The organism is Burkholderia guangdongensis, assembly GCF_013403875.1.
GTDB classification, from domain to species: Bacteria; Pseudomonadota; Gammaproteobacteria; order Burkholderiales; family Burkholderiaceae; genus Burkholderia; species Burkholderia guangdongensis.
On record NZ_JACBNX010000030.1, the window covers coordinates 1 to 50611 of the forward strand.

Consider the following 50611-nt stretch of genomic DNA (forward strand, 5'->3'; position numbering starts at 1 on the left):
CTTCCCATCCCGAACAGGACCGTGAAACGACTCTACGCCGATGATAGTGCGGATTGCCCGTGTGAAAGTAGGTAATCGTCAGGCTCCCCTTACTGAAAAACCCCCGCCCAACCGGCGGGGGTTTTTTGCTTTGGCGGCGCGGAACAAGCCACCTCGCTTCATTTGTTACGATCGAACTCGCAGTCACGACAGATCAGCGGGAGAGGGCATGCAATGAATATCGGCCATGCGTCGCGCGAGTCCGGGGTCAGCGCGAAAATGATCCGCTACTACGAGGAGGTCGGCCTTCTGGCGCCCACTCGACGCAGCGATGCCGGATACCGGGTCTACGGCACCGACGAAATTCACACCTTGCGCTTCATCCGCCAGGCACGGCGCCTCGGCTTCCTCGTCGAGGACATCCGCAAGCTGCTGGCACTCTGGCAGGATCGGTCGCGCGCCAGCGCGGAGGTGAAATCGATCGCGCTCGAGCATGTCGCCGAACTCGACAAGCGTATCGCCGAGCTGACCGTCATGCGCAACACGCTCGCCGCCCTGGCGACGCACTGTCATGGCGACGAACGTCCGGACTGCCCCATCCTGGCGCGTCTTGCCGACACCGACGATGACCCGGAATAGTGCGTCACCTCGACGCACCAGATGCATCCATTTTGGAAAGATAAATAAAATCAACGACTTCCATGGTGCGGGAAATCTCACATTCCAATTTGGAATGACGAGCATGCCTCTTTTTCACTGGCGCTGCGGTGCAGCATCGCTATAATCAGGGATAACCCTATACGGGAAACCCCTGTAAGTGATGAGCCAGGGATCTTCCCCCTCCTTGGAGAAAGTCATGATCGCCTATATCGTCGAAAAGCTGAGCAACTGGTTCGAATCCGCAGAGCGTGAGCGTCGCGAAGCCTATCTGGCCGCTTCGTCGGACGTCGTCCAGCTCGAGAAGCGCATCCGCTCGCTCGAAACCAACGGCTACTCGCTGTAAGCAAAGCCGTCGACGGGCGCCGCATGGTGCCCGCACAAGCATCAGCCCCGCTCGGTCGGGGCTTTGTCTTTTGTGAGTCAGATCTGGATGGTCCGGCGCGGTCGCGTTATGGTATCGGCTGATTCTCCATTCGAAAGGCAAGATCATGCGCTTGCGCGTCGATGAAGTTGGTGCCGTTTCCGCCATGCGCGCCGCCGTGGTGGGCATGCTGCTCGGGTGTGCGATGGCCGGTTACGCCGAAGCCCAGTCGCAGCCGCTGATTCTCGATACCCAGCAGGGCATTCGCGACGGGAAGGGCGGCCTGCTGCTGCAAACCGCGCCGCTGTCGCACGAGCCGATCGTCGAGCCGGCGCACCCGCGAACGCCCGCTGGGCAGGCATCGAACACGTCGATGCCGATCTATATCGTGCCGACCATCAAGATTCCCGGATCGAACGCAACGTCGTCAGGGCAGTCTCAGTCGCCTCCCCAGCCGCGTCAGCCGTAGGCCGCAGGCGCTCAGTTGCCGCGGTATTCGATGCCGAAACGCGCGCCCGAGTCCTGCGCGAGCGTTTCGGCGAGATACGGCAGCGTTTCCTTCATGCTCTCCGCGAGCGTATACGGCGGGTTCAGGATGAACATCCCGCTGCCATACAGACCCAGCCCACCTTCCGGCGGATTCGACACCGTCAGCGTCACGTGCAGCCAGTTGTTCGGCTGCAACCGCTTCAGTTGCTCAGGGAAACGCTGCGATTCGGCACGTTCGACCTGCGGATACCAGATCGCATAACATCCGGTCGCGAATCGCTTCAGGCATTCCGTCGCGCACGTAAGCGTGCGCGCATAGTCCTTCTTGTCCTCGTACGACGGATCGATCAGCACGAGTGCGCGGCGCGGCGCCGGCGGCAGCAGCGCCTTGATTCCGTCGAAGCCGTCACCCGAAAAGATCATCGCGCGGTGGCCCGCGTCGCGGAAATTGTGGCGCAGCACGTCGATCTCGGTGCTGTGCAGTTCGAACAGGCGCATCCGGTCCTGCTCGCGCATCAGCCGCCATGCGATGTACGGCGATCCCGGGTAGAAACGCAACTCGCCGTCGCCGTTCAGCGCGCGCACTTCGTCGACGTACTCGGCCAGTGCCGGCGGCAGACGCTTTTCTTCCCAAAGGCGGCCGATGCCGGTGTCGAATTCGGATGTCTTCGCCGCGTAGCCGTCGTGCAGCGAGTACACGCCGGCGCCGGCGTGCGTGTCGATGTACCAGTACGCCTTGTCCTTCTTGTTCAGGTAGCGCAGCAGTTGGACGACGACGGCGTGCTTGAGCACGTCCGCATGATTGCCGGCGTGAAAACCGTGGCGATAGCTGAGCATGGCGGGCGTTGGCGAGAGTGGATCGATGAATGCGCGCCGATCGCGCGTGCGGCGGTGCGGCCGCGTATTGTACGCGACACGCGCGGCGCATAAAAAAGCGCGCTCCGAAGAGCGCGCTTTCGTGACTCAGCGTGGCCGGACGGGCAGGGCCGGGGCGGCCATCACCGCCCACCGTGCACCGTGGTGACGGCTTACTTCAGCACGGTCGCGACCGCGTTCGCGACGACGTCGAGGTTGCGCGTGTTCAGCGCTGCGACGCAGATCCGGCCGGTGCTGACCGCGTAGATGCCGAACTCTTCGCGCAGGCGGTCGACTTGCGCCGACGTCAGGCCCGAGTACGAGAACATCCCGCGTTGCGCGTTGATGAAGCTGAAATCGCGATCGACGCCGCTCGCCTTCAGGCGCTCGACGAGGCCGTTGCGCATCGCGCGGATGCGGTCGCGCATTTCGCCGAGCTCCTGCACCCACGAAGCGTGCAGCTCCGGCGACGCGAGCACCGCCGACACGATCGCGCCGCCGTGCGTCGGCGGGTTCGAGTAGTTGGTGCGGATCACGCGCTTCAGTTGCGACAGCACGCGCGCCGCTTCGTCCTTGCTCGACGTGATGATCGACAGCGCGCCGACGCGCTCGCCGTACAGCGAGAACGACTTCGAGAACGACGACGACACGAACGCGTTCAGGTCGGCCGCCGCGAACAGGCGCACCGCCGCCGCGTCCGCTTCGATGCTCTCGCCGAAGCCCTGGTAGGCGATGTCGAGGAACGGCACGAGGTTGCGCGCCTTCACGACGTCGACGATCTGCTGCCATTGTGCGTCGGTCAGATCGACGCCGGTCGGGTTGTGGCAGCACGCGTGCAGCACGACGATCGTGCCCGCCGCGTAGCCGTTCAGTGCCGCCAGCATGCCGTCGAAGTTCACGCCGTTCGTCGCCGCGTCGTAGTACGGATACGCGAGCACGTCGAAACCGGCCGCTTCGAACAGCGCGCGGTGGTTTTCCCAGCTCGGATCGCTGATCGCGACCTTCGCGTTCGGATTCACGGTGCGCAGGAAGTCCGCACCGATCTTCAGCGCGCCCGTGCCGCCCAGCGCCTGCGCGGTGACCACGCGGCCCGCGGCGATCAGCGGGGAATCGTTGCCGAGCAGCAGCTTCTGCACGGCGGCGTCGTACGCGGCGATGCCGTCGATCGGCAGGTAGCCGCGCGGCAGGCCCGCTTCGACACGCACCTTCTCCGCTTCGCGCACCGCGCGCAGCAGCGGAATCTTGCCGTCTTCGTTCGTGTAGACGCCGACGCCGAGATTGACCTTGGTCGAGCGGGTGTCGGCGTTGAAGGCTTCGTTGAGGCCCAGGATCGGATCGCGGGGCGCAAGCTGGACAGCGGAGAAGAGCGACATGATGGTTCGGCAGTAGTAAAAATAGGGTCGGGCTTTCATCCGGCGGGGTGCGGCGGATCGCGCGTGACGCACGTGCCGGAGAGCGCAGCAGCTCGCTATTGTAGCGAATTCGCGAGGGATTTCGTCGGGAGCCGGCAGCAGTCCGCGAACGCGCGAAGCGCTAAAATGCCCTTTTGCTTTCACCGGCCTTCGTCTCCATGTCCGAACATCACGCCGAAGTCGGCGACGCGCTCGACGAATCGAAATTCGCGACCTTCGACGGGTCGCCGTTCCAGCTCTATCAGCCATATCCGCCCGCCGGCGACCAGCCGACCGCGATCGAGACGCTCGTCGAAGGGATCGGCGACGGCCTGTCGTTCCAGACGCTGCTCGGCGTCACCGGCTCGGGCAAGACCTTCACGATGGCGAACACGATCGCGCGGCTCGGCCGCCCGGCGATCGTGTTCGCGCCGAACAAGACGCTCGCCGCGCAGCTCTATTCGGAGTTCCGCGAGTTCTTTCCGCGCAACGCGGTCGAGTACTTCGTGTCGTACTACGATTACTACCAGCCGGAAGCGTACGTGCCGCAGCGCGACCTGTTCATCGAGAAGGACTCGTCGATCAACGAGCACATCGAGCAGATGCGGCTGTCGGCGACGAAGAGCCTGATGGAGCGGCGCGACGTCGTGATCGTCGCGACCGTGTCGGCGATCTACGGCATTGGCAATCCGTCCGAATATCACCAGATGATCCTGACGCTGCGCACGGGCGACAAGATCGGCCAGCGCGACGTGATCGCGCGGCTGATCGCGATGCAATACACGCGCAACGAGCAGGACTTCCAGCGCGGCACGTTCCGCGTGCGCGGCGACACGATCGACATCTTTCCGGCCGAGCACGCGGAGATGGCGGTGCGCGTCGAGCTGTTCGACGACGAAGTCGACGCGCTGCAGCTGTTCGATCCGCTGACGGGCCGCGTGCGGCAGAAGATCGCCCGCTTCACCGTGTATCCGTCGTCGCACTACGTGACGCCGCGCGACACCGTGATGCGCGCGGTCGAGACGATCAAGGACGAACTGCGCGAGCGGCTCGAGTTCTTCCATCGCGACAGCAAGCTCGTCGAGGCGCAGCGACTCGAGCAGCGCACGCGCTTCGATCTCGAGATGCTGCAGGAGCTCGGCTTCTGCAAGGGGATCGAGAACTATTCGCGGCACTTTTCGGGCGCCGCGCCCGGCGAGCCGCCGCCGACGCTCGTCGACTATCTGCCGACCGACGCGCTGATGTTCCTCGACGAATCGCACGTGCTGATCGGCCAGCTGAACGGGATGTACAACGGCGACCGCGCGCGCAAGGAGAACCTCGTCGATTACGGCTTCCGGCTGCCGTCCGCGCTCGACAACCGGCCGCTCAAGTTTCCCGAGTTCGAGCGCAAGATGCGCCAGGTCGTGTTCGTGTCCGCGACGCCGGCCGACTACGAGCAGCGCGTGTCGGGGCAGGTCGCCGAGCAGGTCGTGCGGCCGACGGGCCTCGTCGATCCGGAGATCGAGGTGCGGCCCGCGAACTCGCAGGTCGACGACGTGCTCGCCGAGATCAACGAGCGCGTGAAGGCCGGCGAGCGCGTGCTGATCACCGTGCTGACGAAGCGGATGGCCGAGCAGCTGACCGAGTTCCTCGCCGATCACGGCGTGAAGGTTCGCTATCTGCATAGCGACATCGACACGGTCGAGCGCGTCGAGATCATCCGCGATCTGCGGCTCGGCACGTTCGACGTGCTGGTCGGGATCAACCTGCTGCGCGAGGGGCTCGACATTCCGGAGGTGTCCCTCGTCGCGATCCTCGACGCGGACAAGGAAGGCTTCCTGCGCGCGGAGCGCTCGCTGATCCAGACGATCGGCCGCGCGGCGCGCAACGTGAACGGCAAGGCGCTGCTGTACGCGGACAGGATGACCGACTCGATGAAGCGCGCGATCGGCGAGACCGAGCGCCGCCGCGCGAAGCAGATCGCGCACAACGCGGCGCTCGGCATCACGCCGCGCGGCGTCGTGAAGCGGATCAAGGACATCATCGACGGCGTCTACAACGCGGACGACGCGCGCGCAGAGCTCAAGGAGGCGCAGCAGCGCGCGAAGTTCGAGGACATGTCCGAGAAGCAGATCGCGAAGGAGATCAAGCGCCTCGAGAAGCAGATGACCGATTTCGCGAAGAACCTCGAGTTCGAGAAGGCCGCGCAGGCGCGCGATCAGCTCGCGCTGCTGCGCGAGCGCGTGTTCGGCGCGAACGTCGGCGATCACGTGGAAGGCGCGCGGTAAGCGCGCCGGCTTTCAATTACCACTTTGTCCGCCTTTCAGTTCAGTGGTACACTCCCGCCATGTATTGAGAATTGTTCGCATTAGCGTTATTCGTCGTTTTCGCGTTGGCGGGCATGCAGCCCGGCAGCGCGTTTGTCAGAGAAAAAGAAGGAGTGTCCATGTTGCGTTCTTCGTTGATCCGCACGTCGGTTGCGGTGGCGGCGGCAATGGCCGCGATGGCGGCGTCGGCGGCCGAATATCCGATCGGCAAGCATCAGATCCAGGGCGGGATGGAAGTCGGCGCGGTTTATCTGCAGCCGATCACGATGGATCCGGAAGGGATGATGCGCAAGGCATCGGATTCGGATATCCATCTCGAGGCCGACATCCACGCGGTCAAGAACAACCCGACCGGCTTCGCGGAAGGCGACTGGATGCCGTACCTGCAGGTCGGCTACAAGCTGACGAAGCAGGGCGACCCGAAGTGGAAGGCCGAGGGCGATCTGATGGGCATGGTCGCGAGCGACGGCCCGCATTACGGCGACAACGTGAAGCTCGCCGGCCCCGGCAAATATCACCTGACGTTGACGGTCAAGCAGCCGATGCAGGCGGGCCACATGGCGTTCGGCCGCCACGTCGACAAGGAAACGGGCGTCGGCCAGTGGTTCAAGCCGATCACGCTCGAATACGACTTCCCGTTCGCCGGCATCGGCAAGAAGGGCGGTTACTGACCGATCGGACCCCGGACGGCGCGCGTGTTTCGGCGCGCCGTCATTGCAGAGAGCCAGCATGACATTTTCCAAAGCATTCGCCGCCGCGGCCGCCGCGCTGATGGTCGCCGGCGCCGCGCACGCGGCCGATCTGCCGACGTTCAGGCTCGAGATGGCGGACGGCAAGCTCAATCCGGCCCGTATCGAGGTGCCGGCCGGCCAGCGCTTCAAGATCGAGATCCGGAACGCCGGCAAGGGCGCGGCCGAGTTCGAGAGCGTGCAGTTGCGCAAGGAGAAGGTGCTCGCGCCGGGTGCGGAGTCGTTCGTCGTGGTCGCGCCGCTGTCGCCGGGCGAATACAAGTTTTTCGACGATTTCCACCAGCAGGCGCAGGGCGTGATCGTCGCGAAGTAACACGGTTTTTCGGCGCGCGGGCGTTGGCGCCGCGCGCCTGGGAGAAGGTTCGATGGGTCAGATCTTGTTCATCGTCTGGCGGGAGAGCGTCGAGGCGCTGCTCGTCGTCGGCATTCTCTATGCGTGGCTGAAGAACGGCGACGGCGACGCGCGGCGGGGCCTCCCGTATCTGTGGGCCGGCGTCGGGACGGGCCTGCTGATGGCCGTCGGGCTCGGCGCGGCGCTCGTCGGCTTCACCGAGGTGCTGTCCGGCGACGCGCAGGACTACTTCCAGACCGCGATGGTGCTGATCGCGTGCGTGCTGATCGTGCAGATGGTGCTGTGGATGCGCCGGCACGGCCGCACGCTGAAGCGCGACATGGAGCAGTCGCTGCAGCAGAGCACGCGCGATGCCAATTGGTGGGGTGTCGCGGTGCTCGTCGCGCTCGCGATCGCGCGCGAAGGCAGCGAGACGGTGATCTTCCTGTACGGCCTCGGCTTCGGCCAGTCGGGCCATGTCGGCGCGAGTCAGATGCTCGCGGTCGCGATCGGCCTCGGCCTCGCGTTCCTGACGTTCTACGTGCTGCAGCTCGGCGGCCGGTTCTTCTCGTGGCGCCACTTCTTCCGCGTGACCGAAGTGATGCTGCTGTTCCTCGGCGCGGGCCTGTTCCAGAGCGGCGTCGACAAACTGCTCGACAAGGAGATCCTGCCGCTCGGCATCGCGCAGGTGTGGGATACGTCGTGGCTGCTCGACGATTCCGGCACGTTCGGCTCGCTCGTCGCGTCGCTGACCGGCTATCGTGCGCATCCGGCGCTCGCGAACCTGGTCGCGTACGCGGCGTACTGGGCGATCGTCCGGCTGCTGATGAAGCGCGCGACGCGGCGTCCGGCCGTGACGGCGGGGCGCGCGGCATGAGTGCCGTCATCGGCGCCGGGCCGGGCCGGCCCGGTCGGCTCGCGCAGGCGGGCCGGTGGATGCAGCGCCATGGCGCGCTGATTCGCGGAGTCCAGTGGGTCGTCGTGGCCGTCTATGCGTTCCTGATCGTCGTGCCGGCGCTGATGCCGCTGCCGGACGATTCCGCGCATCTGTGGAGCAACCTGACGCTCGCCGCCGAATTCGTGTTCTGGGGTATCTGGTGGCCGTTCGTGCTGCTGTCGATGGTGCTGATGGGGCGCGTGTGGTGCGGTGTGCTGTGCCCGGAAGGCGCGCTCGCCGAGTACGCGAGCAAATTCGGCCGCGGCCGCGCGATTCCGCGCTGGATGCGCTGGGGCGGCTGGCCGTTCGTCGCGTTCGGGATCACGACGATCTACGGGCAGATGGTCAGCGTCTACCAGTATCCACGTGCGGTGCTGCTCGTGCTCGGCGGCTCGACCGCCGCCGCGATCGTGATCGGCCTGCTGTACGGCCGCGAGAAGCGCGTGTGGTGCAAGTATCTGTGCCCGGTCAACGGCGTGTTCGCGCTGCTCGCGCGCCTGGCGCCGATGCGCTACCAGGTCGACGAGGCGGCGTGGCGCCGCTCGTACAAGCAGGGCGAGCGCGGCCATCGCGTGATTCCGATCAACTGCGCGCCGCTCGTGCCGCTGCGCAGCATGAAGGGCGCGGCCGAATGCCACATGTGCGGCCGCTGCAGCGGGCATCGCGACGCGATCGAGCTGACGTGGCGCTCGCCGTCCGAGGAGGTCGTGCAGCTCGGCGCGCAGCAGGCGAGCCCGTGGGACACCGCGCTGATCCTCTACGGCCTGCTCGGGGTCGCGATCGGCGCGTTCCACTGGACCGTTAGCCCGTGGTTCGTGCAGATCAAGCAGGCGGTCGCCGGCTGGCTGATCGATCGCGACGTCACATGGCCGCTCAACACGAACGTGCCGTGGTTCCTGCTCACGCACTATCCGGACCGCAACGACGTGTTCTCGTGGCTCGACGGCGCGCTCGTCGTCGGCTACATCATCGGCACGGGGCTCGTGTACGGCACCGCGCTGTTCGCGCTGCTGGCCGGCGCGACCGCGATGCTCGGTCGCTTTGACCGCGTGCGGCTCCATCATCTCGCACAGGCGCTGATCCCGATCGCGGGCGCGGGCGTGTTCCTCGGGCTGTCGGCGACGACGCTGTCGCTGCTGCGCGCCGAGCACGTGCCGCTCGGCTGGGCGGCGGATGTGCGGATCGCGATCCTCGCCGGTGCGAACGCGTGGAGCGCGTGGCTCGCGTGGCAGGTCGCCGGGCGCTATGCGGCACTGCCGCGCCGGCTTGCCGCGTTCGCGTGGTTCGCTGCCGCGCTCGCGGTGATCGACAGCGCATGGTGGCTGATGTTCTGGGGTTTCTGACTCGGCGCTATCATGATGGCCGTTGATGCTTCGCGTGAGCGGGAGGATGCCGATGAAGATGAAACCTGTGCTGACGAGTGACGACGTGAAGACGATGGCCGCGGCCGCCGAAACGCACGCGGCCGCGAACCACTGGGCGGTGACGATCGCGATTCTCGACGACGGCGCACATCTGCTGCATCTGCACCGGATGGACGGCGCGGCGCCGAGCACGGTCGAGATGGCGCTCGCGAAGGGCCGCACCGCGGCGCTCGGGCGCCGCGAAAGCAAAGCGTACGAAGAGATCGTGCTGCAAGGGCGCGTATCGTTCCTGAGCTCGCCGCTCGCGGGCCTCGTCGAAGGGGGCGTGCCGATCGTCGTCGACGGCGAGACCGTCGGATCGATCGGCGTATCCGGCGTGAAGTCGGAGCAGGACTCCGCGATCGCGCGCGCGGGCATCGCCGCGCTGAAGGGCTGACGCCGCCCGGTGTCGGCGACACGATTTACGTGCAGCGAAATGAAAAAGCGGCACGTCGTCGGACGTGCCGCTTTAGTCTTTCTGCGAGAACCAAAAAAGTGGCTTGGCTTGCAGTAACGGCTGCTTGAGTGTGATTGCACGAAGGGGTCTAGATCTCGCGTGCAAGCCGTTACGCTGGCTAATGCCGAACACCCCTCATGGAGGTGGTCCCCACAATACCCGGTACTACTTCGTCAGAATCAGCTTGCCGAGCCGCGTCGCGCGAAGTTGATAAGTCTCGCCGTTGTGCGCGATGCTGACGTGGCTGCGGCCCTGCAGCAGCGCGTCGCTCGCGACGGTCCGAGTGCCTGCGTCCTGGCCCGGTTGCGCGGGCTTGGCCGGCGTCGTGACCGCCGCCGTCTTCTGGCGGGAGCCTGCCGGCGCGCCGGCGGAGCGGCGCAAGGTCAGCGTGGTCGAGCGCATGATGTCGGTCATTCGATGGATCAGGTGTCATTGATGCGATGGAATGATATTAAATGAGAATCATTATTGTTCGCAATGATTCTTTATCGATGGAAGGGTCGGGCTCGATAGGGAAAAGCGAACGGACGGCCACGGTGGCCGCCCGTGCGATCAGTGCAGCGGATTTGGATCCTGGCGGCCCTGCGCATATTCGCGGATCAGCCGCACGGTGTCGATGTCCGACGTCCGGTACGCTTCCTTGACGATCTCGTGCGTCTGCCGCGCTTCCTCGCTGTCGTCGGTAACCGCGAGCGTCGTCCGGTACTCGAAGCGCAGGAACAGCTCGCGCTCCCCGCGCTCCTCGATCGTCATCGTCAGCGAGCCGCCGATTTCGCCGTCGGCCGCATGGATGTCGTAGCGCACCTGCTGGTTCGGCGTGAACGTCACGCGGTCGCGTACGGTCGCGCTGCCGTAGTGCAGCTCACGCTCGAGCATCGTGTCGGTCCGCTCGCGCACGATGCAGCTGTCGAGCCCGATTACGAAGAGTTGCGGCTGCTCGGCGCGCAGCACCAAGCCTTGCCACAACTGTTCGCGGGTCAGCGTGGGCAGGGCGGGATCGTCGGCGTTGATCTGGATCAGGTGTTCGAAATTCAAGGGGTTCAGTCCTTCTGGCGGCGCGCGGCCGCGGGATTCAGGCCACTATTGTGACGCAAATCGCCACGCCTATCAGGCCGAAATCAGGCCGCGATCGTGCCGAGATCGCGTCGAGATCAGTCCGGAATGCGACCCATGCGACCTGCCTGATAGTCGGCGACAGCCGTCCGGATCTCGTCCTCGGTGTTCATCACGAACGGCCCGTAGCGGACGATCGGTTCGTTCAAGGGCACGCCGCCGATCAGCAGCAGATCGAGCGGTGCGTCGCCGGCGGCGAACGTGACGGTGTCGCCGTCGTCACCGTAGATCACCATGTGACGCGGCTCGACCGGCTGCCGCCCGGGGCCGTAGAAGCCGGCGCCGTCGATCGGATACGCGAACACGCGAAAGCCCGCCGGCACCGACTGCGTGACGACCGCGTGCGGCGCGAGCGTGAAATGCTGATAGAGGATCGGCGTGCGCGTCTCGATCGCGGCCTGCACGCCGAACGCTTCGCCCGCGATCACCTTCACGCGTGCGCGGCCGTCCGGCGACGTCGCGGTCGGAATCCGCTCGCCGGCGATCTCCTGGTAGCGCGGCGCGATCAGCTTGTCGCGCCGCGGCAGGTTGACCCACAGCTGGAAGCCGTGCGAGCGCCCGCCCGCCGCCGCGAACTCGGGGTCGGGCATCTCGCTGTGCACGACGCCGGCGCCGGCCGTCATCCATTGCACGTCGCCGGGGGTGAGCGTGCCCGCATGGCCGGCGGAATCGCAGTGCCTGAAGCGGCCGTCGAGCGCGTACGTGACGGTCTCGAAGCCGCGATGCGGATGCGCGGGCGCGCCCTTCGCCTCGCCGGGGCCGTATTCGACCGGGCCCATCTCGTCGAGCAGCAGGAATGGATCGAAGTCCATCAGCAGCCGGGTCGGAAACGGCCGGTGGACGATGAAGCCGCCGCCTTCGGTCGTGCGAAGCGCGGGGACGATGCGGCCAAGCGTGCGATCGGTTGTCATGCGGGAAGCCCTCGGAAAATGCGACTAGCGTCATTTTTGAAACGTACGGCTATTATATTGGGCAGTTCGCCGGCTGAATTGGCGCGGTCCGCAATGGATTGTTCTGTTATTGGAACGATGAGATGAGTATCGATGCGCACAACCTGAACGACCTGATGTACTTCTCGCAGGTCGTCGAGCACGGCGGCTTTTCGGCCGCCGAACGCGTGCTCGGGATATCGAAGTCGCGTCTGTCCCGGCGCCTGACCGAGCTCGAGGCGTCGGTCGGGGTGCGGCTGTTGCAGCGCTCGACGCGCAAGCTCGCGTTGACCGAGGCGGGGCAACTGTTCTATCAGCATTGCCAGGCGATGCTCGCCGAGGCGCAGGCCGCGATGAACGCGGTGCAGCAGCTGCGCTCGGCGCCGCGCGGGTCGGTGCGGGTCAGCGTGCCGGTCACGCTGTCGCAGACGATGCTGTCGCGGATCCTGCCCGAGTTCCTGCGACGCTATCCGGAAGTGAAGGTGCATATTCACGTGACGAATCGCGTGATCGACCTGTTCGAGGATTCGATCGACGTCGCGCTGCGCGTGCGCTCGGAGCCACCGCAGAACGCGAACATCGTCGTGCGGCCGCTGTGGCGCACCGAGCAGATGCTGGTCGGTGCGCCGAGCCTGCTGAACCAGAACGCGCCGCCGCTCGTACCCGACGATCTCGAGGGCTTCGAGACGCTCGACACGCCGAGCCTCGACGGCCGGCACGTGTTCAACCTGATCGCGCCCGACGGCACCCGCCATGTGCACGAACACGATCCGCGCCTCGTGACCGCCGACCTGATGACGATCCGCGAGGCGGTGCTCGACGGCCTCGGCATCGCGGCGCTGCCGGAGATGATGTACGGCAACGCGCTGCGCGCCGGGCAGCTTTCACCGGTGATGCCCGGCTGGACGCTGCCGGTGCCGCAGCTCTATGCGGTGTTCGTGTCGCGACAGGGGATGCCGCCCGCGGTGCGCGCGTTCGTCGACTATCTGGTCGAGAAGCTCGACCAGGGCGAATACGAGCAGCAGTCGTGCCCTGAGCGCGGGAAGGAGAACGCCGCGTGGAACGAGGCCGCCGAGTGACTATCACAAACCGGCTCGCGTCATATTTGTTTTGTCATTGAAGCGTCGTCTGCAATCATAAGTTTCAATCGGCAAACGCTTGAATGCGCGCGCGGGGAGGCCTATATTGAAATCCCATTTCGCGAAGGAAGTTCTGAGCGGAAACAGGTGGCCGCATATGTTGCGAGCCAGATAGGGCAGAGCGCGTAGTCCGTGCAGACCACGGCAAATCGCATTTGCGTTGCTCCGAGGCGCAGCCGATAGTGCCGAAGAGCCCGCCGCCCGAAGGCGCCCGCGTGCGCACGAAAAAAGGCCTTCATCTGGCGATGAAGGCCTTTTACTTTGTCGCGCGGTTGGCGTGTATCCGCGCGCTATTTCGCGTTCGGCGCGGTCACGAAGCCGAGCTTCGTGAGGCCGCCCGCCTGCGCATCCGACATCACCTCGGCCACGCGTTCGTATGCGACCTTGCGGTCCGCGCGCAGATGCAGCTCGGGCGCCGGCGTGCGCTGCGCGGCTTGCGCGATGCGCGCCTGCAACTCCGCACGCGTGACCGCGCGATCGTTCCACAGCAGCGTGCCGTCGCCCTCGATCGCGACATCGATCGTCTGTGGCTTGTCGTCGGCCGGCTGGCTGCTCGCGTGCGGCAGGTCGATCTTTACCGCATGATGCATGGCCGGAATCGTCACCAGAAAAATGATCAGGAGTACCAGCATGACGTCGACGAGCGGCGTCATGTTGATCTCGTTCATCAGGCCGTCGTCTTCGTCGTCGCTGAAGCCGGGATTCATCGCCATCGTGGGCCTCCTTCGCTCAGTTCGCGCGCGCGGCGAGACGCAGGCCGTCGCGCTGCGTCGACGACGCGAGCCGCGCGCCGGTCACGAAGTACGCATGCAGCCCGTGCGCGAAGCGGCGCAGCTTGCTGACGATGCCCTTGTTCGCGCGCGTGAGCGCGTTGTAGCCGAGCACCGCCGGAATCGCGACGAACAGGCCGAACGCGGTCATGATCAGCGATTCGCCGACCGGGCCCGCGACCTGATCGATCGACGTCTGGCCGGTTGCGCCGATCACGAGCAGCGCGTGATAGATGCCCCAGACCGTGCCGAACAGCCCGACGAACGGCGCGGTGCTGCCGATCGACGCGAGGATCGCGAGGCCGCTCTGCATCCGTGCGACGCCGTCGTCCATCGCGTCCTTCAGGCAGCGGGTGATCCAGTCCGACACGTCCATCCGGTCGTGCAGATGCGGTTGCGTCTGATGGTGATGGTCGGCCGCTTCCTTGCCGGCGAGCGCGAGCGCGAGGAACGGATTGTCGCCCGCGGCGGCGCTCGACGCGCGCTCGGACGCCGACGTGGCGGGGCCGAGCTTGCGGATGCCGTCGTCGAAGTCGTCCGAGTGCCAGAATGCCCGCTCGGCGTCGCGCGTGAGGCGCTTCAGGCGGATCACGTTCCAGCCCTTGATCACGATGACCATCCACGACAGAACCGACATCGTGAAGAGCGCGATCGCGATCGCGCGCGTGACGACATCACCTTGCGCCCAGACGTGCGCGATACCGTAGCTTTGCATGCTTGTTCTTCCTGTTGAATCTTCCGGATGAGGCGGAGTTAATCGTCGAACGTGAAGCGGTAGGGTTGCGTGTGCGCCGCGCGGATCGGCTGGCCGTTCTCGACGTACGGCTCGCACGTCGACGCGTGCATCGCGGCGAGCGCGGCGTCGTCGAGGCGCGTGTAGCCGCTCGACTTCTGCAGTTCGATGCTTTCGATCTTGCCCGTCACGCCGATCACGAAATGCACGTAGGCGACGCCCGTTTCATCACGGCGACGCGATATCAGCGGATAGACCGGCTTAGCGAGACTGCATTCCAGCGTGGCGACGTTCTTCGGCGCGCCGGCTTCCATCGTCGGGCGTGACGGACCGGCTGCGGCCGGTGGCGCGGCCGACGGCATCGCGGCGGCAGGCGGCGTGGCCGGTGCCGGTGCGGTGGACGGCGCGGGCGTCGGGGTCGGCATGGCCGGTGGCGGCGCCGGGCGGGTGACGCTGGGCGCTGGTGTCGGCATTGGCATTGGCGTCGGCGTCCGTTCGGCCTTCGGCTGGACTTTCGGCTGAGCGCGCGGCGGCGCCGGTTTCGACGGCGCCGGCTGCGGGATCGAGCGTGCGGCGGCGGACCGAACGGCGGGCGGAGCAGCCGGCTCGGGCGCGAGCAACTGTACGCTGATCGAGCGGACCGCGACGGGCTTGGGCGGCGACGTGTCGTGCGCGAGCAGGACCGCCGCGATCAGCAGCGTGTGCGCGGCGAGCACGGCCGCCGCCGTGACGATCACGCGACGACGGATGCGGGAAACGGCCGGCCAGGTGCCGGCTGGAGCGGAATTCGAGGCCTGCATGCTAGGTTGGGAGGGCGGCGCCGCGCGCGGCGCCCGACCGGGAACGTGACATCACTTGCGAAAGATTAGCAACGAGATGCACACGGTGGTAACGAATCCGATCAGTAATTCCATGACGGGCTCCTTGACGACGGAAACCGCTGGCTTGCGCTGATATCGGCTTGCTGACGGGATGAAACGGAAGACGCGATCGACGCCGCGCGAAACGAACGATGCGGCGCGCGATGTGGGCGCGATGTGAGGCGAAGCGGGGCCGATGTGCTCAGGCCGCCTTGCGCTCGTAGAACGACACCGGGATCGGGTGCGCGTGATGCTCGACGCCGCAGCGGCTCGCACAGACGCCGTGCTCGGCCATCAGATCGCGGACCGACTCCTCGCACTTGCCGCAGCAGCTGGCGACCCCGAGCTCGAACTGGAGCTCGTCGAAGCTGTTCACGCCTTCCGAGAGGGACGCGCGAATCTTGCGGTCGGAAACGGACTTGCACACGCAGACGATCATGATGAATTGCGATAGCTAACGTTAATGCGAATTATTATCATTAAATTCGATCGCAATGACAAGCGCGATTCCGGGTTTTTTGTAACAAAACCAGGTGCTTGGAAGGGTTATCCGCCGGCGGGCGGCGTCAGGCGTCCGCCGTGTGTGGCGAAGAAATGGTGACGGATTCGACCGGCGCGTCGAGGCCGAGCAGCGCCGACGCGAGCGCGCGCAACTGGCGGCCGTCGCTCGTCGAGCATAAGCGCGGCGGCGCGGCGGGGCCGGGCGCGCGCAGTCCGCTCGCGTCGAGCACGCGCGAGAGCTGGCGCGCGATCGCGTCGCTCGTGTCGACGATCGCGAGCCGATCGCCGACGAGCTCGCGGATCGCCGCCGCGAAGAACGGGTAGTGGGTGCAGCCGAGCACGAGCGTGTCGGCGCCCGCGTCGAGCATCGGTTCGAGATAGCGCGTGAGTAGCGCGCGCAGCGCGGCGGAGCCGGTGTCGCCGCTTTCGACCGCTTCGACGAGTCCGTGCCCGGGCTGGCAGACGAAGCGGCAGTCGTCGCCGTAGCGGTCGAGCAGCGACTGGAAGCGCGCGCTCGCGAGCGTCGCTTGTGTCGCGAGCACGCCGATCGCGCGGCTCGCCGACTGCTGGACCGCCGGCTTGATCCCCGGCTCGACGCCGACGAGCGGAATCGCGAGCCGCTCGCGGACGACCGCGATCGACTGCGCGGTCGCGGTGTTGCACGCGACGACGAGCGCCTTCGCGCCCCGTTGCGCGAGCCACTCGCCGATCGCGAGCGTGCGTTCGGTGATGAACGCCTGGTCGCGCGGGCCGTATGGCGCGTGGCGCGAATCGGCGACGTAGACAAACGATTCGTCGGGCAGATGCGCGCGCACGGCGCGCAGCACCGACAGCCCGCCGAGCCCCGAATCGAAGATGCCGATCGGCGCGGCCGGCTTAGGTGCGGCCGGCTCAGGTGCGACCGGCTTAGGCGCGGCCGGCTCAGGTGCGGCCGGCATAGGCGTGGCCGCCTCCGGCGCGCCCGGCGTGGGCGCGTCCGTGCCAGGCGCGGCGCCGGGCGCGAGCGGAAGCGGCATCGTCGTGCGGGGATTCGGGCGAACGGCGGATCGACGACGGCGGCGTTACTCGGCCGAGCCCATCATCGATTGCAGATAGTTCTGGATGCCGACCTTGCCGATCAGGTCGAGCTGCGTTTCGAGCCAGTCGATGTGCTCTTCGGTGTCGTCGAGGATCGTCTCGAAGATCTCGCGCGACACGTAGTCGCGCACCGACTCGCAGTACGCGATCGCTTCCTTGCAGGTCGCCTGCGAGCCCTGTTCGAGCTTCAGGTCGCACTTCAGGATTTCCTCGGTTTCCTCACCGACGAGCAGCTTGTGCAGATCCTGCAGGTTCGGCAGGCCGTCGAGCATGAACACGCGCTCGATCAGCAGATCGGCGTGCTTCATCTCGCCGATCGATTCGTCGTACTCGTGCTTGCCGAGCTTGGCGAGCCCCCAGTGCTTGTACATGCGGGCATGCAGGAAGTATTGGTTGATCGCGGTCAGCTCGTTCTTCAGCTGCGCGTTCAGATATTCGATGACTTTCTTGTCGCCTTGCATGGCTGTTCCTTCTTCAATGGGGCTGCAGATTCCGAACGATAAACGCACGGGCCGGAATTGCCAAGTTTCGCGCCGACGCGGCGCCCGGGGCGCCGCCGCGCGCGCCGGAAGCAAAAAGGCCGGATTCGCACCCGGCCTTCCAGGATCGCGCGAGCGCGCGCGAATTTACGTGAACGCGCGATCAGGCCGCGGCGACCGGGATCTTGCCGATCTTCGCCTGCCACTCCTTCGGGCCCGTCTGGTGCACCGACGTGCCCGACGAATCGACCGCGACCGTGACCGGCATGTCCTTCACGTCGAACTCGTAGATCGCTTCCATCCCGAGATCCTCGAACGCGAGCACCTTCGCGCCGCGGATCGCCTTCGACACCAGGTACGCGGCGCCGCCGACCGCCATCAGGTACGCCGCCTTGTGCTTGCGGATCGCGTCGATCGCGACCGGGCCGCGCTCCGCCTTGCCGATCATCGAGATCAGGCCCGTCTGCGCGAGCATCGTCTCGGTGAACTTGTCCATCCGCGTCGCGGTCGTCGGGCCGGCCGGGCCGACCACTTCGTCACGCACCGGATCGACCGGGCCGACGTAGTAGATCACGCGGTTCGTGAAGTCGACCGGCAGCTTTTCGCCCTTCGCGAGCATGTCGGCGATCCGCTTGTGCGCGGCGTCGCGGCCCGTCAGCATCTTGCCCGACAGCAGCAGCGTCTGGCCCGGCGCCCAGCTCGCGACTTCTTCCGGCGTCAGCGTGTTCAGGTCGACGCGCTTGCTCGTTTCCGTGTTCGGCTCCCACTGGACCTTCGGCCATGCGTCCAGCGACGGCGCCTCGAGCTTCGCGATACCCGAGCCGTCGAGCGTGAAGTGCGCGTGGCGCGTCGCCGCGCAGTTCGGGATGATCGCGATCGGCTTGCTCGCCGCGTGCGTCGGCGCGGCCATGATCTTCACGTCGAGCACGGTCGCGAGGCCGCCCAGGCCCTGCGCGCCGATGCCGAGCGCGTTGACCTTTTCGTACAGCTCGACGCGCAGCTCCTCGACCCAGTCCTGCGGGCCGCGCGCGATGATGTCCTGGATGTCGATCGGATCCATCAGCGATTCCTTCGCCATCACCATCGCCTTCTCGGCGGTGCCGCCGATGCCGATCCCGAGCATCCCCGGCGGGCACCAGCCGGCGCCCATCGTCGGCACGGTCTTGAGGATCCAGTCGACGATCGAATCCGACGGGTTCAGCATCGCGAACTTCGACTTGTTCTCCGAGCCGCCGCCCTTCGCGGCGACCTGCACGTCGACGGTGTCGCCCGGCCCGATCTCGTAGTGGATCACGGCCGGCGTGTTGTCCTTCGTGTTCTTGCGCGCGCCTTCCGGCGGATTCACGATCGATGCGCGCAGCACGTTGTCCGGATGCGTGTAGCCGCGGCGCACGCCTTCGTTGATCATGTCGGTCACGCTCATCGTCGCGCCGTCCCAGCGCACGTCCATCCCGACCTTCACGAACACCGTGACGATGCCGGTGTCCTGGCAGATCGGCCGCCGGCCTTCCGCGCACATGCGGCTGTTCGTCAGGATCTGCGCGATCGCGTCCTTCGCGGCCGGGCTCTGTTCGAGCGCGTACGCGCGGCCGAGCGCCTGGATGTAGTCGAGCGGATGGTAGTAGCTGATGTACTGCAGCGAATCCGCGATGCTCTGGATCAGGTCTTCCTGTTTGATGACGGTCATGGCTGAGACTCTGTGGGGACAGTGGGGAATGAACTCCGGCGGGTCACGCCGGCGTGCGGGACGCTTGGGCCGGCGCCTGCGTCTCGTGGAAATGCTCGGGGTGCGTGTGCGTCGAATCGACCCGGATAGTGCGGCGCCTGCAGCCAGCGGTTCATGACGATCGGCGACGGAAGCGGACGCATCGGGCGGCCGGGGCGGCCGGCGCGGGCGTGCGGATCGGGCGGCAAATCGGTCGATGAAACGGACATGATGGCGGGCGGGCGCGGGCGGATATCGGGATAGGGCGGGATCGAGCAGGAAAGCGCGTTATTGTAACGCGTCGGCCGCCGCGCCGCGCCGCGCCCGGGAGCGCGTGAGGGCCGGATTGGCGCGATGCGGCCTGCTTATCGCGATGCGGCCGGCTCGCTTTTCGCGTGCACGCTTGCGAGCACGATGCCCGTGACGACGCATGCGAGCGCGACGCCGTGCGCGAGCGTCGGGCGCTCGCCGAGGAACACGATCCCGTACGCCGCGGCGGCGATCGGCAGCACCGCGCTGAACACGCCGGCGAGGCTGCCCGGCACATGGCGGATCCCCTTCATCCACAGCACGAACGAGAAGATGCTCGCCGACAGCCCGTACCAGACGACGAGCGCCCAGACGCCCGCCGGCACGCTCGCGTAATCGAAGCGCCACAGCGCGCTCGCGCCGAGCGGCAGCATCAGCAGCAGGCCGAACAGATGCGTGTACGCGCAGATGTCGATCGGCGCGAGCGTCTGCGTGAGGCGGCGCGACAGGATCACGTAGATCGATTCGCAGCAGACCGCGCCGAGGATCATCAGGTTGCCGGCCAGCGAGCCCGGCGCGGCGGCGTGCGCCGCTGCGCCGCCGTTCGCGAGATTGATCGTGACGACGCCCGCGATGGCGAGCGCGATCGACAGCAGCGCACGGCCGTTCGGTTTTTCACCGAGGATCAGCCACGCGAACAGCGCGACGGTCGCCGGGATCGTGCTCGTGATCACGCCGGCCGCGACCGCGCTCGTGTGCTGCACGCCGTTCAGCATCAGCAGCGTGAACATGAACGTGCCGAAAAACGCCTGCAGGAACAGGTTCAGCCATTCGCCGCGCTTGACCGAGCGGAACTTGACCGGACTGAATAGCGGCCACAGCACCGCGATCGCGACGACGAAGCGCAGCGTCGCGAGGATCGCGACGGGCATGAAGGCGACGATCGATTTGCCGATGCCGACGTTGCTGCCGACGAGCAGCATCGACACGACGAGGTACAGAGCGTAACGATTAACGCGGGGAACGTAACGATTCAAGCTGGAATCCGTGAGGCGAGTTCAGTTACGATTGTAGGGTCGCGATCGTAACAGCGTAAAGGCAATGTAAAGCGGGCAATGTAAAGCGGGCAATGTAAAGCGGGCAACGTAAAGCGGACGGCATGAAGCGGCGAGCGCCGGCGTGCTACCGGCGCCGCTTCGTCGATCACGTAAGTGACGGGTAAGCTGCAACGCTTATCTTGATAGCTGTCGCGTCGCAGTTCACCGCCTCGTCCGGTGGTGCGACGCAGCATCGCGCGCCGCACCGCTGGGCGCGCGGGTGAAGGAGACACGGCGCGCGCGCGCCGCGAGGAGCCGGCAGCGCACGATCGCGCCGGCCATGCAGAGGATTCATGTTCACCAAGGGGTAGTCGATGTCAGCGATCGAATCGGTTCTTCACGAAAACCGCCAGTTTGCACCGCCCGCGGCGTTGCAGCAGGCCGCCAATGTTTCCGGAATGGATGCCTATCGTGCGCTCTTCGCCGAAGCGGAGCGCGATTTCGAAGGCTTCTGGGCGCGTCTTGCCCGCGAAAACCTCGAATGGCGCAAGCCATTCACCCAGGTCCTCGACGAATCGAACGCGCCGTTCGCGAAATGGTTCGACGACGGCGAGCTCAATGCGTCGTACAACTGCCTCGACCGTCACGTCGCCGCCGGCAACGGCGAGCGCGTCGCGGTCATCTTCGAGGCCGACGACGGCGCCGTCACCCGCGTCACCTACGCCGATCTGCTCGCCCGCGTGTCCCGCTTCGCGAACGCGCTGCAAAAGCGCGGCATCCGCCGTGGCGACCGCGTCGTCATCTACATGCCGATGTCGATCGAAGGCATCGTCGCGATGCAGGCCTGCGCGCGCATCGGCGCAACGCACTCCGTCGTGTTCGGCGGCTTCTCCGCGAAGTCGCTCAACGAACGTCTCGTCGACGTCGGCGCGTGCGCGCTCGTCACCGCCGACGAGCAGATGCGCGGCGGCAAGGCGCTGCCGCTGAAGAACATCGCCGACGAGGCGCTCGCGATGGGCGGCTGCGACGCGGTGAAGAGCGTGATCGTCTATCAGCGCACCGGCGGCAAGGTCAACTGGGATGCGGGCCGCGATCTGTGGATGCACGAGCTGACGGCCAACGAGCCCGTCACGCACGAGCCCGAGTGGGTCGGCGCCGAGCATCCGCTGTTCGTGCTGTACACGTCCGGCTCGACCGGCAAGCCGAAGGGCGTGCAGCACAGCACCGGCGGCTATCTGCTGTGGGCCGCGCAGACGATGAAGTGGACCTTCGACTGGAAGCCCACCGACGTGTTCTGGTGCACGGCCGACATCGGCTGGGTCACCGGCCATACGTACATCACGTACGGCCCGCTCGCGTGCGGCGCGACGCAGGTCGTGTTCGAGGGCGTGCCGACCTATCCCGATGCCGGCCGCTTCTGGAAGATGATCGCCGATCACAAGGTCACCGTGTTCTATACCGCGCCGACCGCGATCCGCTCGCTGATCAAGGCGGCCGAGGCCGACGAGAAGGTGCATCCGAAGAGCTACGACCTGTCGAGCCTGCGGATTCTCGGCACCGTCGGCGAGCCGATCAATCCGGAAGCGTGGATGTGGTATCACCGCAACGTTGGCGGCGAGCGTTGCCCGATCGTCGACACGTGGTGGCAGACCGAGACCGGCGGCCACATGCTCACGCCGCTGCCGGGCGCGACGCCGACCGTGCCGGGTTCGTGCACACTGCCGTTGCCGGGGATCATGGCGGCGGTCGTCGACGAGACCGGGCAGGACGTGCCGAACGGGCAGGGCGGGATTCTGGTCGTCAAGCGCCCGTGGCCGGCGATGATCCGCACGATCTGGGGCGACCCGGAGCGCTACAAGAAGAGCTATTTCCCCGAGGAGCTCGGCGGCACGCTGTATCTGGCCGGCGACGGCACGGTGCGCGACAAGGACACCGGCTACTTCACGATCATGGGCCGGATCGACGACGTGCTGAACGTGTCGGGCCACCGGATGGGCACGATGGAGATCGAATCGGCGCTGGTGTCGCACGAGCTGGTGGCGGAAGCGGCGGTGGTCGGGCGGCCGGACGACACGACGGGCGAGGCCGTGGTCGCGTTCGTCGTGCTGAAGCGTTCGCGCCCGGAAGGCGAGGAGGCCGCGAAGCTCGCGAAGGAGCTGCGCGACTGGGTCGGCAAGGAGATCGGGCCGATCGCGAAGCCGAAGGACATCCGCTTCGGCGACAACCTGCCGAAGACGCGCTCCGGGAAGATCATGCGCCGCCTGCTGCGCTCGCTCGCGAAGGGCGAGGCGATCACGCAGGATACGTCGACGCTCGAGAATCCCGCGATTCTCGACCAGTTGGCCGAAGTGCGCTGAGCGGCTGAACCGCTGAACGACGTCAGGTCCAGCCCCTGCGCGGCAATCCCGATTGCCCGCGCAGGGGCTTTTTGCTAAAGAGGGGCATGAACGCCTCGTCCCGAACGCCGCGCGCCGCACCGCCGCCCGTGCCGGCGCCCCTCGCCCGTGCGCACGCGCGCTACTGGCGCTTCAACGTCACGCTGATCGCGGTGCTGATGGCGATCGGCTTCGCGGTGTCGTTCGTCGTGCCGTGTTTCGCGCCCGCGCTCGCGGGCGTTCATTTCGCCGGCTTCAGCCTGCCGTTCTATGTCGGCGCGCAGGGCGCGATCCTCGTCTATCTCGTGCTGATCGCCGTCTATATCGCGCTGATGCAGCGCGCGGACCGCGCATTGCGCCGCGAGTACGACGACTACGCCGCGCACGCGGACGGCGGCGCCGACCGATGCTGACGCGACGCCTCGTGCGCGCGTACGCGCTCTACACGCTCGGCTTTCTCGCGTTCGTGCTGCTGCTGTGGCAGATCGAGCGCGCGACCGGGCCGGGCGTGTGGATCGGTTACGTGTTCCTGTTCGTGCCGATCGCGGTTTATGCGGTGATCGGGCTGCTGTCGCGCACGTCCGATCTCGTCGAATACTACGTCGCGGGCCGACGCGTGCCGTCCGCGTTCAACGGGATGGCCACGGCCGCGGACTGGCTGTCCGCCGCGTCGTTCATCGGGCTCGCGGGCTCGCTGTACGCGACCGGCTACGACGCGCTCGCGTACCTGATGGGCTGGACGGGCGGCTTCTGCCTCGTCGCGTTCCTGCTCGCGCCGTACGTGCGCAAGCTCGCGCGCTACACGATTCCGGACTTCCTCGGCACGCGCTTCTCGAGCACGACGGTGCGCGCGCTGGCCGCGGGCGCCGCGATTCTCTGCTCGTTCGTCTATCTGGTCGCGCAGATCCAGGGGATCGGGCTGATCGCGACGCGCTTCATCGGCGTCGATTTCGCGATCGGGATTTTCTGCGGGCTCGCGGGCATCCTCGTCTGCTCGTTTCTCGGCGGGATGCGCGCGGTCACGTGGACCCAGGTTGCGCAGTACATCATCCTGATCAGCGCGATCCTGATTCCGGTGTCGCTGATCGCGATCAAGGACGGGCTCGGGCCGGTGCCGCAGTTCGACTACGGAAAGCTGATGGCGCGCGTCGCCGCGCGCGAGGCGCGGGTGCGCGATGCGTCGGACGAGCAGCAGGTGCGCGACGCGTACCGCCGGCAGGCCGCGCGCATTCAGGGCAGGCTCGACCGGCTGCCGGCGTCGTATGCGCAGGAGCGGGGCCGGCTCGCGGACGAACTCGCGCAACTGCGGCGCCACAACGGGCCGCTGCGCGAGATCAACGAGCGCGAGCGCCTGCTCGCGGAATTTCCGCGCGATCCGGCGGCGGCGCGCGTCGTATGGTCGCAGGCGCGCGACGACCTGCTCGCGCGCGCGGCGCCGCCGGTGCCGATGCACGAGCCGTTTCCGGCGGAGAGCGACGACGCGCGGCGGCCGCACGCGCGGAATTTCCTCGCGCTGCTGCTGTGCCTGTCGCTCGGCACGGCGAGCCTGCCGCATATCCTGACGCGCTACAACACGACGACGTCGGTTGCGTCCGCGCGGCGCTCCGTCGGCTGGACGCTGCTGTTCATCGCGCTGTTCTATCTGAGCGTGCCGGTGCTCGCGGTGCTGATCAAGTACGAGATCCTCGCGCATCTGGTCGGGCGGCCGTTCGCGGAGATGCCGACGTGGATCACGCAGTGGCATCACTTCGAGCCGGATCTGATCAGCGTCGTCGACGAGATTCACGACGGGATCATCCACTGGTCGGAGATCCAGATGCAGCCGGACATGGTCGTGCTCGCGGCGCCGGAGATCGCGGGGCTGCCGTACGTGGTGTCGGGGCTTACCGCGGCGGGCGCGCTCGCGGCCGCGCTGTCGACGGCGGACGGGTTGCTGCTGACGATCGCGAACGCGCTGTCGCACGACGTCTATTACTGCATGGTTGCGCCGAACGCGTCGAGCCAGCGGCGCGTGACGATCTCGAAGGTGCTGCTGCTCGGGGTCGCGCTGTTCGCATCGTATGTCGCGTCGCTGAATACCGGGAAGATCCTGTTTCTGGTGGGCGCGGCGTTTTCGCTCGCGGCGTCGAGCTTCTTTCCGGTGCTCGTGCTCGGCGTGTTCTGGAAGCGCACGACGACACGCGGCGCGGTGGCGGGGATGGTGACGGGGCTTGGGGTGTGCGTGTACTACATCGTATCGACGTATCCGTTCTTCACGCAGCTGACCGGCTTCGCGGGGCCGACATGGTTCGGGATCGAGCCGATCAGCTCGGGCGTGTTCGGCGTGCCGGCGGGGTTCGCGGTTGCGATCGCGGTGAGCCTTTGCGACCGGAAGCCGGACGATTACACGCGCGCGCTCGTCGACTACATTCGCCATCCGTGATTTCCGGCGCGCGGGAGTGGCGGGGCGGCGGCAGAGTTTGCTATACTCTCGGACTTCCGGAGAGATGGATGAGTGGTTTAAGTCGCACGCCTGGAAAGCGTGTATAGGTGTAAGCCTATCGGGGGTTCGAATCCCCCTCTCTCCGCCAGTAACTTCCTGATTTTATTGAGGGTCGCTCGCAACGAGCGTCATTTGTTCTCCTCGATTCCCCCTGTTTTTCCCGGCTCGGCTGGAATGACGCTCCAATGACACTGTCGGTTCGTTGGTGCATTCTTGCCTGCTCCGTTGTGATTCGCGGCATCTGAAAACATCGCGACGGCGCGCATCGCGGCGTTCTGGTCCGCCTGGGGCATCCAGCGCCCATAGTTGCGCATGATCATTGTCGTGTCACGGTGTCCCATCATCTTCGCCACCCGCATCGGGTGCTCGCCGGCCGACCGCATCATCGACGCGAAGGGATGGCGGGTTGGGTAGGGCGCTGATCGCAGACCCGCGTGCGCTTGAGCGCGGTATCCCACGCGCGCCGGATGTGCGCGTCACCTTTCCAGCACTGGCAAGCGCAAGACGAGCACCAAGGCGGCATGAGCAATAAGGCAATCGTACTTGACGCGAATATCCTGATTCGTGTTGTTCTCGGCAAGCGCGTGCGCGAGTTGGTCATCGCGCATGCACACAAGGTCCAGTTTTTTGGGCCCGATGTCGCCTACGCGGATGCCAGAAAATATCTGCCAGCCCTGCTGGAAAGCGGCGGTCTCTAGAGTCAAGCGCAACGTTTTGCTAATTCAGAGGCAGTCCATTCGATGGCCTTCGCCTCTTTCGGCATTTTTCAGCAGTCGGCAACCTGCGGGGCGCCTTATCTCAAAGGGTTTCGGCAGAAGCGCAAAAAAATGAGAAAAAGTTGCGTATAAGCCGATTGGCTTAAAGGCGTGTCGTTCTGCATATCTTTTGCGTCCCTTTGAAAATCAATGGTTTATGCGATCGATATCAAGGGCGGCGTGACGCTCGAGCAACCGCTCGTAGCCTGAATCACCTTGTTGCAAGGGGTTTCGGACAGCCAGTCCGAAAAAAGAGCAAGCGATGTGCTTAGCGCTGTGACTTATAGGTGTTTTTATTTCGAGATTTGTTGGGCCGATGTTTTGTAGACAAATTTTCCTTGTGTTCAGCGGTTTTTGAATATTTTGATAAGGCTTTATGTGTCACGGGCTGCCAGTCTTGCGCCAGAAGCGGACATTTTGCGGCGTTGGTCGGAGCGTTTCGATTACCATGATTTAAAAGGCAGTTATTTTCTTATTCAGCACTGACCTGCGGCTCGACAAGATCGTGCGCCGCGCCGTCGTCGGGCGCGCCGACCGTGGCCGCGTCGCGCGGAGGGAGTCGTAAAGGCGCGGCCGCCCCTGTCATTCGTCATCGATTCCGGGAGTCCGAAATTGAGGATAGCTATTGAACTGGGATTTGTCAGGATCGTCGACATCGCGCTCGTCGTGTCGGGCGCGTTTCTGCCGATCCGGTTTGGCGCGGGCGGCGCGCAGGGCACCATCGCGGTCGACGGCATGCTGGTCGCGTTCGCCGCCACGTTCGCGATGTCGGTATTTCCCGCTTGCAAGCTCTACACGCTCGGCCGGATGCGCGTCGCGGCGCGCATCATCGGTCGGCCGGTGCTGGCCTGGGGCGTCGTGCAGGCGTGCTGCATCGCGCTGCTGTCTTTGCTGCATCGCGCGCATCTGCTGTCGACGTTGTGGTTCACGTACTGGACGCTGACGACGGGCGTCGCGCTCGTGCTGTTCCGCGCCTGTGCCTTCGCGGCGTTCGATGCGCTGGAGCGGGTCGGGCGGCGCATGCGCCTCGGTGTTGGCGACGCGCGTGCGCGCCGTCGTGCGAACCTCGGCAAGCGCGCGTTTGATGTGAGCGTGGCCGCGCTGCTGCTGGTTGCGCTGGCGCCGTTGTTCGCGTTCGTCGCGTTGGCGGTCAAGGCGGACGGCGGCCCGGCGCTGTACGGCCACGAGCGCGTGGGCCGCTATGGACGACGCTTTCGCTGCCTGAAATTCCGCACGATGGTGCCGGACGCCGACGCGGTGTTGAAAGCCGTGCTCGAACGGGATCCGGATGCGCGCGCAGAGTGGGCGCGCGAATTCAAACTCAAGCGCGACGTGCGCGTGACCGCGATCGGGCGCTTCCTGCGGCGCAGCAGCCTCGACGAACTGCCGCAACTGTTCAACGTGATGCGCGGCGACATGAGCCTGGTCGGCCCCCGGCCGATCGTTGCGTCGGAACTCCCGCGCTACGGCGCGGACGCGGTCTATTACCTCGCGTCGCGGCCCGGCATCACCGGGCTGTGGCAGGTGAGCGGCCGCAACGACGTCGGCTACGCGGCGCGCGTCGCGCTCGACGTGGCCTATGTCCGGACGCGCTCGATGCGGCGCGATCTGGTGATTCTGCTGAAAACCGTGAAGGTCGTGCTGCGTGGTTCGGGTGCTTACTAGGCGAGTGCGCGCGTTGGCGTTGGGGGGCGCATGGGCGGTGCTGGGTGCGTGTGCGTACGCCCCCGGGATGCGCATGCCCGCGCTGCCGGCCGCCGCGCAAACGCCGGACGGCCAAGACGTGGCAGAGGGCGCGGCCGAGGACGCGGCTGACGGCGCGGCCGAGGACGCCGGCGCGCCATCACCGCCGGTCGAGGAGATCGATGGCGCGCTGATCCGGCGCGAGCAGGCGCGCGGCGGTGCGCGCGCGCGCGACCATTCGGCTGACCTGCCGTCCGAGCCGGCAGGCTACGCGATTGGGGCCGGCGACGTGCTGCAGATCACGGTCTGGGACCATCCGGAGCTCGTCCAGGCGCTGGGCTTCTCGGGGTCCGCGCTGACGCGCCCGGCCGACGCGCCGCCGGGGTTCGTGGTCGACCAGGATGGCACGCTGCAGTTTCCGTTCGCCGGGCGGCTGCGCGCCGAGGGTTTGTCGCCGCAGCAGCTCCAGGCCGCGCTCGCGCGCCGGCTTGCGCACGTGTTCCGCGATCCGCAGGTCACGGTGCGAGTCGCGTCGTTCCGCGCGAAGCGCGTGCATGTCGAGGGCGAGATACGCGAGCCCGGGGCGCTGCCGGTCAACGATGTGCCGATGACGGTGCTCGATGCGATCGGACGCGTGGGCGGCTTCACCGCGTCGGCGGACCTGAGCCGCGTCGTGCTGGCCCGCGCGGGCCGCGAGTGGTGGCTCGACCTGTCGCCCGCGACGCGCGACGGGCAGGCGGCGCGGGTGCGGCTGGCGGACGGCGACCGGCTGCGCGTGATGTCGCGCGACGACAGCGGCGTGTTCGTGATGGGCGAGGTGAACAAGCCCGTCATCGCGGTGCCGAACCGCGACGGCCGGCTGACGCTGAGCGACGCGATCGCGCAGGCGGGCAGCCTCCATCCGGGGACCGCCGACGCCGCGAAGATCTACGTGATTCGCGGTGACCCCGCGGCGGGGCCGCGCGTCTACCGGCTCGACGCGACGTCGCCGGTGGCGATGATCCTCGCGAACCAGTTCACGCTCGCGCCGCGCGACGTCGTCTACGTCGACGGCGGTGGCCTCGTGCGACTGCATCGCGTGCTCAGCCTGTTGTTGCCCGCGATCAACAACGGCCTGACGGCCTGGATCGTCGGGGAATGAGCGCCGCGCATGGACGTGAATCAAGACTATTCGGCCGTGCCGGACCACGCACTCGAGCGACTGGTCGCGCTCGCGCGCATGTTGCGCGACGGCGCCCGGATGATCGCGCTGTGCACGGCCGGCGCGATGCTCGCCGGTCTGGCGTACCTCGCATGTGCGCGGCCGGTCTATCAGGCGGACCTGATGGTGCAGATCGAGAATAGCCCCGATACGACCGCGTTCCGCAGCCTGCTCGGCGACGTGTCGAGCTTGTTCGCCGTGCGTTCGACCGCCGCCGCGGAAACCCAGATCCTGGCGTCGCGGCTCGTGGTGTCGCGCGCGGTCGACGCGCTCGCGCTGTTCGTCGACGCGCGGCCGAAGCGCCTGCCGCTGATCGGCCACTGGTTCGCGCGTCGCGGCGATGGCGCGGCGCGTCCGGGGCTCTTCGGCTGGGGCGGCTACACGTGGGGCACGGCGCGCATCCGCGTGTCGCACTTCGACGTGCCGCGCGCGCTCGCCGGCTGCCGGTTCACGCTGACCTATCTAGGTGATGGCCGTTACCGGCTCGCCGGCGAGACACTCGGCGCGGGCTGGCACGGCCGCGTCGGCGAGCTGGCGCGCCGGCGCGCGGGCGACGGCGAACTGGCGTTGCGCGTCGACGCGATCGACGCGCAACCCGGCGCGGCTTTCGAGCTGATCCGCTTGTCTCGGCGCCAGGCGATCGACACGCTGCGCAACCAGCTTAGCGTGCAGGAGAGGATCAAGCAGTCGGACGTCGTCATCGCGAGCCTGCGCGGCGACGATCCCGAACAGGTGAGTCGCACCCTCAACGAGATCGGCGTGCAGTACATCCGGCAGAGCCTCGAACGCAAGGCGGAGGAGGCGGCGAAGTCGCTCGACTTCCTCGAGGCGCGCCTGCCCGCGCTGCGCCGGCAACTGACCGAATCCGAGGCGCGCCTGACCGCGTTGCGCGACGCGCGCGGTTCGATCGATCTCGCCGAGGAGGCGCGACTCGCGCTCGCGACGCTGGCCGATCTCGCGACGCGCACGCTCGAACTTCAGCTGAAGCGCGACGCGCTGCTGTCGGGTTTCACCTCCGCGCATCCGTCGGTGCAGGCGCTCGACCGGCAACTCGCGGCGCTCGGCGCGCGCCGCGACGCGGCCGAACAGACGCTGCGGCGCTTGCCGGCCCTGCAGCAGACGATCGTGCGGTTGATGCTCGACGTGAAAGTGAACACCGATCTCTACACGGCGCTGCTGAACAACATGCAGCAGTTGCAGCTCGTGCAGGCTGGCAATGTCGGCAACGTGCGGCTCGTGGACGTCGCGGTCACCCCCGAAATGCCGATCGGTCCGCACCGTCGGCTGGTGGCGGCGGCGTCGCTGCTGCTGGGCTTGCTTACCGGCGGCGGGATCGTGATCGCGCGCGGATTGCTGTGGCGCGGTGTCGACGATCCGCGCGAGGTTGCGCACGCGGCGCGCGCGCGCGTGGTGGCGCGCGTGGGCGCGGATGCTCGCTCGCTCGAGGATCTGCGTGGATTGCGGATGACGTTGCGCGACACGGGCAACCCGTTCGTGCTGCTCGTCGCGCCCGACGCGGGCGCGGGCTGTGCGTTCATCGCGGCCCGGCTCGCGGCGCTGTCGGCCGCGACCGGCGCGCGCGTGCTGCTGGTCGACGCGGACCCGCATCGCGCGAACCTGAGCGCGCGGCTCGGCTGCGCGCGCGCGCCGGGTTTGTCCGACTGGCTCGCGGGTCCGGCGCACGCGGCACCGGCGTTGCGCGTGGACTGCCTCGAGGGGGTGGCGGTGCTGCCCGCCGGTGCGCCGGACACGCACGCGACGGACCGGCTCGCGGGCCTCGCGAGCCTGGCGCGTTTGTCGGCGCTCGCGCGCAACTACGACCGGGTGCTGGTGGTCGCGCCGCCGGTGCTCGCGTGGTCCGACGCCGGCGCGTTCGCCCCGCTGGCCGGCACCGTGTTGCTCGTCGCGCGAGCGGGCGCGACGCGGCTCGCGGCGCTCGCCGACGCGGCGCGGCGGCTGGCGGACTATGGCGTCGCGCCGGACGGGGTGGTGCTCAATGGCGGCGGACGCGCCGCGCCCGGCGCGCGGGCAGGCGAGCGGGGCCGCGCGCGGTGGCGCGCACGCTTGGCCCGCTGGCGTGGACGCCAATGATCCGGCTCGCGCACTCGGCGGCGTCGCTCGGCGGCGCGATCGCCGCGCAGGCGTCGCTGCTCGCGTGCGTCGCGTGGCTCGGCCGCGCGCAGGGTGTCGCCGCGCTCGGCGTGTTTGGCTACCAGCTCGCGCTCGGCACGTTCGGCGGCACGCTGCTGGCGCTGCGCTACGAACTCGCGTGCGTCAGCGACGATCCGCGCGCGGCGTTCGACGCGTTGCGCCATGCGTTCGTGCTGGCCTGCGGCGTTGCCGCGCTCATCGCGCTGGGCGTGGCCGCGAGCGGTCGCGCGGACCTGTACCCGGTCGTGCTGTTCGGCTGCGCGACCTGGGCGCAGCTGGCGGTCGGCGGCTATCTGAACAGCCTGCGACGCTATGGCTGGATCGCCGCGTCGCGCGCGGCGGCCAACCTGCTGATGCTCGCGTGGCTCGCGTGGCTCGCGGGCGGCGCGCCGGCCGGCGTCGACGCGTTCGCCGTGTACGCGATCGCGCACGCGACGGTTGCCGCGCTGATGCTCGGGTATGCGCTGCGCGCCGGCCGTCGCGATGAAACCGGCCCCGTCGCGCGCGCGTTCTTCGTCGCGCAATGCCGCTACCCGCTGTACATCCTGCCGTCGACGCTGTGCGCCGCGATGCAGACCTATGCGTTGTCGATCGCGATTCCGCTGTGGTTCGACGCGCGCAGCGCCGGCCTGTTCGCGCTGGCTTACTGGCTCGGCGGCGCGCCGGTGTCGCTGCTGGGGCAGGGCGTGGGCGCGGTGTTCCGGCGCGACGCGCTCGCCGTTCTTGCGCGCGGCGACGAGAACGGCGGCGTCGCGGACCTGTATCGCCGTTACGCGCTCGGGCTGGCCGCGCTCGCGTTCGCGTATGGCGGCGCGGGGCTGCTGCTGGTCCGGCCCGTAGTCGAGCTCGGCTTCGGCCTCGCATGGGCGGATGCCGCCGCGTTTTATCGCGGCCTCGCGCCGTGCTTCATCGTGCAGATGGTCTATGTCCCGCTCGCGCAGGTGTTCCTGGTGGTCGGCGCGCAACGCGCGGACCTGCTGTTCCAGTGCGGGGCCGGCCTCGCGCTCGCGGCGGCGCTCGCGGCCGCGTGGCTCATGAACCTGTCGGCGCTCGACGGCGTGCGGCTGTTCGCGCTGGCCGGCGCGGCGGTCGCGGGCGCGGGGCTCGTGCTGACGTACGGGCTCGCGCGACGCGCGACGCCCCGGCATTCGATCGTGGGGGAACCGGCATGATTCTGGTGGTCGTCGATTCGATGGAACGGTGCTATTTTTTTCTGCGGCTCGCGCGGCCGGTGCGGCGCGAGTTCGCGTTCCTGTTCCTGGTCAGCGAGCCGCTCGCGTGGGGGCTGCTGACGCTCGCCGGCTATCCCGCGGTCTATGTGCGCGCGCGCCGGCGGCGGCTCGCGCCGGCGGCCACCGCCGACCCGGGCGGCGCGACGGCCGCGATCGAGGTGCTGAACGCGCGCATGCCCGTGGCCCGCGCGCGCGACGACGCGCGCGAGGCGTGGCGCGTGGCGCGGATGCTGGTCCGTCGTCACAGGATCGCGCAATGCGTGCTCTGGAACGGCCAGCAGCTGTTGTGCCGCGCAGTCGCCCGCGCATGCGTCGAGCGCCGCGTGCCGCTGCGCTTTCTCGAACTGTCCAATCTGCCGGACAAACTGTTCGCGGATCCGCTCGGCGTCAACGCGCTGTCGTCGCTGGCCGCCGCGCCGGACGCGCTCGATGCGCTCGACGCGCTGCCGCTGCCGAGCGACGCGCTGCACCGGCGCTGGCTCGCGCGCTACGAGGCGTACAAGGCGCGGCCGCTGCCGCAGGCCACGACGCGGCCGGTCCGCAAGCTGCTGTCCGCGTGCAACTATTTGCTCAAGCACGCCACGCACGGCGTCGCGCGGCTCGATCGGCGCGCGTTGCGCGTCGCTCAGGCGCTGCCGCCGCCGCGCGAGGCGCTCGCGCTTGACCCGGCGACACTCATGCGACGGCGTTACGTGTTCCTGCCGTTGCAGGTGGCCGGTGACACGCAGCTGCGGCTGCATTCGGATGTCGACAACCTGCAGGCGATCGAGCAGGCGGTGCGGATCGCGCAGGCGGCCGGCGCGGATCTGATCGTCAAGCTGCATCCGGCCGAGTACGACGCCGCCGAGCTCGCCCGTGTGCTGGCCAGCCAGCGCCGGCACCGCTTCGCGCTCGCGACGACGCCGACGCTCGAACTGATCCGGCACGCGGCCGCGGTCGTCACGATCAATTCGACGGTCGGGCTCGAGGCGATGCTGCACGGCAAGCCGGTCGCGGCGTTCGGTCGCTGCTTTTATCGGTCGTTCGACCACGCGCGCCTGCTCAAGTACATCCACGGCTTCCTGGTCGACGGTATCGACTACTTCGCCACCGGCGCGATCGCGCCCGACGCGGCGCGGCGCGTGTTCGGCGGCGGGCGCGAGCGATGACAGTCACGCTGCGCGCCACCGTCGCGGCGATGGTCGAGGACTGTCGCCGCAATGCATTCGTCAAGCCGATCTGCGTGATGCTGGCCTACCGGATCGCGCATTACCTCGCGCGGCGCAGCCGCATCACGCGCGTGCTCGGCGCGCCGCTCATTGCGCTCTACGTATTCGTTGCCGATTGGATCATGGGCATCGACATCCCGCCCGGCACGCGCATCGGCGAGGGCTTCACGCTCTATCACGGCACCGGCACCGTGATCAACGGCTATTGCGCGATCGGCGCGCGCTGCGTGATGCGCCACGGCGTGACGATCGGCAACCTGCTGCGCGACGACGGCACGACGAGCGGCGTGCCGTCGATCGGCGACGACGTCGAGTTCGGCGCGCATTGCATCGTGCTCGGCGAGGTCAGGATCGGCGATCGCGCGCGGATCGGTGCGGGCGCGGTGGTGTTGCGCGACGTGCCGGACGACGGCGTCGCGGTCGGCGTGCCGGCGACCGTATCCATCAAACGGAGATCCTCCGCATGAAGGTATTCCTGCTGCACCCCGGCCGCGCGCATTACCCGGAGCTCGACGCCTACGCGAGCTGCCTCGCCGAGCACGGCTTCGACGTGGCGCGCGGCGACGTCGAAGCCTACCGCGCGTGCGCCGGGTCGGGGCTGCGCGTGCTGTGGTGCGTGATGGGCTTTTATCCCGCGTTGCCGCCCGCGGACGTCGTGATCCACGACTACCGTTCTCTGTCCGTCGGTCGCCTCGGGATCGTGAAGGATGGGATCAAGCGCTTCTGCCAGCCTCGGCCGAACCTGCGTGTGTTTCAGAACGAGCGCCTGCGCGACGCGCTTGCGTTTCGCGACGGCGTGCCGTCGCTGCTGCTGCCGATGGGCGTGCCGGACTGGCTGTTCGATGTCGCGCGCGATCCGCCCGCGCCCGGCCTCGGCGGCGTCTACTGCTATGCCGGCGCGATGAGCCGCGAGCGGGGCTTCCATCGGGTGCTCGCGGCGTTCCGCGATCGTCCGCGCGCGGCCGGCGAGACCCTGGTGCTCGTCGGCGAGCCCGAACCGGCGATCCACCGTGCGTTCCGCGACGTCGCGGGCATCGTGTTCGCCGGCCGGCTGCCGCAACGCGAGGCACTCGACGTCGTGCGCCGTTCCGACTTCGCGCTCGGCTATTTCCCGTACCACCGGCCGCATCGGATGCAGACGCCGACCAAGCTGCTCGAATACGCGGCGCTGGGCAAGTCAATCATTTGCAACAACGCGCCGGCGAACCTCGAGACCGCCGCCGCGTGGGGCATCCGGATCCAGCTCGCCGGGCGCGCGATCTTCGATTGCGGGAAATTTCCGCGCGAACGCGTGCCGAACGATCCGCAGCGGCTGAGGCCGCTCGCGTGGCGGTCGGTCATCGCGGCGTCGGGCGTGCTCGACCAGGTGCGCGCGCTGCTCGCGGCGGCGCCGCGTCGGAGATGAACGTCGCGCGCCGCGCCGCATGGGCGACGGTTGCACTCGCGACGCCGGTCGCGTTGCCGTTCGGCGCGTTCTACGGCGCGTTGCTGGCTGCCACGCTCGCGGCCGCGGTGTGGCAACCGGGCCGGCGGACCGTCGCCGCGCTGTGCGTCGGCGCGGTGCTCACGCTCGGGCCGCTCGTCGCGCTCAAGCTGCCGCTGCCGATCGGCGGCAACGATAAGCCCCAGTACCTCGACTTCATGCGCGAATTGCACGCTTACGGCATGGAGCCGTATATGGCACGACAGCCGGAGTTCGTCTCGTTCGTGTCGCTATCCGCCGCCGAGCAGCTGGCGGGCACGGGCGACGCCGCGTTCCTGTTGCTGTTCGTCGCGTACTTCTCGCTGCTGCTCGCGGCGATCTGGGCTCAGCAGTACCAGGCAATTCCGCTGTTCCTGGTGCTGCTGTTGTCCGCGTCGTCGTTCTACGGCACGTACGGCAACCTGATCCGCCAGTCGATGGCGTTGCCGTTCCTGTTCATGATGATCGGCGCGCGCGGCCGGGTGACCGCCGGCTGCTGCATGGCGCTCGCGGCGCTCGCGCATCTGCCGGCGCTGGTCGTCGGCGCGCCGTATCTGCTGTACCGGCTCCTCGGCAAATGCGCCGTGCCGCTGCTCGCGGCGGTCGCGGCGGGCGCCGCGCACCTGCCGGGCCTCGGCGCGGCGCTGCTCGGCGGCGGTGATTCGTATCTGTCGAACAAGGTCGATTTGTATGCGTCGTGGGACAACGACAGCATCGCGGGCGTCGCGCTGTTCGCGTCCGCGATCGCGTCGCTGTGCGCGCTGCTGTGGTGGCGCGGCGACGGCTGGCGCGCGCGCAGCGACGCGGCAACCCGCGCGCTCGCGTGGCGCTACCTGGCCGCGCTCGGGCTGGCCGCGCTCGCGCTCGTCGCGACGCGCGGTTATACGAAGGTGTTCGAACGGATCTACATCTATTTTTTCGTGATCGCGCTGATGTATCTCGCACTCGTGATATCGCGCGTGGCGCCGGGCCCGCGCAAGGGGCTCGTGCTCGCGTGTGCGATCGGCTATGGCGTATACGGGTTCGCGAAGAATCTCGACGTGCAGCCGTTGCTGTTCCAGGGTGATCCGTACGGATTCCTGACCGCGAACCTCGCCGACCTGTATCGCGGTTTTTTGCTGCAGACGCGATGAGGATCGTCCAGGTAGTCGAATCGACCGCAACCGGCACGCTGTCGATGGTGAGCCTGATCGCGAACCGGTTCGCGGCGGCCGGCCACGAGGTCCATGTGATCTATTCGGCGCGTCCCGACACGCCGGCCGCGCTGCACGCGCTGTTCGGCCCGCGCGTGACGCTGCGATGCTTGCCGATGCGCGGGCGGGCGCTTTTCGTGACGCTCGTCGCGTTGCGCCGCGCGCTGATCGCGCTCGATCCGCAGGTCGTGCACCTGCATTCGTCGTTCGCGGGTTTCGCCGGCCGGCTCGCGACGCTGGGCGCGTTGCGCGACGCGGCGCTGTTCTATAGCCCGCACTGCATCGCGTTCATGCGACGCGACGTATCGCGCGCGATGCGCGTGGCGTTTGTCGCGCTGGAGCGGATCGCATGCATGCGCGCGTGCCGCTATGTCGCGTGTTCGGACAGCGAGCGCGATGCGGTGCGCTCGCGCCTGCGGCAAGCGGTTGCGGTGGTGGAGAACGCGGTGGAGCCGCTGCCGGCCGCGCGTTGGCCACGGCGCGCGTGCGATGCGGCGCGGCCGCTCGACGTGGTGACCGTGGGCGGCGTTCGGCCGCAAAAGGACCCACACCTGTTCGCGGAGATCGCGCAGCGGCTTCGTGGCGACGCAATGCGCTTCACGTGGATCGGCGACGGCTCGGCGTCGCACGCGGATGCGCTGCGCGCGGCCGGGGTCGAGGTGACCGGCTGGCGCGCGCGCGCCGATGTGTTGCGCCGGCTCGCCGACGCGGACGTCTATCTGTCGACCTCGGCCTGGGAAGGCATGCCGGTGTCGGTCATCGAGGCGATGTCGGCCGGCGTCGCGGTTGTCGCGACGCGCTGCAGCGGCAACGTCGACGCGCTCGCACACCTGCGCACCGGCTTGTTGTTCCGCGATGCGGACGAGGCGATCGCGTGCCTGCGCGCGCTGCGGCGCAATCGCGCTCTGTGCGCACGGCTCGGTCGCGCCGCGCGCGCGGTGGCCCGTGCGCGTTTTGCGCCCGCGCGCTTCATCGCGGAACTCGAACGGCTCTACCGCGACGGGAGCGGGTTGCGCGATTGATTGTCGGGGAGGGCTGAACTTGGCGGCGGATTGGGCGCATTCGCGCCGGCGGCGTGCGTGCGGCCGTTACAGCAGCACGTAGCTGTCGGACACCGACGCGCTTTGCGTGATCGGCTCCCCGATGGTCTCCCGCAGCGTCGCCTCGATCGATACCGACATCGCGTGGAGCGCGAGATCGTTCGGCTCGGTGCCGAACGGCTCCTCGATTTCCGCGCTCAGCGCCTCGAGCGCGAAGAACGTATACGCGACGAACGCGACGACGACGGGCGTCGTCGGCCCGATCGCGTCGACGAGGCCGAACGGCAGCAGAAAGCAGTACAGATAGACGGTCCGGTGGAGAATCACCGCGTACGTATACGGAATCGGCGTGTTCGCGATCCGCTCGCAGCCGCCGAGCGCGGTGCTGAGCTGGCACATCGGGCCTTCCATCGCCTGCACCGCGACGCTCGGCAGCGTGCCTTCCCGATGCCGCGCGCCGATCCATTCGCTCGCCATCCGCAGCAGGATCGCCGGCTTGAACTGCATCGCGGCGAGCCGTTCGCAATCGTCCGGCGGCAGGATCCGGCGCAGGTCGGCGGCGGGGTCCGTGTCGCGCAGCTGGTGCCGCAGCGCGTGGACGAACGCGATCAGCCGATGCACGAACGGCGGGACGGTCGACGCGTCGGTCGCGAAGCTCGTCGCCTGCCGCGCGAGCGAGCGCGTGTCGTTCAGCACCGCGCCCCAGAGCATCCGCGCTTCCCAGTAGCGCGCGTAGCTCGTGCTGTTGCGAAAGCCGAGAAAGATCGCGAGCGTGATCCCGATCAGCGAGAACGGCACGAAATTCAGCGGCACCTTCCACAGAAACAGCGTGCCGTGCAGCACGGTCACGACCGTCGCGAACACGGCGGTCAGGAGCAGCTGGGGCAGGATGTCCGGGAGCACGGAGCCGCGGATCACGAACAGCATTCTCAGCCAGTGCAGGCGGGGGCGGACGATCATCGGCGGTGCTCGGGCGGTGGGTTGTTCGGACGTGGAGAGGGCGGCCGATATGATCGCATATTCGTCGTTTTAGCCAACTCTGCTATCTTCCCATCCGTCGTCCTTCCTATTCACCAACCGATACCGCCGGCCGATGCGTCGACCGATATCACCGACCGATTTCCCATGACAGACCGCATCGTCGCCGCATTCGACTTCGACGGCACCATCACGACGGCCGACAGCTTCCGCCATTTCGTCCTTCACGCGATCGGCGCGCCGCGCTTCGCGTGGGCCGGACTGCGCGCGCTGCCGTGGATCGTCGCGATGAAGCTCGGCCTGACCTCGCGCGGCGCCGCGAAGGCGAAGTTCGCGTGGTTCGCGTTCGGCCCGGCCCGTGCGGACCGGCTCGACGCGCTCGCGCGTCGCTTCGTCGACACCGCGCTGCCGCCGCTCGTGCGCCCGGAGATGCTCGAGCGGATTCGCGAGCATCGCGCGCGCGGCCATGAGCTCGTGCTCGTCAGCGCGTCGCCGTCGCTGTACCTGAACCTGTGGGCGCCGGCGGCCGGTTTCGACGCGGTACTTGCCACCGAGCTCGCGTTCGACCGCGGCGCGTTCGCCGGCCGGCTCGCCGGCGAGAACTGCTGGGGGCCGCAGAAGGTCGCGCGGCTGCGCGCGTGGTGGGGCGACCGGCCGCCGCGACAGCTGTTCGCGTACGGCGACAGCCGCGGCGACAAGGAAATGGCGGCGCTCGCGAACCGCGCGTGGATTCGCGGGCAGGGGCCGCTGCCGCCGATCGACGATTGACGGGCGACGGGCGACGGGCGACGGGCGACGGGCGACGGGCGACGGGCGACGCAGACGACCGACGCAGAATACGGGCCGGTCTCGCGCCCGTACGTTCCGCCCCGGCGGCGGCGTCACGCGTTCATGTCCGCGCGCGCATACCCCACCGCTTCCTTGCGCCGGCCGTTGAGCACGCCGAGCGCGACGGTGACGGCCGTCAGCGCCGCGGTCGCGAGCACTTCGTCGCGGTGGTCGGGCAGCGTCAGCATGAAGCCGAGCGCGCCGACGATGAACGCGATCACGGCCCAGGTGAGCCACGGGTAGAGCCACATCCGGAACTCGAGCGCCGTGCCGCTGTTGCGCAGCCGGCGGCGCAGCAGCAACTGCGACACCGCGATCACGAGATAGACGAGCAGCGCGACCGCGCCCGAGCTCGCGAGCAGGAACGTGAACACCTTCTCCGGCGCGAAGTAGTTGACGATCGTCGTCAGGAACGCGATCGCGGTGCTGGCGAGCACCGCGGCGCGCGGCACCTGCCCGGACGCGGTCGTGCGGCACAGTGTCGCGGGCGCGTCGCCGCGCTTCGCGAGCGAGAACACCATCCGCGACGACGTGTAGATCGCCGAGTTCAGGCAGCTCGCGACCGACGTCAGCACGACGAGGTCGACGATCAGCTTCGCATACGGTATGTCGAGCAGCTCGAGCGTGCGCTGATACGAGCCGACCTGCGCGAGCTGCGGATCGTTCCACGGCACGACCGAGATCACGAGGAAGATCGACACGATGTAGAACAGGCCGATCCGCCAGATCACCGAGTTCGTCGCGCGCGTGATCTGGCGCGCCGGGTTCCGCGATTCGGCCGCCGCGATCGTGACGATCTCGGTGCCCATGAAGCTGAACATCGTCGTCAGCAGCGCGCCGAGCACCGCGCCATAGCCGTTCGGCGCGAATCCGCCGTGCGCGGCCATCAGCGTGCCGAGGCCGCTCACGTGCCGGTGCGGCAGCGCGCCCGTCATCGCGAACGCGCCGACCGCGATGAACGCGATGATCGCGACCACCTTGACGAGCGCGAACCAGAACTCGAACTCGCCGTAGCGCGCGACGCTGAACAGGTTCGTGACGGTCAACAGCGACGTGACCGCGAGCGCGAACACCCAGGTGTCGACTGCGGGGAACCACGCGTGCAGGATCGCGGCGGCCGCGATCGCCTCGAGCGGGATCGCGAGCACCCAGAACCACCAGTAGAGCCAGCCGATCGTGAAGCCGGCCCACTTGCCGATCGCGCGGTCCGCGTAGGTCGAGAACGAGCCGGTGTCCGGCGACGCGACGGCCATCTCGCCGAGCATCCGCATCACGAGCACGACGAGCGTGCCGGCCGCGAAATACGCGAGCAGTGCGGCGGGGCCGGCCGCCGCGATCGCGTGGCCGGAGCCGACGAAGAGCCCCGCGCCGATTACGCCGGCAATCGACAACATCGTGACATGGCGCTGCTGCAGGCCGGGGGCGAGCGTGGTCTTGCCGGGGCCGCTCGGGTGGGTGTGCGACATAGGGAAACGTCTCCTGAAATGCGGTTCGGTCGCTGTCTGTCGCAGCGTGGATTCGGACAGGTCTGCCTCGTCGACACGATGCCACGCGCCGCCGGCACGAAAAATTCGATTTTGCGAAACATTAGATAAGTGCGCGCTCAACCAAATGCGCGGAACCTTCGTGGCAGAATCGTTGCCGATTCAAGTATGCACGCACGCTCACTCACGATGATGAAGAAGGCCTCTGTCTCGCAAGTCACCGATTTCGACCTCAGATTGCTGCGGATTTTCAAGACGGTCGCGGAATACGGCAGCTTCGCCGCTGCGGAAAGCGCGCTCGGGATCACGCGCTCGGCGATCAGCCTGCACATGAGCGATCTCGAGAAGCGTCTCGGGATGCGGCTCTGCCAGCGCGGCCGCGCGGGCTTCTCGCTGACCGACGGCGGCCGCGAGGTGCTGCGCGCGAGCGCCACCGTGCTCGCCGCGATCGAGAATTTCCGGCGCGAGATCAACCAGTTCCACCGGACGCTGCGCGGCGACCTGAACGTCGGGATCATGAACAGCCTCGTCACGCAGCCGCGGATGCTGATCACGTCCGCGCTGCGGATGCTGCGCAGGAAGAGCGGCGACGTGAAGGTCAACATCAGCATGATCACGCCGGGCGAGATCGAGCGCGGGTTGCTCGACGGGCGGCTGCACGTCGGCGTGCTGCCGATGATCACGACGCTGTCGGGGCTCGCGTATCTGGCGCTGTACGACGAGCGCTCGCTGCTGTACTGCTGCGACGGGCATCCGCTGTTCGAGCGGCACGACCGCGCGTCGCCGGAGGAGATTCACGCCGCCGCGGCCGTCGCGCCGAACTACCGGATGACCGCGCAGGCGATCGATCTGCACGCGAAGCTCAATTGCGCGGCGAGCGCGTCCGATCGCGAAGGGCTCGCGCTGCTGATCATGACCGGCGAATATATCGGATTCCTGCCCGATCACTTCGCGGCGGACTGGGTGGCGAAGGGCAGGCTGCGTGCGATTCGTCCGGATCTGTTCAGCCATGACGCGACGCTCGCGCTCGCGACGCGCAAGGGGCGCCAGCAGAACCTGATCGTCGATCACTTCCTCGATTGTCTGGCGGCCGCGAAGAAGAAGCGGCAGTGAGAGGCGGGGCTGAGAAGCGGGACTAAGAAGCGGGTTGAGAAGCGGCACCGAGAATCCGCACCGGGAAGCGGAAAGGCGCTAGTGCGTCGCGTCGCCGCCCGCCACGTGGCCGAGCGCCGGCGTGCCGTGCCCCCACGCGATCAGCTCGCGCTTCGTGCGCACGCCGAGCTTCGCGAACGCGCGCTTCACGTACGACTCGGCCGACGCGAGCCGCACTTCGAGAATCTCGGCGGTCTCGGGCAGCGTCTTGCCGGCGATCAGATGCTTGCAGGTCTCGTATTCGCGCTTCGACAGCCGGATCCCCTCGGCCGCGACGCGCGCGTCGAACATCGACAGCGGCGCGGTGTCGGTCGGCAGATGCGCGATGCGCTTCGCGGCGGTCGTCGACGCATGCAGCTCGAGCAGCGGAAACAGGAAATCGCTGACCGCGCGAAAGCGCGTCATCTCGGCGAGCGAGAACGGCGGCTGGCGCCGCGCGCGCTCGAGCGCGATCGAATGCTGCGCGTAGCGGGTGCCGCGCGCGAGCACGCATTCGTGGCCGATCCGCACGTCGTCGAACAACCGCTGGCGGAATTCGCCGGGCGGCAGCGCGCTGATGTCGCGCACGACGAGCAGCGTGCCCGTCTTGCCGCGCAGGTCCGCGAACAGCGGGTCGGCGTCCTGGAAGCGCTCGTAGTAGAGCGTCATCACGTCGGAGACTTCGGCGTTCTCCATCCCGATCCCGCTGCTGCCGATCCATTCGCAGCGATAGCCACTCGGCATCGACACGTCGACGCGCGAGCGCTCGACGTGCGCGACGTCGAGCGGCACCACCTCGTTCAGCAGCACGGTCAGCCGATGCACGAAGTCGGGCGTGCCGACGGCCTCGATCACGTCGCCGAGCACCTTGAACGACACGTTGAAATGTTCGTTATTGCGATTGAAGGGGTCTACGTTGAGCAGCATGTCCGTGCCCCGTATGGGAAATCTGACCGATTTTACCGTTGTCGGGCCGGGTGCGTCTGCGCGGGCAAATCCGGGCATGCGAATGCTTTCGATTTGAAAGGATTTTTCGTCATCCGGTGCTCCGAATCCGATGCGGCACATCCGATGCCGCGATGCGCTTGGGGAGCCGGCTCAATGACCGCCGCGCCGTTGTGCGACAATGCACGCGCCGCCAGCCTGAGCGAAAGCCCGCCGTGGAACTATTTTCGTCGACCGTTCCGATCTCGATCCTCAACGGATTCCTGTCCGGCGCGAACCGGTCGGCCGTCGCGCGGCTCGCCGAGCGTTCCGGGATTCCGTACGAGCTGCTGCAGACGCCCGGCGCGCGCGTCACGCAGGAGCAGTTCTCGACGCTGTACCGGCTGCTCGCGACCGAGCTCGACGACGAGATGCCCGGCATCTTCAGCCGCCCGCTGCGCCGCGGCACGCTGAAGTTCCTGTGCCTGAGCCTGCTCGACGCGCCGCGCCTCGAAGTCGCGCTGCATCGCTTCGGCCAGTTCTTCCACCTGATCATCGACGACCTCGAGACCGTGTCGCGCCGCGACGGCGCGCACGCGTGCGTCGAGCTCGTCGCGGCGCCGGCCGGGCCGGGCGTCAGCATGCTCGGCTGCGAGCTGATGCTGAAGCTCGTGCACGGCGTCGCGTCGTGGCTGATCCGGCAGAAGATCCCGCTCGCGGGCGTCGACTTCGCGTTTGCCCGGCCCGCGCAGGCGGCCGACCATCTGTATCTGTTCCCCGGCCCGGTGCGCTTCGACTGCGACGCGACGCGCATCGCGTTCGACGCCGGCTATCTCGACCAGCCGATCCGGCAGCGCAAGGCCGATCTCGATGCGTTCCTGCAGCGTGCGCCGGAGGACTGGATCTTCGTGTCGTTTGCGGAGCGGCTCGTCTGCCATCGCGTGCGGCAGATCATCGCCGATCGGTTGCCGGCGACGCCGAACATCGACGACGTCGCGCCCGGGCTGAACATGTCGGTCCGCACGCTGAGCCGCCGGCTCGAGGCCGAGGGCACGACGTTCCAGGCGATCAAGGACGAGGTTCGGCGCGACATCGCGATCCAGCGGCTCACGCGCTCGACCGATGCGATCGCGTCGATCGCGTACGACGTCGGCTTCGACAATCCGACCGCGTTCCATCGCGCGTTCCGCCACTGGACCGGCAGCACCCCGGCCGCGTACCGGCACGGCGGCACGCCCGTGCACGCGGCGGACGGCGTGCGGGCGGGCTGACGCGGCCCGGGCTGGCCGGCCCGACGCCCGCCGGGCAACGCGGCCCGGGCCAAAGTGTCCCGGGCCAATGCGTCCCAGGCCAATGCGTCCTAGGCCAATGCGTCCTAGGTCAAAGAGTCCCGAACTGGCCGGCGCGGATCACATCGTGCGGTGCGCGGACGACTGCCCGGCCGCGCGCGGCTGCGTGAGCACGCTGACCGCGAGCATCACCGCGACGTTCAGCAGCAGTGCGACGAGCCCGATGTTCAGATCCTTGACCCAGTCGGGCAGCGTCGGGAACCACTGGCCGATGCTCGCATGCGTGAGCGTCGTGATCGCGACCACGACCACGCCGACGACGATCCCGGCGAACGCGCCCGGCATCGTGACCCAGCGGCGCGTCATCAGGCTCGCGACCATCGCGGGGAACAGCTGCGTGACGAAGCTGTAGCCCATCAGCAGCAGCGCGACGAGCGTCTCGCCGCCGTGCAGCGTGAAACCGACCGCGACGAGCGCGATCACCGGCACGAGCATGCGCGCGAGCCTGGCGACGCGCGCGTTGGTCGCCTGGCGGTCGAACGCGCCGCGATAGATGTCGTTCGCGATCAGCGTGGCCGCGGAATTGAGCAGCATCGAGCCCGGCACGAGCGCGGTCAGCACGCCCGCCGCGCCGATCAGGCCGACGACCCACGGATCGAAGCTCAGCAGCGACAGGCGGAACAGCGACAGGTCGATGTCGCCGCCTTTCAGCCCGGGCACCTTCAGCACCGCGGCGAAGCCGATGAAGAACACGAACAGCTGGATCAGCTGGTAGAGCGGCAGGATCGCCGCGTTGCGGCGGAAGATGCGCTCGTCGCGCGCGGTGAACACCGAGCCGAACGTATGCGGCCACATGAAGAAGCCGAGCGCGGTGAGCAGCACCGTCGACTGGAACCACGACACGCTCGAGCCCTTCGCGGGGAACGCGAGGAAGCCCGGCTTCGCCGCGTCGATCGTCCGGAACATGTCGCCGATCCCGCCGTAATGGTGGATCGGCAGATAGAGCCCGAGAAACACGACGATCCCGAGGATCATCATGTCCTTGATCACCGAGTTCCACGCGGAGCCGCGCACGCCGGAGACCGTCACGTACAGCGTGACGACGATCGCGCCGATCCAGATCGCGATTTCGGGCGAGATCGCGCCGTAGGACGCGGTCCGCACGATGATGCCGAGCCCCTTGAACTGCAGCACGAGATACGGGACGAGCGCGATCACGTCGACGATCGCGACGAGCAGCCCGAGCGACGGGCTCGCGTACTTGCTCGCGAGGAAGTGCGGTTGCGACAGCAGCCGGTTCGCTTTCGCGTAGCGCCAGACGGGCGGCAGCAGCCAGTAGGAGATCACGTACGCGAGCGTCGCGTACGGCAGGATGTAGTAGACGGGCGCGCCCTTGCCGTACGCGTAGCCGCTGCCGCCGAGAAACGTGAACGTCGTGTAGATCTCGCCGGCCATCAGCAGGAACACGAACGCGGTGCCGAAACTGCGTCCGCCGACTGCCCATTGTTCGAGATCCATGTCGTGCCCGTGCCGGGCGCGCATGCCGAGACCGAGGGCCAGCAGCGTGAAGGCGGCGATGATGACGAGTGCGCTGCTCATCGGCGTGCCTCCTCACTGTCGGCGGCCGGCGCGCGATTCGCGGGATCGAGCCGGTAGACGACGGTCATGATGACGGAGGACAGGATCACCCAGGCGACGATCCAGGCGAGCACGAACGGCATGCCGAACACGAGCGGCTCGACGCGGTTGACGAACGGAACGCCGGCGAGGATGCCGATGAACGGCAGCGCGGCGAGGATGCGGACGAACATGGCAGCGACTCTCCTCGAAAATACGGGCGGGATCGATGACGGCCTTGCGCCATGATTCTGTGCCTCGCCGGCGCGCGCTGCAAAGTTTTCAAAAATAAGGTGGGGAAGAGGCCGGGCGCCGGATCCTAGACGGATAGTCGGCTCAGCAGATGGCTCGCATCCTCTCTGCCCAACCGATAGGCAGCGTCCACCGTCGCCCTTGCGGTGCAGTCCCAGGTGGAAACCGGAATGGGTCGACTGGGTTGCCAGTATGTACGATCGCGGAATTGGAAAAGCTGCGGCCGGGATGGGTAATGACGCGTGAGCATGACCAGGGTGCTTTGTCGCTGTATCAGTGTCTGCTCGGGTATTGGGGCGTTGTCGGTATATCCGCCGTCAAACGCATATCTTCCGTGCAGCTTGACGGCCGCCATGATCGGAGGTGGCGCCGCCGCCGCCAACAGCACGCGATGCGCATCGACGACATCGCTGCAGCATGAGATGTCGATGAACTCCTGGCGCAGGCCGAGATAGGCTGGCAACCGTGGATGGATGTTGTGCCAGACTTTCTTGTCCGCGAGGTAGGCGAGCGTGCCGAGCGCCACGCTTAAGCCAAGGCCGAGAAAATGCGCGGGGCGCGTCACGGCCACGAGGAGTGACGACCCGGAGGCGCGCAACGCGCCGAAGGTCGCATCGTTGACGAATGTATCAAGCCAGGCTGGATAGACCGTCTGATGCGCGAACTCGACGCGGCCGCGCAGCAGCCGTTTCCAACGAAAGACCCGGTCGGTTTGGCCATACAGCGCTTTGCAGGCCTCGAGCGCCGTTTCTGGCCCCGTCGTCAGGCAGGCCGCCGCAATCGCTGCACCGGCGCTCGTCCCAATCCATTGCTTCGGCGCCCAGCCTTCCTCGATGAGGCGGCTGATAGCGCCAGCCTGCCACCAGCAGCGATTGCCGCCGCCGGCCAACGCCAGGGTCGACTGTTCGCCCCAGGATCGCGCCGACAGGAACGGCGCAGGGGCCGCCCGAGCACTCATTGCGCTACATGCGCATCTCCCGGTGGCTGGCATTTTTGACATCCCCCCATGTGCTAATGGCAACGAGAAGTGACATCAAGCCAAATGATGTATTTCGAATTGCCGACGGATTTTGTGGGGGGCAAATTTGCTTTTTGATGGCATGCTTCGATTTAATACAATGCATCGTCATGCCGTCAGGACCGCTAACCTTAGCCAAATAATTCGATCTGATCAAATGAACGTTGATCGCGATTGATTTGGATCAGGGTGTGCAAAAATCATCAAATAATGATGGTTGAATTTCACATCGTCCGGCACCGTGCGGCCCTGTTTCGCGTCGGCGCTGCGCGCGCGTGAGGAGCGCCGTCGATAGACGGCATTCCGACATTAGAATGACCGCCATGATCCTTGTCTATCGCTACCGGGTGAAGTCGCTCAACGGCTTGCTGAACCAGCAAAGCCGGGCGGTGAACTACGTCTGGAATTTCTGCAACGACACGCAGAAGCACGCGCTCAGGTGGAGCAAGAAGTGGCCGACGGGTTTCGACCTGAACGTGCTGACCACCGGCAGCAGCAAGGCACTCGGTATCCACTCCGGCACGGTCAACGCAACGTGCGAGCAATACGCGAAATCGCGCAGCCAGCACCGGCGCCCTTATCTGCGCTATCGCGGCAGGAAATCGCTTGGCTGGGTGCCGCTGAAGGGCCGCGATCTGAAACGCGAGGGCGAAGCGTTCCGCTTCGCCGGCCACACCTTTCGCGTGTTCAGCAGCCGGCCGCTTCCCGACGGCAAAATCAAGGACGGCACCAATTTCGCGCGGGATGCGCGCGGCCACTGGTTCCTGAACATCGTGATCGAGATGCCCGATGTTCAGGCGCGCCCGATCCGCTCGGGTGTCGGTATCGACCTCGGCCTGAAAGACTTCGCCACACTTTCGACCGGCGAGAAATTGCCCAACGACCGGTTCGGCCAACGCGCGGCCGAGAAGCTGGCAAAAGCGCAACGGGCGCGAAAGCACAAACGGCACATCGCGAAGCTGCATGCCGGGGTGGCGAATGCCCGCGCCGATTTCCAGCACAAGCTCGCGCTCGAACTGGTGCGGCGCTTCGATTACATCGCGGTCGGCAATGTGTCGGCATCGAAACTGGCCAGGACCAGGCTGGCGAAAAGCGTCTACGACGCATCCTGGTCGTCCTTCCGCAACAAGCTCCGCTACAAAGCGATGGCGCACGGAGCCACGTTCGAGGAAGTGGACGAAAGCGGTTCTACCCAGTCCTGTTCGGCGTGCGGGTCGAAAGACAGCACGACGCGGCCGAAAGGTATCGCGGGACTGCGAATAAGAGAGTGGGCTTGCAGTCGATGTGGTGTCGTGCATGATCGTGATACCAACGCTGCGTTGAACATTCTCCGATGCGGACGTGCATCGCCAGTTGTGGGAATCCCCCGTCTTTAGGCGGGGGAGGGCGTCAATCAATTGCATGATTTCCTCCAACCGTGTCTACCGATATGCTCATGGCCGGCCGTCCCGCACCGTCGACGCGCGGCGTCCGCTACCATCCCCGGCGGCGATATTAGAGGGGCCGCTCGGGGCCGCGCATCCACCAATTCGGCCGATCTATTGACAAAAGCTGCCACGCGGGGCCGGCGCACGACGGCAGGATTTGTCAACGAATGGACAGATTTGGATAACGCGAATCGCCGCGCCGCGCGGTACGATTGGCCATCGAAATCGTGCAGGACCGTCCGGACGACACGCGTCGCGGCGCGAATGCGCATCTGGGAAAGGAGACACGTGATGAGCTATGCAGCACCGGTCAAGGATATGGTTTTCGTGCTCGAAGAACTGGCGGATATTGCAAAAATCGCCACGTTGCCGGGCCTGGAAGATTCGAATCTCGAGACGGCGCAGGCCGTGCTCGACGAAGCCGCGAAATTCAACGCCGAAGTCGTCGCGCCGCTGAACGTGATCGGCGATACGCAGCCGACCACGTGGCGCGACGGCGTCGTCACCGCGACGCCGGGCTTCGCGGATGCGTTCCGGCAGTTCGGCGAAGGCGGCTGGCAGGGCGTCGTCCACCCGTCCGAGTTCGGCGGGCAGGGGCTCGCGAAGTCGATCGCGACGCCGTGCATCGAGATGCTGAACGCCGCGAACCTGTCGTTCGCGTTGTGCCCGCTGTTGACGGACGGCGCGATCGAGGCGCTGCTGACCGCCGGCTCCGACGAGCTGAAGGCGCGCTATCTGCCGAAGCTGATCTCGGGCGAATGGACGGGCACGATGAACCTGACCGAGCCGCAGGCCGGCTCCGACCTCGCGCTCGTGCGTACGAAGGCCGAGCCGCAGGGCGACGGCACGTACCGGATCTTCGGCACGAAGATCTTCATCACGTGGGGCGAGCACGATATGGCGGGCAACATCGTGCATCTGGTGCTCGCGCGCACGCCGGATGCGCCGGAAGGCGTGAAGGGGATCTCGCTGTTCGTCGTGCCGAAGTTCCTCGTGAACGACGACGAAAGCCTCGGCGCGCGCAACGACGTGCACTGCGTGTCGATCGAGCACAAGCTCGGGATCAAGGCGAGCCCGACCGCGGTGCTGCAGTTCGGCGATCACGGCGGCGCGCTCGGCTATCTGGTCGGCGAGGAGAATCGCGGCCTCGAGTACATGTTCATCATGATGAATGCCGCGCGCTTCGCGGTCGGCGTGCAGGGGATCGCGGTGTCGGAGGCCGCGTACCAGAAGGCGGCCGCGTATGCGAAGGAGCGCGTGCAGAGCCGGCCGGTCGACGGGTCGGCCAGGCAGGCGGTCACGATCGTCCAGCACCCGGACGTGCGCCGGATGCTCGCGACGATGCGCGCGATGATCGAGGGCGCGCGCGCGCTCGCGTACGTCGCCGCGTCGTACAGCGACGTCGCGCACGCGCATCCGGACGAAGCGGAGCGCGCGCGCGCCCTCGCGACCTACGAATATCTGGTGCCGCTCGTGAAGGGCTGGAGCACCGAGATGTCGATCGACGTGACGAGCCTCGGCGTGCAGGTGCACGGCGGGATGGGCTTCATCGAGGAGACGGGCGCCGCGCAGTTCTACCGCGACGCGCGCATCCTGCCGATCTACGAAGGGACGACCGCGATCCAGGCGAACGACCTCGTCGGCCGCAAGACGCTGCGCGACGGCGGCGCGGTCGCGAAGGCGATTCTCGCGGAGATCGACGCAACGCTCGCCGAATTGAAGGCCGCCGATGCCGGCGATGCCACCGACGCTCGGCGCGCGTTCGACGCGATGCACGCGCGCCTGTCGGCGGGCCGCGATGCGCTGTCGAACGTCGTCGAGTTCGTCGTCGCGAATGCGAAGGGCGATCCGAACGCGGTGTTCGTCGGCAGCGTGCTGTATCTGAAGCTCGCGGGCATCGTCGCGTGCGGCTGGCAGATGGCGCGCGCGATGCTCGCCGCGCAGCGCCGCCGCGCGGAGGATCCGTCGTTCTACGGCGCGAAGATCGCGACCGCGCACTGCTTCGCCGATTACGTGCTGCCGCAGGTGATCGCGCTCGAAGCGTCGATCCTCGCCGCGCGCAATGGCGAAGGCGCGCTCGCGCTGACCGAAGACCAGTTCTGAACGCGGAGGCTTCTATCGTGACGGACGAACGTTCTGCACAAAGCGCATCGGTGCACCTGCTCGCCGAGTACGGCCCGCGTGAGTCGATGGAATACGACGTCGTGATCGTCGGCGGCGGCCCGGCCGGGCTGTCGGCGGCGATCCGGCTCAAGCAGCTGGCGGCCGAGAAAGGCACCGAGATCGGCGTGTGCGTGCTCGAGAAGGGCTCGGAGATCGGCGCGCACATCCTGTCCGGCGCGGTGATGGATCCGCGCGCGCTCACCGA

General features: G+C 67.4%; 49 protein-coding genes, 1 tRNA gene and 1 rRNA gene. 31 read left to right on the forward strand and 20 right to left on the reverse strand.

Annotation, left to right across the window (positions count from 1 at the left end; genetic code table 11):
* From rrf to HZI36_RS24085, 4 genes are all read left to right on the forward strand, one after another.
* Positions 1-84, forward strand: a 5S ribosomal RNA gene (rrf, locus tag HZI36_RS27570); the annotation flags it as partial.
* Positions 85-213: 129 nt separating this feature from the next.
* Complete coding sequence (gene cueR / locus HZI36_RS24075; RefSeq protein ID WP_179405184.1) at positions 214-618, forward strand: Cu(I)-responsive transcriptional regulator; 405 nt, start codon at positions 214-216, stop codon at positions 616-618.
* 217 nt (positions 619-835) lie between these two features.
* Entirely contained in the window at positions 836-982 is a 147-nt protein-coding gene (locus HZI36_RS24080; protein ID WP_179405185.1) for a DUF3563 family protein, read from the forward strand.
* A gap of 184 nt (positions 983-1166) precedes the next feature.
* Positions 1167-1469: a hypothetical protein gene (locus HZI36_RS24085; protein ID WP_425485295.1), complete on the forward strand. Its 303-nt coding sequence runs from the start codon at positions 1167-1169 to the stop codon at positions 1467-1469.
* Positions 1470-1480: 11 nt separating this feature from the next.
* On the opposite strand, the gene HZI36_RS24090 is transcribed toward HZI36_RS24085, so the two are convergent.
* Together HZI36_RS24090 and HZI36_RS24095 are read right to left on the reverse strand one after the other, a co-directional pair.
* Positions 1481-2326 carry a 23S rRNA (adenine(2030)-N(6))-methyltransferase RlmJ gene (locus tag HZI36_RS24090; protein WP_179405187.1) on the reverse strand — a complete coding sequence of 282 codons (846 nt, stop codon included), beginning with the start codon at positions 2324-2326 and terminating at the stop codon, positions 1481-1483.
* Positions 2327-2517: 191 nt separating this feature from the next.
* Complete coding sequence (locus HZI36_RS24095) at positions 2518-3717, reverse strand: amino acid aminotransferase (protein WP_179405188.1); 1200 nt, start codon at positions 3715-3717, stop codon at positions 2518-2520.
* Positions 3718-3914: 197 nt separating this feature from the next.
* Between HZI36_RS24095 and uvrB the strand changes: the two genes are divergently transcribed.
* The 6 genes from uvrB (at position 3915) to HZI36_RS24125 (ending at position 9861) form a co-directional block, all read left to right on the forward strand.
* Positions 3915-6005, forward strand: a complete 2091-nt coding sequence (uvrB, locus tag HZI36_RS24100) for an excinuclease ABC subunit UvrB (protein WP_179405189.1) — start codon at positions 3915-3917, stop codon at positions 6003-6005.
* 158 nt (positions 6006-6163) lie between these two features.
* A complete protein-coding gene (locus HZI36_RS24105; RefSeq protein ID WP_179405190.1) occupies positions 6164-6715 on the forward strand; it encodes an iron transporter in 552 nt (183 codons plus the stop codon).
* A gap of 58 nt (positions 6716-6773) precedes the next feature.
* Complete coding sequence (locus HZI36_RS24110) at positions 6774-7106, forward strand: cupredoxin domain-containing protein (protein WP_179405191.1); 333 nt, start codon at positions 6774-6776, stop codon at positions 7104-7106.
* Positions 7107-7158: 52 nt separating this feature from the next.
* Entirely contained in the window at positions 7159-8001 is an 843-nt protein-coding gene (locus HZI36_RS24115; protein ID WP_179405192.1) for an FTR1 family iron permease, read from the forward strand.
* On the forward strand, positions 7998-9404 hold the full coding sequence (locus tag HZI36_RS24120; protein ID WP_179405193.1) for a 4Fe-4S binding protein: 1407 nt from the start codon (positions 7998-8000) through the stop codon (positions 9402-9404). Before HZI36_RS24115 ends, HZI36_RS24120 begins: the two co-directional genes overlap by 4 nt.
* A gap of 52 nt (positions 9405-9456) precedes the next feature.
* Positions 9457-9861 (forward strand): GlcG/HbpS family heme-binding protein, encoded by a 405-nt coding sequence (locus HZI36_RS24125; RefSeq protein ID WP_179405194.1) that lies wholly within the window; start codon positions 9457-9459, stop codon positions 9859-9861.
* A gap of 225 nt (positions 9862-10086) precedes the next feature.
* Here the strand turns inward: HZI36_RS24125 and hemP are convergent, their stop codons facing one another.
* From hemP to HZI36_RS24140, 3 genes are all read right to left on the reverse strand, one after another.
* A complete protein-coding gene (gene hemP / locus HZI36_RS24130) occupies positions 10087-10335 on the reverse strand; it encodes a hemin uptake protein HemP (protein WP_179405195.1) in 249 nt (82 codons plus the stop codon).
* A 138-nt stretch (positions 10336-10473) separates the two neighbouring features.
* On the reverse strand, positions 10474-10956 hold the full coding sequence (locus HZI36_RS24135; RefSeq protein ID WP_179405196.1) for an SRPBCC family protein: 483 nt from the start codon (positions 10954-10956) through the stop codon (positions 10474-10476).
* A 116-nt stretch (positions 10957-11072) separates the two neighbouring features.
* On the reverse strand, positions 11073-11945 hold the full coding sequence (locus HZI36_RS24140) for a pirin family protein (protein ID WP_179405197.1): 873 nt from the start codon (positions 11943-11945) through the stop codon (positions 11073-11075).
* A gap of 122 nt (positions 11946-12067) precedes the next feature.
* On the opposite strand from HZI36_RS24140, the gene HZI36_RS24145 reads away from it, so the two are divergent.
* Entirely contained in the window at positions 12068-13042 is a 975-nt protein-coding gene (locus HZI36_RS24145; protein WP_179405198.1) for a LysR family transcriptional regulator, read from the forward strand.
* A gap of 350 nt (positions 13043-13392) precedes the next feature.
* Here the strand turns inward: HZI36_RS24145 and HZI36_RS24150 are convergent, their stop codons facing one another.
* The 8 genes from HZI36_RS24150 to HZI36_RS24185 all read right to left on the reverse strand — a co-directional run bounded on the left by HZI36_RS24150 (position 13393) and on the right by HZI36_RS24185 (position 20513).
* Positions 13393-13815, reverse strand: coding sequence for an ExbD/TolR family protein (locus tag HZI36_RS24150; protein WP_179405199.1), 423 nt, complete (start codon positions 13813-13815; stop codon positions 13393-13395).
* A 16-nt stretch (positions 13816-13831) separates the two neighbouring features.
* A complete protein-coding gene (locus tag HZI36_RS24155; RefSeq protein WP_179405200.1) occupies positions 13832-14587 on the reverse strand; it encodes a MotA/TolQ/ExbB proton channel family protein in 756 nt (251 codons plus the stop codon).
* A gap of 38 nt (positions 14588-14625) precedes the next feature.
* A complete protein-coding gene (locus tag HZI36_RS24160; protein WP_179405201.1) occupies positions 14626-15405 on the reverse strand; it encodes an energy transducer TonB in 780 nt (259 codons plus the stop codon).
* A gap of 262 nt (positions 15406-15667) precedes the next feature.
* Complete coding sequence (locus HZI36_RS24165) at positions 15668-15904, reverse strand: (2Fe-2S)-binding protein (protein ID WP_179405202.1); 237 nt, start codon at positions 15902-15904, stop codon at positions 15668-15670.
* Positions 15905-16031: 127 nt separating this feature from the next.
* A complete protein-coding gene (gene murI / locus HZI36_RS24170) occupies positions 16032-16904 on the reverse strand; it encodes a glutamate racemase (RefSeq protein ID WP_179405203.1) in 873 nt (290 codons plus the stop codon).
* A gap of 123 nt (positions 16905-17027) precedes the next feature.
* Positions 17028-17504: a bacterioferritin gene (gene bfr / locus HZI36_RS24175; protein WP_179405204.1), complete on the reverse strand. Its 477-nt coding sequence runs from the start codon at positions 17502-17504 to the stop codon at positions 17028-17030.
* A 181-nt stretch (positions 17505-17685) separates the two neighbouring features.
* Positions 17686-19209: a fumarate hydratase gene (locus HZI36_RS24180; RefSeq protein WP_179405205.1), complete on the reverse strand. Its 1524-nt coding sequence runs from the start codon at positions 19207-19209 to the stop codon at positions 17686-17688.
* A gap of 383 nt (positions 19210-19592) precedes the next feature.
* Positions 19593-20513 (reverse strand): DMT family transporter, encoded by a 921-nt coding sequence (locus HZI36_RS24185; protein ID WP_281376648.1) that lies wholly within the window; start codon positions 20511-20513, stop codon positions 19593-19595.
* Between the two features lie 374 nt (positions 20514-20887).
* On the opposite strand from HZI36_RS24185, the gene acs reads away from it, so the two are divergent.
* The 4 genes from acs to HZI36_RS24205 all read left to right on the forward strand — a co-directional run bounded on the left by acs (position 20888) and on the right by HZI36_RS24205 (position 25458).
* Complete coding sequence (gene acs, locus HZI36_RS24190; protein ID WP_179405206.1) at positions 20888-22870, forward strand: acetate--CoA ligase; 1983 nt, start codon at positions 20888-20890, stop codon at positions 22868-22870.
* An 86-nt stretch (positions 22871-22956) separates the two neighbouring features.
* Positions 22957-23301: a DUF4212 domain-containing protein gene (locus HZI36_RS24195; protein ID WP_179405207.1), complete on the forward strand. Its 345-nt coding sequence runs from the start codon at positions 22957-22959 to the stop codon at positions 23299-23301.
* Positions 23295-25310 (forward strand): sodium:solute symporter family protein, encoded by a 2016-nt coding sequence (locus HZI36_RS24200; protein ID WP_179405208.1) that lies wholly within the window; start codon positions 23295-23297, stop codon positions 25308-25310. Before HZI36_RS24195 ends, HZI36_RS24200 begins: the two co-directional genes overlap by 7 nt.
* Before the next feature lie 58 nt (positions 25311-25368).
* A tRNA-Ser gene (locus HZI36_RS24205) sits at positions 25369-25458 on the forward strand.
* Positions 25459-25498: 40 nt separating this feature from the next.
* Here HZI36_RS24205 and HZI36_RS24210 read toward each other — a convergent pair.
* Positions 25499-25690 (reverse strand): hypothetical protein, encoded by a 192-nt coding sequence (locus HZI36_RS24210; protein WP_179405209.1) that lies wholly within the window; start codon positions 25688-25690, stop codon positions 25499-25501.
* Between the two features lie 201 nt (positions 25691-25891).
* Here HZI36_RS24210 and HZI36_RS24215 point away from each other — a divergent pair, with 201 nt between their 5' ends.
* From HZI36_RS24215 to HZI36_RS24260, 10 genes are all read left to right on the forward strand, one after another.
* The gene (locus tag HZI36_RS24215; protein WP_246327206.1) at positions 25892-26068 is read left to right on the forward strand and encodes a PIN domain-containing protein; all 177 of its coding nucleotides are present in this window, start codon (positions 25892-25894) and stop codon (positions 26066-26068) included.
* A 669-nt stretch (positions 26069-26737) separates the two neighbouring features.
* A complete protein-coding gene (locus HZI36_RS24220; protein ID WP_218884286.1) occupies positions 26738-27790 on the forward strand; it encodes a sugar transferase in 1053 nt (350 codons plus the stop codon).
* A gap of 73 nt (positions 27791-27863) precedes the next feature.
* Positions 27864-28949 carry a polysaccharide biosynthesis/export family protein gene (locus HZI36_RS24225; RefSeq protein WP_343050533.1) on the forward strand — a complete coding sequence of 362 codons (1086 nt, stop codon included), beginning with the start codon at positions 27864-27866 and terminating at the stop codon, positions 28947-28949.
* 9 nt (positions 28950-28958) lie between these two features.
* Positions 28959-31100, forward strand: coding sequence for a GNVR domain-containing protein (locus HZI36_RS24230; RefSeq protein ID WP_179405211.1), 2142 nt, complete (start codon positions 28959-28961; stop codon positions 31098-31100).
* Entirely contained in the window at positions 31097-32332 is a 1236-nt protein-coding gene (locus HZI36_RS24235; RefSeq protein ID WP_179405212.1) for a polysaccharide biosynthesis protein, read from the forward strand. Before HZI36_RS24230 ends, HZI36_RS24235 begins: the two co-directional genes overlap by 4 nt.
* The gene (locus tag HZI36_RS24240) at positions 32329-33540 is read left to right on the forward strand and encodes a capsular polysaccharide export protein, LipB/KpsS family (RefSeq protein WP_179405213.1); all 1212 of its coding nucleotides are present in this window, start codon (positions 32329-32331) and stop codon (positions 33538-33540) included. Before HZI36_RS24235 ends, HZI36_RS24240 begins: the two co-directional genes overlap by 4 nt.
* On the forward strand, positions 33537-34067 hold the full coding sequence (locus tag HZI36_RS24245) for a serine O-acetyltransferase (protein ID WP_179405214.1): 531 nt from the start codon (positions 33537-33539) through the stop codon (positions 34065-34067). Before HZI36_RS24240 ends, HZI36_RS24245 begins: the two co-directional genes overlap by 4 nt.
* The gene (locus tag HZI36_RS24250) at positions 34064-35005 is read left to right on the forward strand and encodes a glycosyltransferase (RefSeq protein ID WP_179405215.1); all 942 of its coding nucleotides are present in this window, start codon (positions 34064-34066) and stop codon (positions 35003-35005) included. Before HZI36_RS24245 ends, HZI36_RS24250 begins: the two co-directional genes overlap by 4 nt.
* The gene (locus tag HZI36_RS24255; protein WP_179405216.1) at positions 35002-36195 is read left to right on the forward strand and encodes an EpsG family protein; all 1194 of its coding nucleotides are present in this window, start codon (positions 35002-35004) and stop codon (positions 36193-36195) included. The genes HZI36_RS24250 and HZI36_RS24255 overlap by 4 nt, the downstream gene beginning before the upstream one ends.
* The gene (locus tag HZI36_RS24260) at positions 36192-37277 is read left to right on the forward strand and encodes a glycosyltransferase (protein ID WP_179405217.1); all 1086 of its coding nucleotides are present in this window, start codon (positions 36192-36194) and stop codon (positions 37275-37277) included. Before HZI36_RS24255 ends, HZI36_RS24260 begins: the two co-directional genes overlap by 4 nt.
* Before the next feature lie 66 nt (positions 37278-37343).
* Here HZI36_RS24260 and HZI36_RS24265 read toward each other — a convergent pair whose 3' ends face one another.
* On the reverse strand, positions 37344-38255 hold the full coding sequence (locus HZI36_RS24265; protein ID WP_179405218.1) for a bestrophin family protein: 912 nt from the start codon (positions 38253-38255) through the stop codon (positions 37344-37346).
* Positions 38256-38420: 165 nt separating this feature from the next.
* Between HZI36_RS24265 and HZI36_RS24270 the strand changes: the two genes are divergently transcribed.
* Positions 38421-39041 (forward strand): HAD-IB family hydrolase, encoded by a 621-nt coding sequence (locus HZI36_RS24270; protein WP_179405219.1) that lies wholly within the window; start codon positions 38421-38423, stop codon positions 39039-39041.
* A 113-nt stretch (positions 39042-39154) separates the two neighbouring features.
* Here the strand turns inward: HZI36_RS24270 and gabP are convergent, their stop codons facing one another.
* Positions 39155-40567 carry a GABA permease gene (gene gabP, locus HZI36_RS24275; protein WP_179405220.1) on the reverse strand — a complete coding sequence of 471 codons (1413 nt, stop codon included), beginning with the start codon at positions 40565-40567 and terminating at the stop codon, positions 39155-39157.
* Positions 40568-40753: 186 nt separating this feature from the next.
* Here gabP and HZI36_RS24280 point away from each other — a divergent pair, with 186 nt between their 5' ends.
* Positions 40754-41698, forward strand: coding sequence for a LysR family transcriptional regulator (locus HZI36_RS24280; RefSeq protein WP_246327207.1), 945 nt, complete (start codon positions 40754-40756; stop codon positions 41696-41698).
* Positions 41699-41776: 78 nt separating this feature from the next.
* Here HZI36_RS24280 and HZI36_RS24285 read toward each other — a convergent pair whose 3' ends face one another.
* Positions 41777-42643 carry a helix-turn-helix transcriptional regulator gene (locus HZI36_RS24285; protein WP_179405221.1) on the reverse strand — a complete coding sequence of 289 codons (867 nt, stop codon included), beginning with the start codon at positions 42641-42643 and terminating at the stop codon, positions 41777-41779.
* A 233-nt stretch (positions 42644-42876) separates the two neighbouring features.
* Between HZI36_RS24285 and HZI36_RS24290 the strand changes: the two genes are divergently transcribed.
* Positions 42877-43911, forward strand: coding sequence for an AraC family transcriptional regulator (locus HZI36_RS24290; RefSeq protein WP_343050534.1), 1035 nt, complete (start codon positions 42877-42879; stop codon positions 43909-43911).
* Positions 43912-44049: 138 nt separating this feature from the next.
* On the opposite strand, the gene HZI36_RS24295 is transcribed toward HZI36_RS24290, so the two are convergent.
* The 3 genes from HZI36_RS24295 to HZI36_RS24305 form a co-directional block, all read right to left on the reverse strand.
* Positions 44050-45528, reverse strand: coding sequence for a sodium:solute symporter family protein (locus tag HZI36_RS24295; RefSeq protein WP_179405223.1), 1479 nt, complete (start codon positions 45526-45528; stop codon positions 44050-44052).
* Positions 45525-45740, reverse strand: coding sequence for a DUF3311 domain-containing protein (locus tag HZI36_RS24300; RefSeq protein ID WP_179405224.1), 216 nt, complete (start codon positions 45738-45740; stop codon positions 45525-45527). The genes HZI36_RS24295 and HZI36_RS24300 overlap by 4 nt, the downstream gene beginning before the upstream one ends.
* 125 nt (positions 45741-45865) lie before the next feature.
* On the reverse strand, positions 45866-46756 hold the full coding sequence (locus HZI36_RS24305) for a patatin-like phospholipase family protein (RefSeq protein ID WP_179405225.1): 891 nt from the start codon (positions 46754-46756) through the stop codon (positions 45866-45868).
* A gap of 383 nt (positions 46757-47139) precedes the next feature.
* Between HZI36_RS24305 and HZI36_RS24310 the strand changes: the two genes are divergently transcribed.
* The 3 genes from HZI36_RS24310 to HZI36_RS24320 form a co-directional block, all read left to right on the forward strand.
* The gene (locus tag HZI36_RS24310; RefSeq protein WP_179405230.1) at positions 47140-48192 is read left to right on the forward strand and encodes an RNA-guided endonuclease InsQ/TnpB family protein; all 1053 of its coding nucleotides are present in this window, start codon (positions 47140-47142) and stop codon (positions 48190-48192) included.
* Between the two features lie 342 nt (positions 48193-48534).
* Positions 48535-50346 carry an acyl-CoA dehydrogenase gene (locus HZI36_RS24315; protein WP_179405226.1) on the forward strand — a complete coding sequence of 604 codons (1812 nt, stop codon included), beginning with the start codon at positions 48535-48537 and terminating at the stop codon, positions 50344-50346.
* 86 nt (positions 50347-50432) lie between these two features.
* The coding region (locus HZI36_RS24320; protein WP_179405231.1) for an FAD-dependent oxidoreductase at positions 50433-50611 on the forward strand (179 nt) is incomplete at its 3' end.

Bases quoted from the DNA above. Each gene is read 5' to 3' on its own strand.
- cueR (WP_179405184.1), top strand. From the start codon at position 214: ATGAATATCGGCCATGCGTCGCGCGAGTCCGGGGTCAGCGCGAAAATG.
- HZI36_RS24080 (WP_179405185.1), top strand. From the start codon at position 836: ATGATCGCCTATATCGTCGAAAAGCTGAGCAACTGGTTCGAATCCGCA.
- HZI36_RS24085 (WP_425485295.1), top strand. From the start codon at position 1,167: ATGCGCGCCGCCGTGGTGGGCATGCTGCTCGGGTGTGCGATGGCCGGT.
- HZI36_RS24090 (WP_179405187.1), bottom strand. From the start codon at position 2,326: ATGCTCAGCTATCGCCACGGTTTTCACGCCGGCAATCATGCGGACGTG.
- HZI36_RS24095 (WP_179405188.1), bottom strand. From the start codon at position 3,717: ATGTCGCTCTTCTCCGCTGTCCAGCTTGCGCCCCGCGATCCGATCCTG.
- uvrB (WP_179405189.1), top strand. From the start codon at position 3,915: ATGTCCGAACATCACGCCGAAGTCGGCGACGCGCTCGACGAATCGAAA.
- HZI36_RS24105 (WP_179405190.1), top strand. From the start codon at position 6,164: ATGTTGCGTTCTTCGTTGATCCGCACGTCGGTTGCGGTGGCGGCGGCA.
- HZI36_RS24110 (WP_179405191.1), top strand. From the start codon at position 6,774: ATGACATTTTCCAAAGCATTCGCCGCCGCGGCCGCCGCGCTGATGGTC.
- HZI36_RS24115 (WP_179405192.1), top strand. From the start codon at position 7,159: ATGGGTCAGATCTTGTTCATCGTCTGGCGGGAGAGCGTCGAGGCGCTG.
- HZI36_RS24120 (WP_179405193.1), top strand. From the start codon at position 7,998: ATGAGTGCCGTCATCGGCGCCGGGCCGGGCCGGCCCGGTCGGCTCGCG.
- HZI36_RS24125 (WP_179405194.1), top strand. From the start codon at position 9,457: ATGAAGATGAAACCTGTGCTGACGAGTGACGACGTGAAGACGATGGCC.
- hemP (WP_179405195.1), bottom strand. From the start codon at position 10,335: ATGACCGACATCATGCGCTCGACCACGCTGACCTTGCGCCGCTCCGCC.
- HZI36_RS24140 (WP_179405197.1), bottom strand. From the start codon at position 11,945: ATGACAACCGATCGCACGCTTGGCCGCATCGTCCCCGCGCTTCGCACG.
- HZI36_RS24145 (WP_179405198.1), top strand. From the start codon at position 12,068: ATGAGTATCGATGCGCACAACCTGAACGACCTGATGTACTTCTCGCAG.
- HZI36_RS24150 (WP_179405199.1), bottom strand. From the start codon at position 13,815: ATGGCGATGAATCCCGGCTTCAGCGACGACGAAGACGACGGCCTGATG.
- HZI36_RS24155 (WP_179405200.1), bottom strand. From the start codon at position 14,587: ATGCAAAGCTACGGTATCGCGCACGTCTGGGCGCAAGGTGATGTCGTC.
- HZI36_RS24160 (WP_179405201.1), bottom strand. From the start codon at position 15,405: ATGCAGGCCTCGAATTCCGCTCCAGCCGGCACCTGGCCGGCCGTTTCC.
- HZI36_RS24165 (WP_179405202.1), bottom strand. From the start codon at position 15,904: ATGATCGTCTGCGTGTGCAAGTCCGTTTCCGACCGCAAGATTCGCGCG.
- murI (WP_179405203.1), bottom strand. From the start codon at position 16,904: ATGCCGGCCGCACCTGAGCCGGCCGCGCCTAAGCCGGTCGCACCTGAG.
- bfr (WP_179405204.1), bottom strand. From the start codon at position 17,504: ATGCAAGGCGACAAGAAAGTCATCGAATATCTGAACGCGCAGCTGAAG.
- HZI36_RS24180 (WP_179405205.1), bottom strand. From the start codon at position 19,209: ATGACCGTCATCAAACAGGAAGACCTGATCCAGAGCATCGCGGATTCG.
- acs (WP_179405206.1), top strand. From the start codon at position 20,888: ATGTCAGCGATCGAATCGGTTCTTCACGAAAACCGCCAGTTTGCACCG.
- HZI36_RS24195 (WP_179405207.1), top strand. From the start codon at position 22,957: ATGAACGCCTCGTCCCGAACGCCGCGCGCCGCACCGCCGCCCGTGCCG.
- HZI36_RS24200 (WP_179405208.1), top strand. From the start codon at position 23,295: ATGCTGACGCGACGCCTCGTGCGCGCGTACGCGCTCTACACGCTCGGC.
- HZI36_RS24210 (WP_179405209.1), bottom strand. From the start codon at position 25,690: ATGATCATGCGCAACTATGGGCGCTGGATGCCCCAGGCGGACCAGAAC.
- HZI36_RS24215 (WP_246327206.1), top strand. From the start codon at position 25,892: ATGAGCAATAAGGCAATCGTACTTGACGCGAATATCCTGATTCGTGTT.
- HZI36_RS24225 (WP_343050533.1), top strand. From the start codon at position 27,864: ATGCCCGCGCTGCCGGCCGCCGCGCAAACGCCGGACGGCCAAGACGTG.
- HZI36_RS24230 (WP_179405211.1), top strand. From the start codon at position 28,959: ATGGACGTGAATCAAGACTATTCGGCCGTGCCGGACCACGCACTCGAG.
- HZI36_RS24235 (WP_179405212.1), top strand. From the start codon at position 31,097: ATGATCCGGCTCGCGCACTCGGCGGCGTCGCTCGGCGGCGCGATCGCC.
- HZI36_RS24240 (WP_179405213.1), top strand. From the start codon at position 32,329: ATGATTCTGGTGGTCGTCGATTCGATGGAACGGTGCTATTTTTTTCTG.
- HZI36_RS24245 (WP_179405214.1), top strand. From the start codon at position 33,537: ATGACAGTCACGCTGCGCGCCACCGTCGCGGCGATGGTCGAGGACTGT.
- HZI36_RS24250 (WP_179405215.1), top strand. From the start codon at position 34,064: ATGAAGGTATTCCTGCTGCACCCCGGCCGCGCGCATTACCCGGAGCTC.
- HZI36_RS24255 (WP_179405216.1), top strand. From the start codon at position 35,002: ATGAACGTCGCGCGCCGCGCCGCATGGGCGACGGTTGCACTCGCGACG.
- HZI36_RS24260 (WP_179405217.1), top strand. From the start codon at position 36,192: ATGAGGATCGTCCAGGTAGTCGAATCGACCGCAACCGGCACGCTGTCG.
- HZI36_RS24265 (WP_179405218.1), bottom strand. From the start codon at position 38,255: ATGATCGTCCGCCCCCGCCTGCACTGGCTGAGAATGCTGTTCGTGATC.
- HZI36_RS24270 (WP_179405219.1), top strand. From the start codon at position 38,421: ATGACAGACCGCATCGTCGCCGCATTCGACTTCGACGGCACCATCACG.
- gabP (WP_179405220.1), bottom strand. From the start codon at position 40,567: ATGTCGCACACCCACCCGAGCGGCCCCGGCAAGACCACGCTCGCCCCC.
- HZI36_RS24280 (WP_246327207.1), top strand. From the start codon at position 40,754: ATGCACGCACGCTCACTCACGATGATGAAGAAGGCCTCTGTCTCGCAA.
- HZI36_RS24285 (WP_179405221.1), bottom strand. From the start codon at position 42,643: ATGCTGCTCAACGTAGACCCCTTCAATCGCAATAACGAACATTTCAAC.
- HZI36_RS24295 (WP_179405223.1), bottom strand. From the start codon at position 45,528: ATGAGCAGCGCACTCGTCATCATCGCCGCCTTCACGCTGCTGGCCCTC.
- HZI36_RS24300 (WP_179405224.1), bottom strand. From the start codon at position 45,740: ATGTTCGTCCGCATCCTCGCCGCGCTGCCGTTCATCGGCATCCTCGCC.
- HZI36_RS24305 (WP_179405225.1), bottom strand. From the start codon at position 46,756: ATGAGTGCTCGGGCGGCCCCTGCGCCGTTCCTGTCGGCGCGATCCTGG.
- HZI36_RS24310 (WP_179405230.1), top strand. From the start codon at position 47,140: ATGATCCTTGTCTATCGCTACCGGGTGAAGTCGCTCAACGGCTTGCTG.
- HZI36_RS24315 (WP_179405226.1), top strand. From the start codon at position 48,535: ATGAGCTATGCAGCACCGGTCAAGGATATGGTTTTCGTGCTCGAAGAA.